Annotated in this window: 37 protein-coding genes; 14 read left to right on the forward strand and 23 right to left on the reverse strand. The window is 69.1% G+C overall.

Going from position 1 to position 40,435, the window contains the following annotated elements; all coding sequences use genetic code 11:
* Positions 1 to 5 precede the first annotated feature (5 nt).
* Genes ACRDPS_RS03050 through ACRDPS_RS03090 form a run of 9 tightly spaced genes read right to left on the reverse strand, consistent with a single transcriptional unit; the run spans position 6 to position 7,560 of the window.
* Complete coding sequence (locus tag ACRDPS_RS03050) at positions 6 to 725, reverse strand: sulfite exporter TauE/SafE family protein (protein ID WP_431500142.1); 720 nt, start codon at positions 723 to 725, stop codon at positions 6 to 8.
* A 12-nt stretch (positions 726 to 737) separates the two neighbouring features.
* On the reverse strand, positions 738 to 1,076 hold the full coding sequence (locus tag ACRDPS_RS03055) for a hypothetical protein (RefSeq protein WP_431500143.1): 339 nt from the start codon (positions 1,074 to 1,076) through the stop codon (positions 738 to 740).
* A gap of 53 nt (positions 1,077 to 1,129) precedes the next feature.
* Entirely contained in the window at positions 1,130 to 1,972 is an 843-nt protein-coding gene (locus ACRDPS_RS03060; protein ID WP_431500177.1) for a 3-hydroxybutyryl-CoA dehydrogenase, read from the reverse strand.
* Between the two features lie 49 nt (positions 1,973 to 2,021).
* Positions 2,022 to 2,369, reverse strand: a complete 348-nt coding sequence (locus tag ACRDPS_RS03065) for a DUF202 domain-containing protein (RefSeq protein WP_431500144.1) — start codon at positions 2,367 to 2,369, stop codon at positions 2,022 to 2,024.
* Positions 2,366 to 2,707, reverse strand: a complete 342-nt coding sequence (locus tag ACRDPS_RS03070) for a YidH family protein (protein ID WP_431500145.1) — start codon at positions 2,705 to 2,707, stop codon at positions 2,366 to 2,368. The genes ACRDPS_RS03065 and ACRDPS_RS03070 overlap by 4 nt, the downstream gene beginning before the upstream one ends.
* Before the next feature lie 23 nt (positions 2,708 to 2,730).
* Positions 2,731 to 3,717, reverse strand: a complete 987-nt coding sequence (locus ACRDPS_RS03075; RefSeq protein ID WP_431500146.1) for a LysR family transcriptional regulator — start codon at positions 3,715 to 3,717, stop codon at positions 2,731 to 2,733.
* A gap of 48 nt (positions 3,718 to 3,765) precedes the next feature.
* Positions 3,766 to 4,959, reverse strand: coding sequence for an acyl-CoA dehydrogenase family protein (locus ACRDPS_RS03080; protein WP_431500147.1), 1,194 nt, complete (start codon positions 4,957 to 4,959; stop codon positions 3,766 to 3,768).
* 19 nt (positions 4,960 to 4,978) lie between these two features.
* Entirely contained in the window at positions 4,979 to 6,169 is a 1,191-nt protein-coding gene (locus ACRDPS_RS03085; RefSeq protein ID WP_431500148.1) for a CaiB/BaiF CoA transferase family protein, read from the reverse strand.
* On the reverse strand, positions 6,166 to 7,560 hold the full coding sequence (locus ACRDPS_RS03090; protein ID WP_431500149.1) for an MFS transporter: 1,395 nt from the start codon (positions 7,558 to 7,560) through the stop codon (positions 6,166 to 6,168). Before ACRDPS_RS03090 ends, ACRDPS_RS03085 begins: the two co-directional genes overlap by 4 nt.
* 139 nt (positions 7,561 to 7,699) lie before the next feature.
* Here ACRDPS_RS03090 and ACRDPS_RS03095 point away from each other — a divergent pair, with 139 nt between their 5' ends.
* The 10 genes from ACRDPS_RS03095 (at position 7,700) to ACRDPS_RS03140 (ending at position 18,829) form a co-directional block, all read left to right on the forward strand.
* Complete coding sequence (locus ACRDPS_RS03095) at positions 7,700 to 8,725, forward strand: LysR family transcriptional regulator (protein WP_431500150.1); 1,026 nt, start codon at positions 7,700 to 7,702, stop codon at positions 8,723 to 8,725.
* Positions 8,726 to 8,875: 150 nt separating this feature from the next.
* Positions 8,876 to 9,670 carry an enoyl-CoA hydratase-related protein gene (locus ACRDPS_RS03100; protein WP_431500151.1) on the forward strand — a complete coding sequence of 265 codons (795 nt, stop codon included), beginning with the start codon at positions 8,876 to 8,878 and terminating at the stop codon, positions 9,668 to 9,670.
* 24 nt (positions 9,671 to 9,694) lie between these two features.
* Positions 9,695 to 11,029, forward strand: coding sequence for an MFS transporter (locus ACRDPS_RS03105; protein ID WP_431500152.1), 1,335 nt, complete (start codon positions 9,695 to 9,697; stop codon positions 11,027 to 11,029).
* Positions 11,026 to 12,213, forward strand: coding sequence for a CaiB/BaiF CoA transferase family protein (locus ACRDPS_RS03110; RefSeq protein WP_431500153.1), 1,188 nt, complete (start codon positions 11,026 to 11,028; stop codon positions 12,211 to 12,213). The genes ACRDPS_RS03105 and ACRDPS_RS03110 overlap by 4 nt, the downstream gene beginning before the upstream one ends.
* 74 nt (positions 12,214 to 12,287) lie before the next feature.
* A complete protein-coding gene (locus ACRDPS_RS03115) occupies positions 12,288 to 13,436 on the forward strand; it encodes an acyl-CoA dehydrogenase family protein (protein WP_431500154.1) in 1,149 nt (382 codons plus the stop codon).
* A gap of 7 nt (positions 13,437 to 13,443) precedes the next feature.
* Positions 13,444 to 14,208: an SDR family NAD(P)-dependent oxidoreductase gene (locus tag ACRDPS_RS03120; RefSeq protein ID WP_431500155.1), complete on the forward strand. Its 765-nt coding sequence runs from the start codon at positions 13,444 to 13,446 to the stop codon at positions 14,206 to 14,208.
* Positions 14,205 to 14,987 (forward strand): crotonase/enoyl-CoA hydratase family protein, encoded by a 783-nt coding sequence (locus tag ACRDPS_RS03125; RefSeq protein WP_431500156.1) that lies wholly within the window; start codon positions 14,205 to 14,207, stop codon positions 14,985 to 14,987. Before ACRDPS_RS03120 ends, ACRDPS_RS03125 begins: the two co-directional genes overlap by 4 nt.
* Positions 14,988 to 15,027: 40 nt before the next feature.
* Positions 15,028 to 16,191, forward strand: a complete 1,164-nt coding sequence (locus tag ACRDPS_RS03130) for a thiolase family protein (protein ID WP_431500157.1) — start codon at positions 15,028 to 15,030, stop codon at positions 16,189 to 16,191.
* Positions 16,188 to 17,147, forward strand: coding sequence for an NAD(P)H-dependent flavin oxidoreductase (locus tag ACRDPS_RS03135; protein ID WP_431500158.1), 960 nt, complete (start codon positions 16,188 to 16,190; stop codon positions 17,145 to 17,147). Before ACRDPS_RS03130 ends, ACRDPS_RS03135 begins: the two co-directional genes overlap by 4 nt.
* Positions 17,148 to 17,182: 35 nt before the next feature.
* Complete coding sequence (locus ACRDPS_RS03140; protein WP_431500159.1) at positions 17,183 to 18,829, forward strand: acyl-CoA dehydrogenase family protein; 1,647 nt, start codon at positions 17,183 to 17,185, stop codon at positions 18,827 to 18,829.
* 21 nt (positions 18,830 to 18,850) lie between these two features.
* On the opposite strand, the gene ACRDPS_RS03145 is transcribed toward ACRDPS_RS03140, so the two are convergent.
* Together ACRDPS_RS03145 and ACRDPS_RS03150 are read right to left on the reverse strand one after the other, a co-directional pair.
* Entirely contained in the window at positions 18,851 to 24,433 is a 5,583-nt protein-coding gene (locus ACRDPS_RS03145; RefSeq protein ID WP_431500160.1) for a carboxyl transferase domain-containing protein, read from the reverse strand.
* Positions 24,434 to 24,484: 51 nt separating this feature from the next.
* Entirely contained in the window at positions 24,485 to 25,276 is a 792-nt protein-coding gene (locus ACRDPS_RS03150; protein ID WP_431500178.1) for an HAD-IIA family hydrolase, read from the reverse strand.
* Between the two features lie 157 nt (positions 25,277 to 25,433).
* Between ACRDPS_RS03150 and ACRDPS_RS03155 the strand changes: the two genes are divergently transcribed.
* Together ACRDPS_RS03155 and ACRDPS_RS03160 are read left to right on the forward strand one after the other, a co-directional pair.
* Entirely contained in the window at positions 25,434 to 26,942 is a 1,509-nt protein-coding gene (locus tag ACRDPS_RS03155) for an alpha/beta hydrolase (RefSeq protein WP_431500161.1), read from the forward strand.
* Positions 26,943 to 26,965: 23 nt separating this feature from the next.
* Entirely contained in the window at positions 26,966 to 27,343 is a 378-nt protein-coding gene (locus ACRDPS_RS03160; protein ID WP_431500162.1) for a YdeI/OmpD-associated family protein, read from the forward strand.
* Positions 27,344 to 27,359: 16 nt separating this feature from the next.
* Here the strand turns inward: ACRDPS_RS03160 and ACRDPS_RS03165 are convergent, their stop codons facing one another.
* From ACRDPS_RS03165 to ACRDPS_RS03180, 4 genes are all read right to left on the reverse strand, one after another.
* Positions 27,360 to 27,746, reverse strand: coding sequence for a hypothetical protein (locus ACRDPS_RS03165; protein ID WP_431500163.1), 387 nt, complete (start codon positions 27,744 to 27,746; stop codon positions 27,360 to 27,362).
* A 137-nt stretch (positions 27,747 to 27,883) separates the two neighbouring features.
* The gene (locus tag ACRDPS_RS03170) at positions 27,884 to 28,492 is read right to left on the reverse strand and encodes a response regulator (protein WP_431500164.1); all 609 of its coding nucleotides are present in this window, start codon (positions 28,490 to 28,492) and stop codon (positions 27,884 to 27,886) included.
* On the reverse strand, positions 28,489 to 29,586 hold the full coding sequence (locus ACRDPS_RS03175; protein ID WP_431500165.1) for a sensor histidine kinase: 1,098 nt from the start codon (positions 29,584 to 29,586) through the stop codon (positions 28,489 to 28,491). Before ACRDPS_RS03175 ends, ACRDPS_RS03170 begins: the two co-directional genes overlap by 4 nt.
* Before the next feature lie 10 nt (positions 29,587 to 29,596).
* Positions 29,597 to 30,004 carry a DUF6069 family protein gene (locus ACRDPS_RS03180; RefSeq protein ID WP_431500166.1) on the reverse strand — a complete coding sequence of 136 codons (408 nt, stop codon included), beginning with the start codon at positions 30,002 to 30,004 and terminating at the stop codon, positions 29,597 to 29,599.
* Between the two features lie 173 nt (positions 30,005 to 30,177).
* Between ACRDPS_RS03180 and ACRDPS_RS03185 the strand changes: the two genes are divergently transcribed.
* Positions 30,178 to 30,834, forward strand: coding sequence for an SDR family oxidoreductase (locus ACRDPS_RS03185; protein WP_431500167.1), 657 nt, complete (start codon positions 30,178 to 30,180; stop codon positions 30,832 to 30,834).
* A 10-nt stretch (positions 30,835 to 30,844) separates the two neighbouring features.
* Here ACRDPS_RS03185 and ACRDPS_RS03190 read toward each other — a convergent pair whose 3' ends face one another.
* Both ACRDPS_RS03190 and ACRDPS_RS03195 read right to left on the reverse strand, forming a co-directional pair.
* On the reverse strand, positions 30,845 to 31,366 hold the full coding sequence (locus ACRDPS_RS03190) for a mycothiol transferase (RefSeq protein ID WP_431500168.1): 522 nt from the start codon (positions 31,364 to 31,366) through the stop codon (positions 30,845 to 30,847).
* A gap of 56 nt (positions 31,367 to 31,422) precedes the next feature.
* Entirely contained in the window at positions 31,423 to 32,490 is a 1,068-nt protein-coding gene (locus tag ACRDPS_RS03195) for an NAD(P)H-dependent flavin oxidoreductase (RefSeq protein ID WP_431500169.1), read from the reverse strand.
* 62 nt (positions 32,491 to 32,552) lie between these two features.
* Here ACRDPS_RS03195 and ACRDPS_RS03200 point away from each other — a divergent pair, with 62 nt between their 5' ends.
* Positions 32,553 to 33,134 carry a dihydrofolate reductase family protein gene (locus ACRDPS_RS03200; RefSeq protein WP_431500170.1) on the forward strand — a complete coding sequence of 194 codons (582 nt, stop codon included), beginning with the start codon at positions 32,553 to 32,555 and terminating at the stop codon, positions 33,132 to 33,134.
* A 68-nt stretch (positions 33,135 to 33,202) separates the two neighbouring features.
* On the opposite strand, the gene ACRDPS_RS03205 is transcribed toward ACRDPS_RS03200, so the two are convergent.
* The 6 genes from ACRDPS_RS03205 to ACRDPS_RS03230 all read right to left on the reverse strand — a co-directional run bounded on the left by ACRDPS_RS03205 (position 33,203) and on the right by ACRDPS_RS03230 (position 40,181).
* Positions 33,203 to 34,078, reverse strand: a complete 876-nt coding sequence (locus ACRDPS_RS03205; RefSeq protein ID WP_431500171.1) for a glycine betaine ABC transporter substrate-binding protein — start codon at positions 34,076 to 34,078, stop codon at positions 33,203 to 33,205.
* A 101-nt stretch (positions 34,079 to 34,179) separates the two neighbouring features.
* Positions 34,180 to 35,115, reverse strand: a complete 936-nt coding sequence (locus ACRDPS_RS03210; RefSeq protein WP_431500172.1) for an ABC transporter permease — start codon at positions 35,113 to 35,115, stop codon at positions 34,180 to 34,182.
* On the reverse strand, positions 35,108 to 36,328 hold the full coding sequence (locus ACRDPS_RS03215) for a quaternary amine ABC transporter ATP-binding protein (protein ID WP_431500173.1): 1,221 nt from the start codon (positions 36,326 to 36,328) through the stop codon (positions 35,108 to 35,110). Before ACRDPS_RS03215 ends, ACRDPS_RS03210 begins: the two co-directional genes overlap by 8 nt.
* A 199-nt stretch (positions 36,329 to 36,527) precedes the next feature.
* Positions 36,528 to 37,853 (reverse strand): hypothetical protein, encoded by a 1,326-nt coding sequence (locus tag ACRDPS_RS03220; protein ID WP_431500174.1) that lies wholly within the window; start codon positions 37,851 to 37,853, stop codon positions 36,528 to 36,530.
* A gap of 171 nt (positions 37,854 to 38,024) precedes the next feature.
* Positions 38,025 to 38,774, reverse strand: coding sequence for an FkbM family methyltransferase (locus tag ACRDPS_RS03225; protein WP_431500175.1), 750 nt, complete (start codon positions 38,772 to 38,774; stop codon positions 38,025 to 38,027).
* Positions 38,775 to 38,879: 105 nt separating this feature from the next.
* Positions 38,880 to 40,181: a DUF222 domain-containing protein gene (locus ACRDPS_RS03230; RefSeq protein WP_431500176.1), complete on the reverse strand. Its 1,302-nt coding sequence runs from the start codon at positions 40,179 to 40,181 to the stop codon at positions 38,880 to 38,882.
* Positions 40,182 to 40,435: the final 254 nt, after the last annotated feature.

The following is a 40,435-nucleotide window of genomic DNA, read 5'->3' on the forward strand; positions in this document are numbered from 1 at the left end:
CGGGCTCAGATGGCGGCGCCCACCAACACCGCCACTGCCGAGACGACGAGTGTGCCGATGACGAGCGGTCGTAGTCGAGCGGGCGATACCCGATGGAAGAGGGCGTCGCCGAGCCGCCATCCGACGGGCAGCCCTGCGACGCCACCGAGGGTGAGCAGCAGCACCTCCACATCGACGTGGCCGAGGACGAGGAAGGCCGCGACCGCGACGAGGTCCTGGCCGGCAAACACGGTCTGGAGGGTTGCTCGGTAGCACCTCGGGTCGCGGTCGATGAGCACCATCACCAGAGGCGGGCCGTTCATCCCGGTGGACGTCAGGAGCGCCCCGCTCACGATGCCGGCCACCGGAAGGCCACGACGTCCGATCTTCGGCCCGATCGCCATCAGCAGCACCAGGACAAGCATCACCACGGCGATCCCGGCCGTGAGCACGCGCTCGTCGGCCATCGTCAGCAGCACCAGCCCGATCGGCATCCCGATGATCCCTGTGAGCGTCAGCAGCAGGCTGTCTCGCCGGTCGACGTACGCGCGCTCGCGCAGTGCGATGCCTGCGGTGAGGACCAGGCTGACAGCCGTCGCCGCGACGACCGCACGGGCCGGGTCGGTCACGAGGAGCAAACCGGGCACGGCCGCGAGGACGGACCCGAAACCGGTCACCGCCTGGACGAGCGCGGCGACGACGAACACCAACAGCGCAACCCCGGCGAGGGTGAAAATCTCGGTCAACTCGGGACCGGTTCAGCCGGCCAGAGGCGCGTGTCGAGGCCACGGCGCGGTGCGCTCGAGCTGACCGGCCAGCGACAGCAGCAGACCGTTGGGGTCGAAGTCGGAGGGAACTGACATCGCCGAACCTCCGGTCACGTTCGCCAGACTGGTGGACCCGGCCATGCCGGGTGCCAGCGAGTACCTAACCTCGGGCTTCGTGGTGTCGAGGACGCCGAGTTCGGGCGTACGCATGCACAGCGTGGGGGTCAGCACGACGTCGACGCTATCGAACAGCGTCGCGGTCGCGAACCCGACCTGCTTCGAAGCCCTCGAGAGCGCGCAGCAGGTCAGCGAGCGGTTTAGCGGTCGCACATCGTCCAGTCCACCGGACTATCTGAGTGCTGAAGAGAACGGGGCTCGAGTGTTCAGTATCTGTGGAACCCGCGGCCGGTCTTGCGGCCGAGGAGACCCGCATCCACCATCCTGGCGAGCAACGGCGGCGGCGCGTAGAGAGGCTCCTTGAACTCCTCGTAGAGCGACTCGGCGACCGCCTTGGTCGTGTCCAGACCGATCAGGTCGGCCAGAGCCAGCGGGCCCTGCGGGTGCGCCGCGCCGCGTACCAGGCCCTCGTCGATGTCCTCGGCGGTGGCGAAGCCGGACTCCAGCATCCTGATCGCCGAGAGCACGAACGGGATGAGCAGGGAGTTGACGACGAAGCCGGCCCGGTCCTGGCAGTCGATCGCGCGCTTGCCGAGGTCGTCCTGCACGAAGGCCCGGGCCCGCTCGACGGTCTCGTCGCTGGTCAGCAGGCTGGGCACCAGCTCGACAAGGGTGAGCACCGGCACCGGGTTGAAGAAGTGCACGCCGACCACTTGACCGGGCCGGTTCGTCGCGACGGCCAGCTTCATGATCGGGATCGAGGACGTGTTGGACGCGAGCACCGCCTCGGGACCCTGCACCACGTTGTCGAGCCGCCCGAACAGCTCGATCTTGGCTCCCTCGTCCTCCGCGATCGCCTCGACCACGATGTCCCGATCGGCCAGCGCGTCCAGGTCGACCTCGACCCTGATCCGGTCCAGGATCTCGGCGGCGCCGACGATCTTGCCCCTGCGCTCCGCGCGCTCCAGCGACGCCTCGAGACGCGCTCGTCCGGCGGCGGCCGCCTGCACGCTCGACTCGATCACGACGACGTCCTTGCCGGCGCGTGCGGATACCTCGGCGATGCCGGCGCCCATGAGTCCACAGCCGACCACGCCCACCAGTTCAATTCCCGTCAACGTTCTTTCTCCTTCGATCGTGTCCACGACTCAACTGTGTTCAAAGTGCGCACAGGTCACCCAGGCTCAGGGCCAGCGTGACCACACACAGGCCGCCGGCAACAGCTGCGACCGCCAGCGGGAGCCTGCCGTCGCACAACATCAGCTCGAACTCGGGCTCGGACTGCGATGCCGTCGCCCAGCGCCCTCGTCGCAGCTTCGTCAGTCCGGTCCAGACGGCGATGATCATCACCGCGCCACCCGCCACCACCAGCACCGGTGCCGAGTCCTCGATCGCCAACCGACTCACGACAAGTGCCGCAACTGCCAACGACAGGCTCGTACGACGCCAGGCGATCGTTGTGCGCTCCTGCTGGAGTCCCTCGGCGGGCGTCGCGGGTCCACTCATCCGCGCGACCCGACGACGATCATCACGATCGACACGGCGGCCACCGCAACGACGACAAGAACGCCCATCGCATTGGAGGGCAACGGTTGGCCCTGACGCATCGCCCGCTCGGTCCTCACCCAGCCATGCCAGGCGTGGACCGCGCAGACGAGCCCCGACAGCGCAAGCAGCGCGGACGCGCTCCGCTGCACGAGATCCGAGACGGTGAGGTCGATCGCGTGCACAGCAGCGGCACCCGCAAGCAGGGCAAGGCTCGTTCGGATCCAGGCGAGGAACGTGCGCTCGTTGGCGAGCGAGAAGCGTGGGTCGGGTTCGGATCCACCCGCGTAGACAGTCAAAGGCCACCGCCGTGCGTTGTCAGTCACTGGTGGCATCCGTCGACGCTCCTCTTCCGCAGCTCGTCGTCGGCCAGCAGAGACGCCTCCAACAACGAGCTCCCAGCACGTTCGTGTGCGGCGATGCGAGAGTTCCAGCTCATCAGGTCGGCGTGGCTCTGGATGATGAAGCTCTTCGCCGCCGGGTTGAGCGCGCCGGGACGATGAACGATTCCGAACGGGGTGCGGATGTCGGGCCGGGTCTCGCACACCGTCGCACCCAGACGATGGGCCGCAGTGGCCATCCGTAGCGGAAGGAAGGCGCTGGCCGCGCCGTTCAGGACGAGCGTCAGCTGCGCGTGGCGGTTGGGAACCTGCGCGGCGATTCGAGGCGAGACCGACTCACGACGAAGGACGGTCGCCACGATGTCGTTCTCGCGCGATGCCGCGCTGCTCACCGCGAGCGGGACTCCTTGTAGATCGGAGATCGCGATCGGGCCGGCCCCACCCGCCGTGCCAGGAGGTTGCACGAGCAGGAGTCGCTGGACGCCGAGCTCGACTCGCTCGAGGTTCTCGGTCGGAATCGGGAAGGTCGTGAAGCCGAGCTCGCAGTGGCCGGTCAGCACCTCGTCACAGAGCTCGGTGGCGCTGCCGAACTCGAACAGGTCGATCCGGATGTCGGGGTGCAGCTTGGTGAAGGACCCGCTCCAGGCTGCCACGGCTTCGCTCGACATCTCCGGCATCGTGCCGATCGTGATCGACCCGACGTGAAGATCCCTGGCCTCACGCATGATGTCCTGCGCTGCCAACAGGCCCGCCAGCACGCTCCGCGCAGGCTCGACGAGCAGCTGGCCGGCGGAGTTGAGGACCAGGTTGCGGCCGGTCCGATGAAACAGGGTCAGCTTGAGCTCGCGCTCGAGCTGCCGGATGCTCTGCGAGATCGTGGCCTGGGCGACGTTGAGGTGGTTTGCGGCCCGGTTGACCCCGTCGCACTCGACCACGGCGAGAAAGTACTCGAGCTGACGGATCTCCATACGGGCCATCCTCTCGTTCGTCCCGGATTGTGCCAATGACGTCGACATTCAGGCTCGGTAGGTGTTCGGGAGCGTGCCGTCGGTCGCGACCTGCTTGATCATGGCTCGCCCGAGATTCCTCTCGTGGATGGGCGAGGAACCTTCGTAGATGCGCAGCGCGCGTACGTCGCGCCACATCCGGGGCACGGGGTGCGGGCCGACGATGCCTTCGCCGCCGAGCAGCTGGACGCAGCGGTCGGCCACCCGACCGACCATCTCCGAGCTGAACAGCTTGGCGGCGGCGATCCGGTGCCGAGGGATGGAGCCCTCGTCGAAGGCGCGCGCGCACTCTACGGTCAGCGATCGGCCGGCCTCGAGCTCGGCGAAGCTCCCACCGAGCGTTGCCTGGACCGCACCGAGCTCAGCGATCGCGGAACCGAACTGCCGGCGCGAGTTCACGTGCGTCGTGGTCTCCTCGAGCAAGCGGGTCCCCTGACCGATGCATGTGGCGGCCACGTGGAGCCGGGCGTGATTGATCCCGCGCAGCGCCATCGTCAGGCCGACCCCCTCCACCCCGCCCAGCAGATTCTCGACGGGCACCTCGACGTCTTCGAGGTGGATCTCCCCGACCGGGCCCTCCGCGTGACCGTTCATGATCGCGGGCAGAGCGGTGCGCACACCATTTGAACCGGCATCGACGATGAACGCCGAGATCCCCTCGGCGCCCGGCTTGGATTGGTCGGTGCGGGCGAAGACGACGAACGCGTCGGCCCAGGCAGCGTTGGTGATGTAGCGCTTGCTGCCGTTGAGCACATACGTGCCGCCACTTCGCACAGCCGTGGTCGTCAGGCTGCTGGCGTCAGAGCCGGCTTCCTCCTCGGTGAGGGCGAACGCTGTGACCAGCTCGCCCGCGGCCATCGCCGGCAGGAGTCGCTGACGCTGTTCTTCAGTGCCATGGTCGAGGATCGCCTGCGAACACAGACCTATCACCGTCGAGAAGCGTGAACGGTACACGCAGGAGGCACGCGTGAACTCGAAGGTCAGCCGTACCTGCTGCTCCATCGTCCATTCGAGTCCGCCGTAGACGCGCGGGATCGTGATGGCGAACAGGCCGAGCTCTGCCATCCGGACGACGATGCGGGGTGGCACGGCGCCCGCCTCCACCATCTCGTTCTCGGCCGGGATGAGCTCGTTCTCGGTGAAATCGGCGATCACCTTGAGGTAGGTGTCGAAGTCGTGGTCGAAGATTTCGGGGTTGATCATGGTTGTTCCTTACGATTTGTCAGTCGGTGGCGACGACGCGAGCGGCGATCAGGTCGTCGATCTCTGTAGAGCTGAAGCCGAGGTCGGTCAGCAAGGAGCAGGTGTGCTGGCCGTGCTTCGGCGCGCTCACTGAGGTCGTACGGCGACGCCCCTCGAGCGTGAATGGCAGGCCCGGGCTGGTGAAGGACGAGCCGTCCGGGCCGGCGACGTCGACGAGCACGCCGGAGGCGAGAACGTCCTTGTCCTTGACGATCTCGTCGAAGGAGCGCACCGAGCCGGCGACGATCCCTGCCTCGAGCAGCTGCTCGACTGCCTCCTCGCGGGTGCGGTTGGCGAAGGCCTCGTTGATCGCGGCGACCATCGCGGGGCGGTTGGCCACCCGGGCCGGGTTGTCGACGAACCGCGGGTCGTCGATCATGTCCGGTCGCCCGATGAGAGTGCACAGGGTCGACCACTTCTGTCGGGTGTAGGCCGAGATGACGATCGTTCCGTCGGACGCCTCGAACGCATCCGCGGCCGGCGCGGCGTACGGCTGGCCGTTGCCCTTGCGTCTCGGCGCCACTCCCGTCACGGTGTACTCGCCCCAGGCGGCAGCCTGCACCGACAGGGCTGATTCCATCAACGACGTCTCGACATGGGTCCCCCGGCCGGTCGACGTGCGGGTGTACAGCGCGGCCAGGATGCCCGTGACGAGCGCGTTGGCGGCTGCCGTGTCGACAGCGTGGAAGCCGACACGCTGCGGCTCGCCGTCGGCGACGCCGGTCGTGTGCATCATCCCGAACTCGGCCTGCGCGGCGATGTCGAGGCCCGGACGTGCCTTCGAGGGACCGCGCGTCCCGAAGCCGGTGATGCTCGCGTAGATCAGACTGGGGTAGCGCTCCATCAGCTCTTCGGCACCGAGTCCGAGACGTTCGGCCGAGCCGACCCGGAAGTTCTGGATGAGCACATCCGTGTCCTCGAGCAGCCGGTGCATGATGGCGTTACCGGACTCGTGCGACAGGTCGAGAGCGACACTGCGCTTGTCGCGGTTGAAAGCTCGCATCATCGAGTCACCGAATGCACCGATTCCCCGGGTCTGATCGCCGGCCAAGCTCTCGATCTTGATCACGTCTGCACCCAGGTCGGAAAGCGACTGAGCTGCGCTGGGCCCGGCGATGTACTGGCCGAGGTCGAGCACTCGGATGCCGGCCAAGGGGCCCGCGGCGATCATCGGGTCACCTGCGCGGCGTACTGGTTCGTCAGCCTCTCGAGCGTGGCACGGGCCCGCTCGGGATTGAGCATCAGGCCGCCGATGACACCGAGGACGCAGACCGCGAGTCCGACGTAGAGGAAGCCGGTCGCATAGCCCTCGGCCGGCGTCGCGGCGTGGTCGACGATGACGCCCAAGACGTACGGGGCCACGATTCCGGCGACGCTGTAGGCGGCGATGATGCAGCCGAAGAAGGCGACGCGCTGGTGCGCGGGGAGAAAGTCGGAGGCACCGGCGAAGGCCACCGAGAAGGCGACGCTGTTGACGGCGAACCCGCAGACCACGAGGAACAGCTGCAGCGGACCCGGCTCGAGGCGTGTGAACAGGATCATCGACAGGCCGCCGAACAGCAGGAACGCGGTTGTCAGGTAGCCGCGCGCGACCCGCGACGAGTGGCCCCGACGCAGGAGCCGCCCGGAGATCACGCCGGCCGAGAGCAGGACGACGACCGCGACGGCGTAGGGCAGCGTCACCAGGGTGCCGACGGAGCCGGCGGAGTAGCCGAGTCCTTCGCGGAGGTAGGCGGGAAGCCAAGCGACTTTGAGCGAGGAGATCAGGTAACCGGCGAACGACAGCATCACCAGTCCCCAGAAGCTGCGGAGCATCAGCAGCCGGTGGAAGGGGACGGCGATGTGGCCGTTGGGGTCGACATCGGCTTTGGCCGCGACGATCGACGAGACGTTCTTCCGGAACGGCAAACGCTCCGAGAACCAGAACCAACCCACCAGCCACATCAGCCCGACGGCCACGAGCACGATGAAGGCGGCGTGCCAGTGCCAGGTCAGGATCACCCAGGTGAGGGTGGGAGCAGCGATCAGCGGGCCGATCGACGACCCGGCGTTGACGATCGCACCGGCGAATGCGCGGCGCTCCGGCGCGAAGCGGTCGGCCACGATGGACTGGCACAGCGCATGCGCCGGACCCTCGAAGAAGCCGAGCGCGATGCGGGACGCGACGAGCACCCCGAACGAGGTCTGCACCATCAGCGGTGCCATGCACAGGACCCAGGAGAGCATCAGCAGCCCGGCGCCCCACGTGTAGGAGATCTTGCGCAGCGCGGCCGACAGGACGACTGCACCGATGGCGAACATCCAGAAGAACGCGCTGGAGAGGAGTCCGTACTGGCTGGCCGAGAGGCCGAGATCTTCGCGGATCTGAACGCTCGCCAGCCCGATCGCCGCCTTGTCGGCGAAGTTCAGTGTGAAGAAGAGGAACAGGAACAGGACGATCCCCCAGGCTCGCTTGTCGAGCGAGGGCTTCGTTCCTGTAGTGGGTGGGGCTGGGTGGGTTGTCGTCATGATGACCTTCTCGAGGAGTGAGTTGGCGACGCCTGCGATGCGGGTGATCGACATCACAAGAACACTCCTCACAGTGGGGCCGGTGGTGCGTCCGATCAACGGGCGATTCGATGTCGGTCCGTTCGGCCTGCCCTATATCCCCAGGTCAGCGAGCACCCGAGGCCCCCTGCAGTCTGTCATCTAGGCTGAGGCCATGGACCCCCGCCAGCTGGAGTACTTCCTGGCGGTAGTCGAGCACGGCGGGATCAACCGTGCCGCCACTGCGCTCCGCGTGGCGCAGCCGTCGATCTCCCAGTCGCTTCGCAGGCTGGAGAAGGACGTCCAGGCCACGCTGTTCCACCGTGTGGGGCGCGGCGTTGTGCTCTCGGCGGCCGGAGAGGCCCTGATCGGTCCGGCGCGGCAGGTGCTCCGCGACCTGGACCTGGCCCGTGAGGCTGTCTCCGCAGTGAACCACCTGCAAGGTGGTCGCATCGACATCGCCGCGCTGTCCGACACCTCGACCGATCCGCTTTCGGTGTGGGTCGCCCAGTTCCGGGTGAAGTATCCACTGGTTCACCTCCGCGTCGAGGAGCGAGACCGGCTCGGTGAGGTCATCGACATGGTCAAGGACGGAGCCTGCGAGCTCGGCATCACTGTGCTGCCGGTGCGCGTCAACGACCTCGCCCACCACTTTCTGGTCGACCAGCACTTCGTGGTGGTCTTCCCGCCCGGCACACCCACTGACCTGCCCGACATCGTCGAGGTCAGCTCGCTCGACGGCGTCCCGATCGTGATGGGCGAACGCAACACGACCAGCCGCGACAACGTCGAGTCGATGTTGCGCGCCGGCGGCGTCGAGCCGCTCGTGGCAGTCGAGGTGCCGCAACGGGGCGCAGTCGTGCCGATGGTTCTCTCCGGTGCGGGCGCAGCGATCCTTCCGCAGCGCATCGCGCTCGAGGCGCGCCAACGAGGCGCAGTCGTGCGCGACCTGAGCCCCCACGTGTCCCGGTCCATCGGGGCGATCCATCGTCCCGACCGCCTCACGCCCGCGGCGGCGATGTTCCTCGACTACACGAAGCAGCAGCTGGCGTCGTGGGAACGCGCGGTTCGTCGACGTATGGACGCAGGCGCCTCGCGGGTGGAGGCAGCCGCCGAGGTGGTCGTCGCAATCGAACGCAGACAGCGAGAGCGGTTCGAAGAGATCGGGCCCATCTACCCCCGTTCGCCCGCGGACGAGTAGTCCTTCGCTCCGTCCCACCAGCGGCCAGCCAACGCACAACTGATAGCCCAAGCCTATATTGCCTAACACTTTTTGGTCTTGGACGCTGTCAGTGCTCCTGGCGTTTCATGTGACGTAGTCCACAACGAAACGGCCACCAGGGAGCGACTCATGGCAGCACAGGTCACCTGCTCGATCACCGGACCGATCGCGAACATCACCTTGCGCAACACCGAGCGGCGCAACGCCTTGTCGGTGCAGCTGCTCGGCGAGCTGTACGACACTCTCGGCCGGATCGAGGCGAACCCCGATGTGCACGTCGTCGTGCTCACCGGCTCGGGGCGCGCCTTCTGCGTCGGTGCAGACCTCGCGGCAGCACCGGAGACGCGGTCCCTGCGACGCGACTCCGTCGCAGCCGACACCGCGCGACTTCGCAGTGCGGGCCGCGTCGCTCAACGGCTGTACGAGATGCCGCAGATCACCGTCGCCGCGATCAACGGCGCATGTGCCGGTGCCGGGTTGTCCCTCGCGTTGGCCGCCGACCTGAGGGTCGCGACGCGCAGTGCCGTCTTCAACACGGCCTTCCTCACCGCCGGGCTCTCCGGCGACCTCGGCGGCATCTGGTTCCTCACCCAGATCCTGGGAGCCGCGAGGGCTCGCGAGCTCTTCCTCCTTCCCGAAAGGTTCGACGCCGCCCGCGCCGAGCAGCTCGGGCTGGTCACCTCGGTCAGCGACGACGGGGCGTTCGACCAGCTCACCCGCGACGTCGCATCGCGACTTGCGGGGGCCGCACCCCTCGCCGCTCGGGCGATGAAGCAGAACCTGCTCGACGCCACCCACATGCCGCTCGCCACCTATCTCGGACCGGAGGCGGAGCGGATGGTCCGCTCCTTCCACACCGACGACGCCGGCGAGGCCGCGTCGGCATTCCTCCAGCGCCGCGAGCCCGCCTTCGCGGGCCGCTGAGTACATCGACCCCGGGAGAGAACCATGACAATGCCCACCACCGAGCAGCTCGACGTGCGCCCCGCCGCGGCGCCCGACCAGACCGCGTTCAGACGACGCGCCTGGACGATCACGATCCTGCTTCTCGTCTTCATGCTCCTGAACTTCGCCGACAAGGCGGTGGTCGGATTCGCCGGCGTCCAGATCATGGACGACCTCGACATCTCCGCCAGCAGGTTCGGGCTGCTCCAGAGCGCCTTCTTCTGGCTCTTCGCCGTCGGCGCGATCACAATCGGTGCGCTGACCTCTCGGATCGACGCGCGCTGGCTGGTCGCGGGCCTGATGCTGGTCTGGGTGCTCACCATGGCACCGCTGATGTGGCCGCTCGCCTTCACCGCGGTGCTGGTGTGCCGGATCGCCCTCGGGTTCGCCGAGGGCCCGGCGTACGCATTGTGCACCCACATCGTGCACTCGTGGTTCCCACCGGAGAAGCGCGGCCTGCCCGCGGGGGTGATCACCGCAGGCGCCTCGATCGGCCCGTTGATCGCTGCTCCCCTGCTGACCTGGGTGATCGTCACCTGGTCGTGGCACGCGGCCTTCGGCGTGCTGACCGTCGCGGGCCTGCTGTGGTTGACCGCCTGGCTGGTCCTCGGCCGGTCCGCACCTCCCGAGGGCAGCGTGCTCGCCACCAGCGTCGTCGTCGACCCCGACACCGTCCCGGTCGAGGCCCCGCTGCGGGTCCTCCTCACCACCGGCACCGTGATCGGCACCGCGCTGCTGACCTTCTTCGCCTACTGGTCGACGACGCTGAAGGTGGCCTGGCTCCCGCTCTTCCTCAGCCAGGGCCTCGGCTACGACGCCGTCACGAGCAGCCGACTGATCACCTTCCCGTACGCAGTCGCAGCCGTCGCCGCCGTCGGTGCCGGCCTGGCCTCGAACCGGCTCACCGAGCGCGGTGTCAGCCGCCGCATCACCCGTGGATACTTCGCCGGCGGACTGGTCGTGCTGGCCGGTCTCTCGATGTACGTGTTCACCATCATCGACCGCGGTCCCCTGCAGATGGTGTTCATCACCCTTGCCTTCTCGATGAACTCCGCGGCGTACGCCGTCGCGTTCGTCGCGATCGGTGACGTCGTCCATCCGAAGCGCCGCGGCACCGTGCTCGGCTGCCTGGTCGCGTTCTACAGCATGGCGGGTGTGCTCGCGCCTCTGCTGCTCGGCCACCTCGTCGACGCAGCGCCCGATGCGATCACCGGCTACAACAACGGCTTCGCGGTCACCGGTCTCCTGATGGCGGTCGGAGGGGTCCTGTCCTTGCTCCTGGTACGACCCGAACGTGACCTCGCGCGCATCCGCGAGCGAGTGGGGGTGGCCCGATGAGCGCCCCGCTGGAAGGCGTCCGCGTCATCGACTTCGGACAGTTCATCGCCGCACCGGCCGCGACGCAGGTGCTGGCCGACCTCGGTGCCGACGTGATCAAGGTCGAGCCGGTCACCGGCGAGGCCGCCCGCATCATCGGGGTGTACGGGGAAGCGATCCTGCGCACCTACAACCGGGGCAAGCGCGCAGTCGCGCTCGACCTCAAGGATCCGCGTGGACGTGCCATCGCCGAGCGGCTGATCGCCGAGGCCGACATCGTCGTGCAGAACCTGCGGCCCGGCGTCATGGAGAGCTTCGGCCTCGACGCCGCCAGCGTCCGCGCCAAGCACCCCGGTGTCGTCTACGCCACGGTCAGTGGCTTCGGCCTGCACGGACCCTCGCGCAACCGGCCGGGGCTCGACATCGCAGCCCAGGCCGAGAGCGGCATCATGTGGGTGACCGGCGCGGCCGACGGTGAGCCGCAGCGTGTGGGCTTCCCTGTGGTCGACGCAGCAGCCGCCCATGTCTTCGCCCAGGCCGTGCTCGGGGCATTCGTCCGCAAGCTGCGCTTCGGGCTCGGCGACGAGGTGGAAGTGTCGCTGCTGGAGGTCGCCGTACACCTGCAGGGTCCCAACTGGGGCGAGTTCCTCCTCACCGGCAAGAGCCCGAGCCGCTGCGGCAACGGCCAGCCGAACATCGCCCCGGCGGCCGACCTGATGCCCACCCTCGACGGCGCCATCGTGGTGTCGGCGTACTCGCCGCAGCACTTCGCCAGGCTGTGCACCCTGATCGGGCGTGACGACATGCCCAGCGATCCGCGCTTCGCCACCAACGAGGATCGCGTGGCCAACCGGGCACCGTTGCTGACCGAGCTGCGTGCCGCGTTCGCCCCGCTGACCAGCGACGCAGCGATGGAGCTGCTGACCGGCAACGGCGTCGTGGCAGGCCGGATCAGCGGGTACGACGAGGTGTTCAAGAACCCGGACATCGACGCCGCCGGACTGTTCATCGAGGCGACAGAGCCGGGCGGTTCCACGCACCCGACCATGCGGTCGCCCTGGCACCTGGACTCAGCGGGAGACGGTCCGCGCACCGCCGCCCCGCGCCTGGGCGAGCACACCGCCGAGGTGCTCAGCGCCCACGGCTACGACCCGGCGGAGATCACGGACCTGGCTGCTGCACGGGTCATCGGCCTCGGCGCCTGACCCGACGAACGTCCTTCCGGCCGGACCCACCGTCGTGCCCGGCCACTCATCAACACCAATGACTGGAGTGAACCATGAACAGAGACATCTACGACGAGGACCACGACGCGTTCCGCGAGACCGTACGTCAGCTGATCGACAAGGAGATCGTGCCGCATCTCCCCGTCTGGGAGGAGGCCGGAATCGTCCCTCGTGAGCTCTTCCGCAAGACTGCCGAGATCGGCATCAACGGGCTCCAGATCCCCGAGCGCTTCGGCGGTGGCGGTGTGGAGAGCTTCCGCTTCAACGCGGTCGTCCTCGAGGAGAACGGCTTCGCCGCCGCGAGCCTCGGCGGACTCCAGGTGCACCTGAGCACGGTGCTCCCCTACTTCCTCGAGCTCGCCAACGAGGAGCAGCAGCAGCGCTGGTTCCCCGGCTTCGCCGACGGCACCCTCATCAGCTCGATCGCGATGACCGAGCCCGGCACCGGCTCCGACCTGGCCGGCATGGCCACGACCGCCCGGCGCGACGGTGACGAATACGTCCTCAACGGCGCCAAGACCTTCATCACCGGCGGCATCAATGCCGACCTCATCGTGGTGGTGGCCCGCACCTCCAACGACGAGAGCAACCGGCGCAAGGGCCTGTCTCTCGTGGTCGTCGAGTCCGGCATGCCGGGCTTCACCCGTGGCCGCAACCTCGACAAGATGGGGCTCAAGGCGCAGGACACCGCCGAGCTCTCGTTCGACGATGTCCGGGTTCCGGTCGCCAACCTCCTCGGCACCGAGGGCGAGGCGTTCGCGGCGCTCACCTCCAATCTGCCCCAGGAGCGCCTCACCATCGCGGTGACGGCCTACGCCACGGCCACCGCCGCGCTCGACCTCGCCATCGACTACGTCAAGGAGCGCAAGGCCTTCGGCCACCGCGTCGCCGACTTCCAGAACACCAAGTTCGTGCTCGCCGAGTGCGCCACCGAGATCGAGGCCGCGCAGGCCATGGTCGACCGCGCCATCACCGCTCTCGACGCCGGCAGGCTGACCCCGGCCGACGCCGCCAAGACGAAGCTGTTCTGCACCGAGGTCCAGGCCCGGGTCATCGACAAGTGCCTCCAGCTGCACGGCGGCTACGGCTACATGCGTGAATACCCCATCGCGCGCCTCTACACGGATGCTCGCGTCAGCCGGATCTTCGGCGGCACGAGCGAGGTCATGAAGAGCGTCGTCTCCAAGTCGCTGGGGTTGTGAGGCTGCCATGGACATCAACGGAATCAACACCCTCGTCACCGGTGCGGCCTCGGGCCTGGGGCGGGCCACCGCCGAACGGCTGATCGCCGGCGGAGCGTCCGTCACCCTGGTCGATCTGCCTTCCTCAGAAGGCAAGACGGTCGCTGCCGAGCTGGGCGACAGGTCCAGGTTCGTGGCTGCGGACGTGATCGACGACGACCAGGTCGCGGCCGCGTTCGCAGCCGCCGAGGAGCAGGGTCCGGTGCGCGCGGTCGTGCACTGCGCCGGTCGCGGTCGTCCGATGCGGCTTCTCGACAAGGCCGGCGAGGCCGTCGAGCTGGAGCCCTTCGCCTCGGTGATCGAGCTCAACGTGATCGGCACGTTCAACCTGCTCCGGTACGCCGCGCGGTCGATGGCACGCAACGAACCGCTCGACGGCGACCGCGGCGTCTGTGTCCTGACCGCGTCCGTCGCGGCGTTCGAAGGACAGATCGGCCAGATCAACTACTCCGCCGCGAAGGCCGCGGTGGTCGGCATGACCCTCCCCGCCGCGCGAGACCTGGCCGGCGTCGGCGTCCGGGTGTGCACGATCGCCCCCGGCACGTTCGACACCCCGCTGCTCGCTCGTGCCCGGGACGATATCCGCGAATCGCTCGCCGCGGCGGTACCGCATCCGCGCCGGCTCGGCGACCCCACCGAGTTCGCAGCGCTGGCCGCGCACATCGTCGAGAACGGCATGCTCAACGGCGAGACCATCAGGCTCGACGGCGCGATCCGGATGGCACCCCGGTGACCGCGTCGAAAGGCACAGCCGAACCGGTCCTGGTCGAACGACAGGGCGCCGTACTCGTGATCACCCTCGATCGGCCCGAGGCTCGCAACGCCATCGACCTGCGCACCGCGGAGGCGATCGGCGCGGCGATCGAGACCCTCGAGTCTGACCGGTCCCTGGCGGCCGGCGTGATCGCGGCGAACGGCAGCACGTTCTGCGCCGGGCTGGACCTCAAGGCCCACCTGCGCGGCGAGCGACCACGCACCGAGAAGGGCGGCTTCGCCGGACTGGTCGAGGCACCGCCCACCAAGCCGTTGATCGCGGCGGTCGAGGGCCCGGCTCTCGGCGGCGGCTTCGAGATCGTGCTCGCATGCGACCTCGTGGTCGCCTCAGCTGCCGCCTCGTTCGGCCTGCCCGAGGTGAAACGTGGTCTGGTCGCCGCGGCAGGCGGGCTGACCCGCCTCCCGAGGTCGCTGCCGCGCGCAGTGGCCCTCGAGATGATCCTCACCGGCGACGCCGTCCCCACCCCGGAGCTGGCCGGGTTCGGGCTGGTCAACCGGCTCGTGGAGCCGGGACAGGCGCTGGCGACGGCGATCGACCTGGCCCTGCGCATCGCAGAGAACGGACCGCTCGCCGTCCACACCAGCAAGCGCGTCGTCATCGAGTCGTCGGGCTGGCCTGCCGACCAGGAGTTCCCGCGCCTGCGCGAGGCCGCGGCCGCCGTGTTCGCCTCGGCCGACGCTCGTGAAGGCGCCCGCGCGTTCGCCGAGCGTCGCCGACCTGCATGGTCCGGCATCTGACCCAGACCTCACCACATCCCCACCACAGAAGGACTTCCACATGCGTGACGCAGTCATCGTCGAAGCAGTTCGCACACCCATCGGTCGCCGCAAGGGCGCCCTCGTCGAGACCCACCCCGTCGACCTCTCCGCAGCGGTCCTGCAGGCCCTCGCAGAGCGTTCCGGCATCGATCTCTCCCTCGTCGACGACGTTATGTGGGGCTGCGTCGGCCAGGTCGGCGAGCAGTCGGCCAACGTCGGACGCAACGCCGTGCTCGCCGCCGGCTGGCCCGAGCACGTCCCCGGCACCACCATCGACCGTCAGTGCGGCTCGAGCCAGCAGGCACTCCACTTCGCAGCCGCGACGGTGGTCGCCGGACAGGCCGACGTGGTCGTCGCCGGCGGCGTGGAGTCGATGAGCCGTGTACCGATGGGCTCGGCCAGGAATGCGGGCCCCGGCCAGCCCTTCGGCCCCCGCATGCGCGCCCGGTACGACGACTTCGCGTTCAACCAGGGCACGGGTGCGGAGATCCTCGCCCGACGCCACAATCTGAGCCGTGAGCAGCTCGACGCCTACAGCCTGGAATCGCACCGTCGTGCCGCGCAGGCCATCGACGACGGCCGCTTCGTCAAACAGATCGCGCCGGTCGAGCTGCCCGATGGCTCCACCTTCTCCCAGGATGAAGGGGTACGTCGCGAGTCGACGCTCGAGTCCCTGGCAGGCTTGAAGCCTGCGTTCGAGGAGGACGGCCGGGTCACCGCGGGCAATGCATCGCAGATCTCGGACGGTGCTGCGGCCCTGCTGGTCATGACGAGTGACAAGGCGCGCTCCCTCGGCCTCGTCCCGATCGCCCGCGTGCACACCGCCACTGTGGTCGGCGACGACCCGGTCACCATGCTGGGCGGACCGATCCCAGCGACCGCAAAGGTGCTGAAGCTGGCCGGCCTGACGCTCTCCGACATCGGCGCCTTCGAGGTGAACGAGGCGTTCGCCAGCGTCGTCGGCGCGTGGCTCGACGCGACCGGTGCTCCCGCCGAGCTGGTCAACCCGCTCGGCGGAGCGATCGCGCTGGGCCACCCGCTCGGGGGCTCCGGCGCCCGGATCGCCACCACCCTGGTGCACCACCTACGTGACGAGGGCTGGCGCTACGGCCTGCAGACCATGTGCGAGGCAGGCGGCATGGCCAACGCGACGATCTTCGAGAACCTGGCGGTCACGTCATGACTCTTCCCCCGATCCTCCGTGACCGGCTGCGACTGCCGATCGTCGCGTCACCGATGTTCACCGTCTCCGGGCCCGACCTGGTGATCGCCCAGTGCACCTCCGGCGTCGTCGGCTCGTTCCCCTCGCTCAATGCGCGGCCCCAGCACCTGCTGGATGAATGGCTCACCACCATCACTGGAGCGCTCGCCAAGCACGACGCCAACCACCCCGAGGCGCCCGCCGCTCCGTATGCCGTGAACCTGATCGTGCATCGCACGAATGCCCGGTTGGAGGCCGACCTCGACACCGTCGTGCGCCACGAGGTGCCCATCGTGATCACGTCACTGGGGGCGCGCTCCGAGGTCAACGACGCGGTGCACTCCTACGGCGGGATGGTGCTGCACGACGTCACCCACAACGGATTCGCCCGCAAGGCCGTGGAGAAGGGCGCCGACGGTCTGATCGCGGTCGCCGCCGGAGCAGGTGGACACGGCGGTTCCCAGTCGCCGTTCGCACTGGTGCAGGAGATCCGCACCTGGTTCGACGGGCCGCTGATCCTCTCGGGCGCCATCGCCCACGGCCGCTCCGTGCTGGCCGCGCAGAGCGCCGGCGCCGATCTCGCGTACGTGGGCTCGGCATTCATCGCCACCCACGAGGCACTGGCGGACGACCTGTACAAGCAGATGGTCGTGGACTCCGGCGCGGCCGACATCGTGCACTCCGACCTGTTCACGGGAGTGCCCGGTAACTACCTGCGCGGCAGCATCGAGGCTTCGGGCCTCGATCCTGACCGCCTCGCCGAGCAGGACCGGGCCACCATGAGCTGGTCCGACGGAACCAGCAAGGCCAAGGCGTGGAGCAAAATCTGGGGCTCAGGACAGGGCATCGGCGTGGTCGACGGGGTAGGCCCGGCCGCCGACCTGGTCGACCGCCTAGCCGACGAGTACCACGCCGCGCGCCAACGGCTGGTCCGGTGAGAGCGATGTCAACGGGCCCACTTCAGGAGACCACCATGTACCACGGCAACGAGGTGCTCAACCAGACTCCGGAAATGATCGACTACGACGTGTCCGAAGATCCAGCACTTCGCGAAGGCCTGGTCAGGGAAGGTGCAGGCTGGGCGCTCGACGACCTCACCGAGATCGGTCGCGCGGCGGGCAGCCGCGAGGTGCAGGAGTGGGGCCGGCTGGCCAACGAGCACGCGCCGAGCTTGCAGCGTTATGACACAGTCGGCCACCGCCGCGACGACGTGGAGTACCACCCGGCGTACCACTCGCTGATGGCGAAGGCCTTCGAGTTCGGGCTCAACGCGGCACCCTGGTTCGACGACCGACCGGGCGCGCACGCGGCCCGTACCGCGAAGGCCTTCGCGTGGGGGCAGGCCGAGTCCGGCCACATGTGCCCGATCGGCATGGCGTACGCCGCCGTACCGACCCTGCGCCACGCACCCGAGCTGGCCGATGCCTACGCGCGGCGTCTGGCCAGCGCCGACTACGACCCGGAGCTACGTCCCATGGACGACAAGTCCGGGTTGGTCCTCGGGACGTCGATGACCGAACGCCAGGGCGGGTCCGATGCGCGGGCGAACATCTCCCGAGCCGTGGAACGAACGGACGGGACCTATGAGGTGGTGGGCCACAAGTGGTTCACGTCCGCACCGATGAGCGACGGATTCCTGACCCTGGTGCAGACCGAGCCGGGGCTCACCTGCTTGCTGCTGCCCCGAGTTCTTCCCGACGGCACACGCAACCCGATCCGCCTGGAGCGACTCAAGGACAAGCTCGGCAACCGGTCGAACGCCTCGGCCGAGATCGAGTACCACGGCGCTACCGGGTGGCGCGTCGGAGAGGAAGGCCAAGGCGTGCGCACGATCATCGAGATGGTCAACTTCACCCGCCTCAATTGCGTGGTGCTCAGCTCGGCGTTCATGCGCAATGGACTGGTGCGCGCCGTGCACCACGCCCAGCACCGCAGAGCATTCGGCAACCTGCTCATCGACCAGCCCCTGATGCGCAACGTGCTGGCCGACCTGACCCTCGAATCGGAGGCTGCCGTAGCTGCCTTGATGAGACTGGGCGGCGCGACCGATCGGGCGGAGGTCTCCGAATCCGACGCCGGCGTACGCCGACTCGGCCTGGCCGTCACGAAGTACTGGGTGTGCAAGCGCGCCCAGGCGGTGGTCGGCGAGGCGCTGGAGTGCCTGGGAGGCAATGGATACATCGAGAACTCCGGAATGCCGCGGCTCTACCGTGAAGCACCGCTGCAGTCGGTCTGGGAAGGCTCCGGAAACGTAGCGGCACTGGACGTGCTTCGAGTGATCCGGCGCCAGCCCGAGACGGTCGAGTCCTTCTTCGACGAGCTGCGCCTGGCGTCGGGTGCGGACCTGCGGCTGGACGCGGTTGTCGCGGGTCTGGAAAAAGACCTCGCCGCCGATGGGATCGACTCCGCCGAGCTGGAGTTCGGGGCGCGTGGCCTCGTCGAGCGGCTGGCCCTGGTGTTCCAGGCCAGCCTGCTCGTTCGGCACAGTTCCGCCGCAGTCGCCGATGCATTCGTCGCATCACGGCTGGGTGGTAGCTGGGGGATAGCCTTCGGCACCCTGCCCCGCGGCGTAGACGCCCCCGGCATTCTCGAGCGGGTGCCCGCTGGGGTGATCGGCTGAAGCTCTCGCCGTCGCGCTCCCCTAGTCTGCCGGGCCCCACGCCCGTTCGATGACCTCGACCACCTTGGGTCGCAGGTCGCTCGCCGCGATCACCTCGTCGACCGAGCCGACCTCGACGGCGCGGTGGATGTCGTGCACGCCGTCGAACTCGGCCGCGACCTCGGCGATCTTGTCCGCCCGCAGCTGGGCGCGGAGCTCGGCCAGCTCGACGACGAGGGCGCCGCGCTCCCCGTCCTCGGCATGGTCGATGCGCTCCTCGAGCGCGGCGACCCGTGAGTCCGCCGCCGCCCGCTTGGAGACCTCCGCGGCGAACACGACGGCCGCCGCGGGCGCGCCGCCCAGCACGGAGGCGTACGAACCTTCGATGGCGAGCACGGTCATCGAGGGGTTGAGGTGCTTGGAGAACACCACGAACGCGCCGCCGTGGTAGCGGGAGATGACGCAGAAGACGATCGGGCCCTGGAAGTTGACGATCGCGCGGCCGATCTCGGCGCCGTACTCGAGCTGCAGGTTGCGCATGGACTCCGGGGAGCCGTCGAAGCCGGACAGGTTGGCGAGCACCACCAGCGGCCGGTTGCCCGATGCCGCGTTGATCGCGCGCGCGACCTTCTTGGACGACCGCGGGAACAGGGTGCCCGCGGTGTAGGTGTCCGGGCCGTCGGTGGGAGGGAAGCCGGCGCGCGGCACCGGCTTGGACTCGATGCCGACCAGGCTGACCGGATAGCCGCCGATCCGGGTGTCGACGACCACGGCGGTGTCGGCATCGGCCATGCCGGCCCACCGCTCGAGCATCTCGTGGTCGGCATCGGCCAACGCCCGCATCACCGTGCGGATGTCGAAGGGACGCTTGCGGTCGGGGTTGTGCTCGGCCGAGAAGATCTCGCCGACGCATGCGAAGTCACCCGCGTGCGGGAAGGACGACACGTCGCGGTCGATCGGGTCAGAAGTCGGCGCACGGCGCGGCCCGGTCTCGCCGGGGACGACGTAGCTGTGCTCGTAGTGCGCCATGAGCACCCGGAAGGCACCGGCCAGGTCGGGCACCCAGTACTGCGCCTGACCGTTCGGGCCCATCACCCGGTCGTAGCCGCCGATGCCGTGGTTGTCCTCGGCCGACACCCCGCCGGAGAAGTCGAGCGACTGCTTGCCGGTGAGCACCATCGCGCTGTCCGGGGTCATCACGAGGATGCCCTTGGTATGCATCAACATGGTCGCTTCGGCATTCCAGTACGGCTGGGCGCCGACGTTGATCCCGGCGACGACGATGTTGATCTCGCCGCCGGCCTGGGTGAACTGGACGATCCGGCGCAGCGCGGCGGCGACCCAGTCCATGTTCTCGGTGCCGCTCTCCATCGAGATCCGGGCACCGGCCGAGACCGCGAACCACTCGACCGGGACCCTCATCCGCTCGGCGAGGTCGATGGCGGCGATCACCCGGGCGCACTCGGGCTCCGAGAGCGCGCCGAGCGATTTGAGCGGGTCACCGCAGAGCACGACTCGGCTGATGCCCTCAGGGTAGAGAGAGCTCGGGGTGGTCACGACGGCGACGATGATGCCGGCGCTGTTGAGTCCGGGAGCACGATCGACGGGTACGAGCACGCCGTCCGCGTCGAGGTCGTGCTCGACGACCGTGCCGCTGCCCGCCAGGGCACGCTGGAGCTCGTAGGGGTAGACGAGGCCGCGGCGCCGGGCGCGCAGCACCTTGGCGGCGTACTCGTCCATCGGGGCGAGCGGCTCGGTGGGCGGTTCGATGACGTCTGCCACGACACCCGCACCAGGCTTGGCGTGGAAGCGGATCGCCAGCCGGGTCGGGTCGCCGCCGTCCGGCGATGCCACGCGGCCCTCGGCGAGCACCTCCTCGATCCCGGTGCCCTCGCTGAGCGGTGTGATCTTGCTCTGCAGCGCCGTGATCTGGTCGAGATCTGCCTCGACCACAGGCCATACCGTCACCCACACATGGTTGACGTCGAGCTTGGTGCCCTCACGGCCCCGAGCGGTACGTACGCGGCGGATGGCCTCGAGGCAGTTCTCCACGGCACGCTCCACGTGCGGCAGCGCGATCACGCTGCCCTCGTCGTCGCGGACCACGGCGAGCTGGCGGGCCTGGGCGGCCGCGACGAGACGGCGGTCGGCAGGGTTGGCCCGGGCGACGCACTCGTAGAGCAGGACGTCGTCGGGCGCGGCGAGCCTGGTGACGTCGAACTCGCTGAGGCGCCACAGGTTGAGCCTGCGACCGACCATCGGGTGCATGCCCCGGACCAGCCCGTCCTCAACCAGCTCAGCCTCCGCAAGCTCGCCGGTCGAGGTGTCGGCGGAGCCGTCTCCCTGGTGGCGAAAGGTGAAGTAGTCGACCGGCTGTGGCGCGGCATTGCAGACCGCGACCGAGACACGGCGGGCGCGGCGGGCGAACTCCTGCCCGGCGAGCATCTTGGCGAGCTCGGCCGACGCAAAGTCCGGATCGGCGGGCGCGTCCGTCCAGCGCAGGTAGATCTCGACGACGTCGTCGTGGTCGGAGGCCAGCACCGAGGTGATGGCGGCACCGAGCCGGCCCTCGGGGTGGGCGAGCTCCGTCACGTCGCCGATGGTGGACACCACGCGGGTCGCGCCCTTCTCGTCCGTGGCGTACTCGGCGTGCACGACCTGGCGTCCGCCGCCATCGCCATCGCCTGTGCCAGTGCCAGTGCCAGTGACGGTCAGGTCGTGCAGGTGGTGGTCGCGGTAGTGCCGTCGGATCAACACCTCCAACAGCGGCTCGCGTTCGGGAAGTCCCTCGACCAGCCGGTCCCGGAGGAAGCCGACCAGTGGCTCGGGGACGGCCGCAAGTGCGTCGATGCGGGCGGCCCGGTCGGGGGCGTCCGGGTCGGTGAGGGCGGCGACCTCGGCCGGCACACCCTCCAGCACCGCGCGGCGCTCGTCGTCGACCAGCGGCTGATCGAACCAGCCGAAGCGGACCGAGCGGGCCAGGTCGCCGACCACGGCGAAACGGCGCTGGGTGGCGCGCACGATCCGCTCGAGCAGCGCGCGGACCGCGGCGGCGTCCTCCGTCGCCGGCGGCGGGTCGCCGAGCCAACGCTGCAGCACCCCGATCGCGACGTCGACGTCGGAGGGGTGCTGCTGGGCGAGGAAGACACGGAACACCGCACGCTCGAGCTCCGGCGTACGTTCGAGGTCGGCGACCCCGTAGTGCGCGAGGACCCGCTGCAGCTTGTCTCGGAAGTGGTCCGGCAGTGCGCCCCGGTCGGGGTCGAGGCTGCGCAGGTAGGTGTGGAAGTACTCCCGCGAGCTGTGCACGCGCAGCTCGGTGGACGGTTCGTCACCGGCCGGGCGGTTGCGGCTGAGCTCGGCGAAGTCGGTGAACAGCGACAGCAGGTCCATCTCGCGGCGCAGGGTGTCCGCGGGCGCGCCGGCGGAGCGAGAAGCCAGATGCGCGGCGAGCAACGCCGGGCGCTGATCCTCCTCGACGTCGTAGCCGAGCAGCAGGCTGCTCAGGTCGGCCAGCGCACCGTTGCTGCGGCCGGGCTCGGTGGTGGGCACGGGCAGATCGAGGTCGGCCAGGCGAGCGGTGGTCTCCTGCTCGCCCTCGGCAGAGCCGGTCGGCTCGAGGCGCAGCAGCGGCGCCGCGGTCTCGACCTGGCTCCCGACCCGGACCAGGAGCTCCTTGATCCGGCCGGCGAACGGCGCGGTCAGCGCGGTCTCCATCTTCATCGACTCGAGCACCAGCACCGGGTGACCGGCTGCCACCACGTCGCCGACGGCGAGCGGCGTGGACACGACCAGAGCCGGCGCGGGGGCGCGGACCATGCCGCCCTCGTCGCGGCTGACCCGATGCATCACGTCGTCGACCTCGACCAGATGGACGGGGCCGTGGGTGGCGGTCACCAACCGGTAGCGGTGGCCGTCGACGGTGAGCCGGCCGTGCACCTCGTCGATCCGGTCGAGGGTGGCGGTGAGGGTCCGTCGCTCGCCGCCGGCGGTGATGGTGACCTGGTAGCGGGCCGGTCCGGACTGCCGGACGGTCAGGGCGTACGTCCCACCGCGCAGCTTGAGCTCGATGGTGCGGGCCGGGTCGTGCTGGACCTGGGGGCGGCCACCTTGGGCCGTCTGCAGCATCCTCGCGATCTCACCCCGTTCCGCCTCGTCATAACCCTCGATCGCGGCGGCCACGAGCGCGACGCCGGCGTGCCGGGCCGCCTGGAGCCGCCCCTCGCCGCGCACCCGGTCGATCCACCCGGTGTCGGCCCAGCCCGGGCTGCCGGTGGTGACCTCTGGCTGGCCGAGGAGGTCGAGGATGAAGCTCTTGTTGGTCGCGCCGCCGTCGATGATGACGGTGGTCTCGCCCATCGCCCGGCGTAGGCGGGCCAGGGCCTGCTCGCGGTCGGCGCCCCAGGCGATCACCTTGGCGATCATCGAGTCGAAGTCGGCCGGGATGGTGTCACCCTCGGCCACGCCGGTGTCGACCCGGATGCCGGGGCCGGCGGGGAACTCGAGGCGGCTGATCCGGCCCGGAGCGGGTGCGAAGTCGCGGTCCGGGTCCTCGGCGTTGAGCCGGGCCTCGACCGCGTGGCCCCGCTCGCCCGGTCGGTCGCCGGTGAGCGGCACGCCGGACGCAACCTGGATCTGCAACGCGACCAGGTCGGTGCCGGTCACGATCTCGGTGATGGGGTGCTCGACCTGGAGGCGCGTGTTGACCTCGAGGAAGGCGAACGTCTTCTCGCCCGGGTGGTAAAGGAACTCGACGGTGCCCGCGCCGGCGTAGCCGACGGCGTTGGCGAGGCGCTCGGCCGACGCCTTGAGGTCGGCGGCCTGCTCGTCGGTCAGCAGCGGGGAGGCGGACTCCTCGATGACCTTCTGGTTGCGCCGCTGCACCGAGCAGTCGCGCACGCCGATCGCCCAGGCGGTGCCCTGGCCGTCGGCGATCACCTGGACCTCGACGTGGCGGGCGTCGGTGACCAGCTTCTCGAGGAAGACGACGCCGCTGCCGAACGCCCGCTGCGCCTCGTCCCGGGTTCGCTGGTACGCCTCGGCGAGCTCGGCACCGGAGGTGACCTTCCGGATGCCGCGACCGCCACCACCGGCGGTGGCCTTGAGCATGAGCGGATAGCCGATCTCCTCGGCGCTGGCCAGTGCCGACTCGAGGTCGTCCACACCGCCGCGGCTCCAGGGAGCCACCGGGACACCGACCTCCTCGGCGATCAGCTTCGAGCCGATCTTGTCACCCAGCTTCCGCATCGCCTCGGCGCTGGGACCGATGAAGGTGACGCCCAGCCGGTCGCAGAGCTCGGCGAAAGCAGGGTCCTCGGCGACGAAGCCCCAGCCGACCCAGGCGGCATCCGCCCCGGAGGCGATGAGTGCCTGCTCGAGGACGGCAAGATCGAGGTACGGCCGGTCGGCGGCGGCACCGAGCAGATGGGCCTCGTCGGCCTCACGTACGAACGCCGATCCGGCGTCGACGTCGGTGTGTAGCGCGATGGTGCGGATCGTCCCGTCGGATGTATCCCGCGCGTTGAGGTCGCGTACGGCATGGATCAGACGCATCGCGGCTTCACCGCGGTTGACGATGGCAATTCGAGAGACCTGTGGCACGGTGCAGACCCTTTCATCTGACACCGCTCCTGTGACCGCTCGACTCCGACAGGCTTCTCGGGGATTCCTTGTGGGCTATTCCCCAGCGTCGAGCAGCGGCAGCACGTCGGCGATGGAGCTGACCACGCGCGTCGGCCGGAAGGGGAAGGTCTCGATCTGGTCGGGCCTGGTGGACCCGGTCTCGACGAGGATGGTGCGCATCCCGGCCTCGAGGCCGCTGATGATGTCGGTGTCCATCCGGTCGCCGATCATCACCGTCGTCTCGGAGTGTGCCTCGAGCTGGTTGAGGGCGCTGCGCATCATCAGCGGGTTCGGCTTGCCGACGTAGTAGGGCTCCCGCCTGGTCGCTGCGCTGATCAGCGCGGCAACGGACCCGGTCGCGGGAAGCGTGCCCTGCGGGCTCGGTCCGCTCGGGTCCGGGTTGGTCGCGATGAAGCTGGCCCCGCCCTCGATCAGCCGGATCGCCCGGGTGATCGCCTCGAACGAATACGTACGAGTCTCGCCGAGCACGACGTAGTCGGGGTCGTTCTCCGTCATCACGTACCCGACCGCGTGCAGGGCGGTCGTCAGACCGGCCTCACCGACGACGTACGCCGAACCCTCAGGCCGCTGGTCGGCGAGGAACTGGGCGGTCGCGAGGGCCGAGGTCCAGATCGACTTCTCGGGTACGTCCAGGCCGGACCGGAGCAGCCGGACGCGGAGGTCTCGAGGGGTGTAGATCGAGTTGTTGGTCAGCACCATGAACGGCACCGACTCCTCGGACAGCTTCGCCAGGAACTCGGCGGCGCCCGGGATCGGCTCCTCCTCGCGCACCAGGACGCCGTCCATGTCCGTCAGCCATGTCTTGATGGGGCGCTCGTCGATCACGGAGCCATCCTCGCCGATCCCGGCCTCACCGCCAACTACTACTTTCCCCACCGGTCAATAGTGCTTTCGGTCACCCGGGAATGTTCTTCGGCCAGATGTTCCCACCCTCCGATCAGCGAAGACTGACACCGTCCCACCAGCATCCTCGGAGGAAGAAATGAAACGCACCCTAGTTCCGCTGGCCGTCGCTGTCGTCTCGCTGGCGGCCGCGCTCGTCCCAGGGGTCTCGGTGGCCGGCCCGGCCGAGACACAGACCCAGTCGCCGGACACGATCAAGTGGGAGAAGTGCCCCGCTGAGATCTCCCCCGTACCGATCCCGAAAGGTATGCAGTGCGGCACGCTGAAGGTCCCGCTGGACTACAGCGATCCCAACGGGCGGAAGATCGATATCGCGGTCTCGCGACTGCCGAGCAAGAAGCCGGAGAAGCGGCGCGGCATCCTGGTGACCAACCCCGGTGGGCCCGCCGCTGGAGAGAGCTACCCCGCGCTGCTCGTAGCGACCGGCCTCCCGCAGAGTGTCCAGGACAGCTACGACGTGATCGGGTTCGACCCGCGCGGGATCGGCCGCAGCACGCCGGTGACGTGCGACATCACCCCGGAACAAGAGGTCACAGGCAGCATCCCGCCGTACGCTCTCGACGCCGCCGACGTGACCGAACGGGCAGCCGAGAGCAAGCAGATCGCCGAGCAGTGCGCGACGTCCAAGACATCCTGGATGCTGCCGCACGTCAGTCCGGCCAACACCGCACGTGACATGGACCGGATCCGGGTGGCCCTGGGCGAGTCGAAGCTGTCGTACGCCGGCGCCTCCTGGGGAACCCACCTGGGCGCGGTCTACACAACTCTGTTCCCGAAGCGCAGCGACCGGATCGTGCTCGACAGCAACATGGGCCCGGGCGGCTGGGACTACGCGAGCGACCGGCTGTGGTCGCAGGGCGTCGAGGACACCTTCCCGGCCTTCGCGAAGTTCGCTGCGGCGAACCACCGCGAGTACGGCCTGGGCAAGACACCGGCGCAGGTACGAGCGAAGTACTTCGAGCTCGCCGAGCAGCTGGAGAAGAAGCCGATCCCGACTCCGGACGGTCCCTTCGACCACGTCGCGTTCCGGCTGATCAACTTCGGGATGCTGTACGCCCCGACCCAGCTGCCGCTGCTCGCCGGCATCTGGCAGGCGGTCGACGCGAACCAGCCGCCGCCACCGCTGCCCGGAGGCGGCGCCGCGACGGACGCGGACAACCTCATCTCCGGCCGCTACTACATGACCTGCAACGACGCGCGCTGGCCGAAGTCGGTCGCGACCTACCAGCGCAACGTCGCCACAGACCGGATCCGGTACCCGCTGTTCGGCGCCTCCGGAGCCAACGTCACGCCGTGCGCGTACTGGCCGGACCCGGCCGAACCGCAGGTCCGCATCACCGACCGGGGCCCAGCCAACGTCCTGATGGTGCAGAACCTCCGCGACCCGGCGACACCGCTCGCCGGTGCGCGTGAGATGCGGAAGGCGTTGGGCAAGCGGGCCACGATGGTGACCGCCGACCAGAGCGGCCACGGCGTCTACCCGGGCGGCAGCAACCGCTGTGCGAACCACGCGGTGACCAAGTATCTGACCACGGGCGAGCGGCCGTCGCGCGACTACCACTGCTCGGCCGACGCCGCCCCACGTTGATCTGAGCCCGCTAGATTGGCCGGATGGAGACCATCGACGGCGAGCCGGTGCTGGACCGGCCGTCGGTGGCCGAGGTCGAGGCCTTCTTCGAGTCGGCCGCAGCCGAGACACGTGCCGTGTGGCTGCGGCTGACTCGCAAGGGCATCGAGCCGGCCTCCCTGTCCTCCGACGAGCTGGTCGACGTCGGCCTCTGCTTCGGCTGGATCTCCGCCGTACGCCGCCGAGGCGATGAGACGACCTACCTGCAGCGCTACACCCGTCGGCGTCCGCGCTCGAAGTGGTCCCGGATCAACATCTCCAAGGTCGAGCGCCTCACCACTGAGGGCCGCATGCGTCCCGGCGGCTTGGCCGAGGTCGAGGCAGCGCGGGCCGACGGTCGCTGGGACAACCCCTGGACCTGAGGTGCCCGGTCTGCGGTCACTCGTCTTGGCGCAGGTCGCCCTCGACCCGTGGCGGCAGGTGGGAGAGGGCGGTCTGGACGAGCGTGACGCGGGTCTTGACCACGACGGCACGGCGGAGCCGGCCGATGTCGTCGCCGAGCTGCCGCTCGACGGACTCTCGGACCTCCTGCTCGGAGAAGGACGGACGCCCGCCGACCGGTACGTCGACGTCGGGGAGGTCGGTGAGCACGGGGAAGATCTGGGTGCCGATCCCGTCCAGGAGCTTGAAGCGCTTGAAGCGGTCCATCTCGTCCCAGGTCTGGTCGATGTCCGCGCCGCGCTTGCGTCCTCTCCTGCTGGAGGCCAGCACCGTCTTCGCCGCCCCCGTCAGGGCCACGGTGAGCTCGTGCTCGGTAAGTCGCATGAGGCATAGCATGCCCCGAGCCGCCCCAGACGTCGCCGCTGGGCTGATCACCGATCGATAACATCGACGCCGCCGACCTGATCCAGTGCGTCCGGCGGCGGGCGAAATTTTTCGCCCGCCGCCGTGACCTCTCCCGGTCAGCCGAGCCAGCCGTTGCGACGTGCGGCGAGAGCGGCCTCGGTCTTGTTGCGGGTGCCGGTCTTGCCGATCGCGGCGGAGAGATAGTTGCGTACGGTGCTCGGCGAGAGGAAGAGCCTGCCGGCGATGTCGGCGATGCTCGAGCCGTCCTCGGAGGCGGCGAGCACGTCTCGCTCACGCGAGGTCAGCGGGTTCGGAGCCGAGCGGAGCGTCGCCGCGGCCAGGGCGGGGTCGAGGACCGTCTCACCGCGCAGCACCCGGCGGATCGCGTCGGCCAGCTCCTCGACCGGCCCGTCCTTGGCCAGGAAGCCGAGGGCCCCCGCGGCCATCGCCTCACGGACATACCCGGGCCGGGAGAACGTCGTCAGGATCATCACCCGGCACTCCGGCACCCGCTCGGCCAGCTCCGCGGCAGCCTCGAGGCCGCTGAGCCCGGGCAGCTCGATGTCGAGCAGGGCCACGTCAGGGCGCACCTCCAGCGCTGCCGGCACGATCTCGGTGCCGGTCCCGACCTGTGCGACCACCTCGAGGTCGTCCTCGAGACCGAGCAGCACGGCGAGCGCGCCACGCATCATCGCCTGGTCCTCGGCGATCAGGATGCGGATCACGATGCGGGCACGCTTGCCTCGAGCCGGAACCCGTCGGACCCCGGCCGTACGTCAAGACGTCCGTCGACGGTGCGCAGCCGCTGCCGCAGACCCTCGAGACCGCCGGCTCTCTCACCGGAGCCCACCGGGCCGCCGATCCCGTCGTCGACCACGGCCAGCCGGAACTCGCCGCCGTCCTCGGTGAGCTCGAAGCGGCAGCTCGCCGCCCCGGAATGACGGAGCACGTTCGTGGCGCCCTCGCGCACCACCCAGGCGAGCGCCTGCCCGGCGATGTCGGGCATCTCGGGCGGAGCCGGGGTCACCGACGTACGTATCCCGGCGGCGTCCAACGCGCGACGGGCCCCGTCGAGCTCCTCGGCGAGGGAGAGTGTCTTCATCTGGTCCACGGCGGCCCGGACGTCGACCAGCGCGGCCCGCCCGACCTCCTCGATGTCAGCCGCGTGCGCGGCGGCAGCCTCCGGGTCGCGGGCCGCCAGGCGGCGTACGGCCTCGGCCTTGACGACCATCACGCTCAACGTATGGCCGAGCAGGTCGTGCAGGTCGCGCGACATCCTGGCCCGCTCCTCGGCCACAGCGACCTGGGCCAGCTCCTCCCGGGTGCGGCGGAGCTGTTCGATGGCCTCGAGGAGGCGCAGGAACGACGTGGTCGTCACTCCGCTGAGGAGGATGCCTCCGACGCTGATCAGGTAGGCGTCTCCGACGCCCTCGATGACCGCGATCGAGACCGCGACACCGGCCGTGGCCAGCGCGAGGGCCAGCACCAGTCGCCAGCCGCGCAGCGCCACCGGTGCGATGATGGCCAGGACGCCCCAGACCGTCTGCCAACCCTCGCCCTGCAGTGCGGCGAGCGCGACGAGGGCGAAGAGCAGAACCAGCAGGGCGACCACTCGCCCCGCCGGTCGGGGCGCAGGCCCGGCGATACCGCTCGCCAGCACGGCGGCCACCCCGACGGTGGCGACGGCCCCGACCAGGACGACCTGGCCGACCGCCCGCATCGCGCCGTCCGAGAGGCTGAGCAGCGGGAAGAGAAGCAGCACCGGCAGCCACACCAGCACCACACCGTGGCGCTGGATGTGACACCTCAGGCCGGACACGGTCGTCACCCTACCGGCGCCGCAGACCGGCGATGACCACAACAGCGACCACGACGTGCAGGCTCGTCAGGCCCAGCCCGGCGGCCATGGTGAGCGCGCTCGTCGGGGTGATCATCGAGACCACCGCGATCCCGACAGCCACCATCGTCCACCGCCTCGTGCCGCGCTCGGAGCGGCCCTGCCACCACCGCAGCAGCGCGCCGCCCGCCAGCGCGATCACCAGGCTGCTCACGATCACCGACACCATCCCGATCTCCTGGGATCCGCTGCCGGACTTCGCCTCGAGGATCACTCCCCCGGCCTGGGTCCACAGCACCCAGGTGATCGTCGCCGCGATGGCCGCGACGGCCGCCACCGTCAGGACCTGAAGCCATCCGACCCGGATACGCTGCTGGGTCTCGTTCGTCACGGTCGTCATGCGATTCCTCCGTCTCTGCCACCCGTGGTGGGTAGTGACTCAAGGTTCGCGTCCGAGGGACCCCCGACGTCAGATCAGATTGTCCGGACCTGGCAGTGACAATTGTCAGTGGCAGAAGACAGTCGCAGAAGACAGTGCCAGATGACTGCGGCAGTCATGCCTAAGGTGGAGGCATGCGCATCGCCATCGTCGGCGGCCACGGCAAGGTCGCCCTTGAGCTCCATCCGCTCCTAGCCCGCGCGGGACACACCCCGCTCGCGCTCGTACGCAGCGAGGACTACAGAACCGAGCTCGAGGCGCTCGGGGCCGAGGTCGGGCTGCTCGACATCGAGGCCCAGGACGCCGACGGTTTCGCCGCGGCCTTCGCAGGCTGCGACGCGGTGGTCTTCACCGCCGGCGGCGGCCCTGACGGCAACATCGAGCGCAAGCGCACCGTCGACCTCGAGGGCTCGACGAAGTCCATCGCGGGAGCCGAGACCGCCGGGATCCGGCGGTTCGTGCAGGTCTCGGCCATCGGTGCCGACGAGCCGGTCCCCGAGGACGCCGCCGAGGTGTGGAAGGCGTACGTCGCGGCCAAGCGTGACGCCGACGTCGCCGTGCGCGCCAGCGGCCTCGACTGGACCATCCTGCGTCCCGGCACTCTCATCGACGAGCCGGCGACCGGGCTGGTGAGCCTGGGCGCGAAGCTCGAGCGTGGCTCCATCCCGCGCGCCGACGTGGCCGCGGTGGTCGCCGCGGTGCTCGATGAGGAGGCCACTATCGGCAAGCAGTGGGACCTGGTCTCCGGGGACGCCTCGGTCGGCGACGCCATCGCCGCCGCGACCTCCTAACCGGGATCGCCTAGCCGCGAAGCCCCAGAAGACCCTTGACGTACGCCGCCTGGCCGATGTGCTGGGCGGCGTCGTCGACGATGCTGACCAGCCGCACGGCACCGGTGACCGGCGGGTCCCACTGGTCGTCGACGACCCGGCCGAGGTCCTCCTCGCTCAGTCCGTCGACGAGCTCGCTCGTGGCCTCATGGACGGCCTGGTAGTAGTCGGTCAGCAGCTTCGGGTCCTCCAGCCGGAACGCCCCGACCTCCTCCGCGCCCTGGCCATAACCCATCGCGCCGGGCTCGTAGGGCAGCCCGAACCGCTCCACCCATCCGTCCCGGATCCATACCTCCTCGCCGCCCACGATCGGCGCGATCTGGGCGTCCTCCATCCGGCCGATGTGCCACAGGGTCCAGGCGATCGAGTTCGCGCCGTCGTACGGCTGCCACAGCAGGTCGTCGACCGACAGACCGTCGACGATGGCGGGAAGGGTCTCCGCGATCCGGCCGAAGCCGTCCGCGAGCAGTCTCTGGGGCCAAGTTGCGCTCATGCCCTTGTTCTACACCTTGGGCAGTCACGCCGAACCAGCACAGCAGCAGTGCCGGGTCAGGCCGGCAGCTGCGCCTGGGCCTCGGTCCACATCCGGGTCACCACGTCGGCGGCTGGTTCGGCTACGGCACGGGCGGCCGCCTGCCCGGCCCAGTGGTTGGCGCGGTCCAGGGGCACCTCGGCGCCAGGGTCGGGCGTTCCTCGGCGCCACCGGGAAACCAGGGCACGCTGATGCGGGTACGGCGCGGGCGAAGGCGCACCCGAGGCCGCCCAGGAGCGTACATAGGGAGTCGGAGCGGCGCGACCGAGCCGTCCGGAGTACGCCCGCGTGGTGACCGTGTCCTCCGGCGCGAGGCCGTCCAGCGACGCCGCCCAGGCCCCCGCGATCCCGGTCTCCGGGGATCGCAGCAGAGCGGTGCCGACCTGCACGGCGCTCGCGCCGAGGGTCAGCGCCGCTGCGACCCCGCGACCGTCCGCGATCCCACCGGCGGCGATGACCGGCACGTCCACCCCGTCGGCGATGTGCGGCAGCAGCGCGAAGAGGCCGACAGCCCTACGCTCGGCCGCGTCCGCCTCGAAGACACCGCGATGCCCGCCGGCCTCGAGCCCCTGCGCGACGACGGCGTCGGCGCCCGCCGCCGCAGCCGCCTGGGCCTCGGCAAGGGTCGTGGCGCAGGCGAACCAGGCGATCCCGGCCTCGTGCAGACGGTCGACATAAGCCGGTGGGAAGAGCCCCATGATCGAGGAGATCACGCGTGGCCGGGCGGCGAGCATCGCCTCGCACTGCTCCTCGAACGAGGGCCCCGGCGGCTGGATGGGACCCGGCGTACCGAACCCACCGAGGAACTCCTCGGCGGCGGAGATCTTGGCGGGGTCGTCGTCGAGTGCGTCGGGGATCCAGATGTTCAGCTGGAACGGCCCCCGCGACCTCGACCGGAACTCCTCCGCCCACGTCGAGATCTTCTCCGGCGAGTCGAGCACCACCCCGGCCGCGCCCATCCCCCCGGCCTCGGCGACCGCGGCAGCCAACTCCGGCGGACACGCACCCGCCATCGGCGCCTGAAGGATCGGCATCGAGAGGCCGTACGCCTCGCAGAATTCCTGAGCACGTCGTCGGGCGGTCACGCGCGCAACGTTAGCGCCCGAATCCACTGGCGCCACCCGACCGGGAGCGGCAGGATCAGACCATGCGCACCCTCATCTACTCTGCGTTCGTGTCCATCGACGGCGTCGTCGACTCCCCCGGCGGTGGCTCTGCCACGGAGACGCACCGAAGCGGCGGCTGGACCTTCCAAGACCTCGAGTTCCTGCCGGAGGCCTACGAGATCAAGGGCACCGAGATGCAGGAGGCCGGGGCGATGCTGTTCGGGCGTCGCAGCTATGAGGCGTTCGCGCCGATCTGGCCAGACATGGAGGACTTCGCGGTGGTCAAGGAGATCCCGAAGTACATCGTCTCGACCACCATCACCGAAGGCGCCCTGGTCGACAGCTGGGGCCCGCAGACCGTCCTGACGTCCCTCGATGAGGTCAAGGCGCTCAAGGAGGGCGAGGGCGGTCCGATCCTGGTCGCCGGCAGTGCCGAGCTCGCCCGCAACCTCTCCGACGCCGGCCTGATCGACCGCTACCACCTGCTCGTCTTCCCCGTCGTCCTCGGCGCCGGGAAGCGGATGTGGAGCGAGACCGACAAGGACAAGCAGATGCTGAAGCTGCTCGACTCGCAGACGTACGCCAACGGCATCACCAAGCTCGTCTACGACGTCGTACGCTAGAAGGTCGGACACAAGCGCCCGCCCCTCCGAACGGAGGAGCGGGCGCATTGTTGGTGCTGTGGGAACGATCAGGCTCCGAGTCCGTCGACCCAGTCCTGGTTCTCCTTGATCCAGGTCGCGACGGCCTCCTTCTGAGCGTCCTCGTCGTCGCCGGCGTCGACGACGCCCTTCTCGAGGGCGCCGTACTGCTCGTCGTCGAGCTTGGCCTTGCCCATCATCTCGGCGACCTCCGGGAACTCTCCGCTGAAGTCCTTGTTGGCGACCTCGTTGAGGGTTTCGGCCTCACCGAGAGCTCCCTTCGGGTCCTCCAGGTCGCGCATGCCGAACTCGGCGTTGGCCCAGAACGGACGCCACAGCGTGACGACGATGTCCTCCTTGGCCTCGACGGCGTTGCTGAGAGCCGTGGTCATGGCGTTCGTCGAGGAGGTCTGGAGCTCCCAGCCGTCCTCGGCCAGCTTGTACTCGGGGATCACCTTGTCCTGGACGGCCGCGGTGAGGCCGGCGCCCTGCTCGATGCCGACGATGGTGCCGTCGTAGTCGCCGGACTTGCCGACCAGGTCCTCGATCGACTTGAGCTCGGAGTACTCAGGCACCGCCAGGGTGAGCTTGGCGTTGTCGTAGTAGGAGCCGAGGTCCTCGAGGTCGTCGCCGTGCTTCTCCATGTAGGCCTTGTGGGTGACCTCGGGCCAGGCCGACGGGTAGACGTCGATGTCGCCACCGGCGAGGCCCTCGTACAGCGGGCCGGCCTCGCTGAGCTCCTCGATCTCGACGTCGTAGCCCTTCTCCTCGAGGACGTTCTCCCACAGGAGAGCGGTGCTCAGCCCGTCGGTCCACGACGGGATGATCCCGAGGGTGACGGTCCCCTTGCCCTCGTCACCGCCGCTGCCGCTGTCGTCGGACCCGCAAGCCGCCAGGCTCAGACCCAGGCCCGTCGCCACAGCCATGGCGGCGATTCGCTTGGTTGTCGTGCCAAACATCTAATTTCCTTCCATAGGGGTGGAGCACCTGAGGTGCTCACGGTCCCGAGAGTTCTTGAGTTGATGGGTCAGGCGGCCGCAGCCGTCTTGTCCTGAGACTTCGGCTTCGGGGAGAACCGCTCACGCAGCTCCTTGATCCGGCCATGCCCGGGACGCCGCGAACCGACCGAGGCGGTGAGCCGGTCCAAGAAGATGGCCAGGATCACGATCGCGAAACCTGCGTCGAAGCCCTGCGCGACGTTCGCCTGCGCCAAGGCTCCGGTGACTTCCTTTCCGAGGCCGTCCGCGCCGACCATGCCCGCGATGACCGCCATCGACAGCGCCAGCATGATCACCTGGTTGACGCCGGCCATCACGGTCGGCATCGCCAGTGGCAGCTGGATGTTCTTCAGGATCGCGCGAGAGGTCGCGCCGAACGCCTGACCGGCCTCCACGACCTCGCTCTCGACCTGGCGGATGCCGAGCTCGGTGAGCCGGACCGACGGTGCGATCGCGAAGATCACGGTGGCGACGATCGCCGCGGCGTTGCCGATACCGAACAGGCCGATCATCGGGACCAGCCACACCAGGCCCGGCATCGTCTGCAAGAAGTCCATGACCGGACGGACGATCCTGCTCGCGGTGGCGGATCTGGCCGCTGCGATCCCGACAGGGACACCGATCACGAGGGCGATCACGGCGGCGAGCAGGATCTGGGCGAGCGTCCACATCGCCGGCTCCCACATCTCGCCGAGAGTCTGGATGAGAACGAACCCGATGACCGTGCCGGCCCCGAGCTTCCAGTCGCGCACCAGCCAGGCCAGCAGGCCCAGCAGGACCGTGACGATCAGGGGGTCCGGAACCATGAGGATGTCGTGCATACCCTCGACCGAGGATTCGATGCCGTTGCCGACGGTGTCGAAGAACAACTCGAAGTTGGTCTTCAGCCAGTCGAACGCCTCCTCGACCTTCTCGCCTGCCGGGATCGTCGGCACGGTCACCAACGGGTTGAGTATCTCAAGCATCGACAGCCTCCTTGGCCTCGCCGGCGTTGGCCTCCACCTCGGCGTACGCACCGAGAGCCGAGAGCAGCGTGATCCGCGGGATCACGCCGATCAGACGCCCGGCGTCGTCGAGCACAGCGATCGCCGGTGACTCGGCCGCCGGCCCGAACAGGTCCGAGATCGTCGTGTCGGCCGAGACGGTCGCGGTCTCCGAGACCGGCTTCATGAGCTCGCTGATGTCGGCCTTGTCGAGGTTGTTGCCGACGTCGCTCTCGGTGACGTACCCCTTGAGGGTGCGGTCCCGTCCCACGACGAACATGGCCGGGATCTGGTGCTCGCGCATCAGCTTGTGGGCGACACGCGGCCCTTGGTCGGCACCGAGGACGGTGACCGGCGGCTCCATCACCGACGACGCCGTCAGCACTCGGGTGCGGTCGACATCGGCGACGAACTGGGCGACGTAGTCGTTGGCCGGATCCGTGAGGATCTCCTCGGCCGTCCCGATCTGGACGATGCGACCGTTGCGCATCATCGCGATCCGGTCACCGATCCGCATGGCCTCGTTGAGGTCGTGGGTGATGAACAGGATCGTCTTGCCCAGCTTCTGCTGGAGCTCGATCAGCTGGTCCTGCATGTCGCGGCGGATCAGTGGGTCCAGGGCGCTGAAGGCCTCGTCCATCAACAGGATGTCGGTGTCGGCCGCGAGCGCGCGGGCCAGACCGACGCGTTGCTGCATGCCGCCGGAGAGCTCGCTCGGCAGGTGGTCGTCCCAGCCGGTGAGCCCGGACATCTCCAACGCGTCGTGCGCACGCTGACGGCGTTCGTCCTTGCCGACGCCCTGGGTCTCCAGGCCGTAGGCCGCGTTGTCGAGCACGGTGCGGTGCGGAAAGAGCGCGAAGTGCTGGAACACCATGCTGATGCGCTCGCGGCGCATCCGTCGCAGGTTCTTCCCGGAGGCGGCGGTGAGGTTCTCGCCGTAGACCTCGACATGCCCCGCCGTAGGCGGATGCAGTCCGTTGATCATGCGGATCAGCGTCGACTTGCCGGACCCGGACAGGCCCATGACGACGAAGATCTCGCCTTCCTCGACGGAGAACGACGCGTCGATGACCGCCGGGGTCAGCCCCGCCTTCTTCAGATCGGCGGCATCGTCGCCGGCCTCGAGGCGTTTGACGCCCTCGCGGCCCTTGCGGCCAAATACCTTGTACAGGTGGTGTGCCTCGATTGCTGGCACATAGCCCCCTCGTCTCGGCGGGTGTTACTTCTGTTATGCCACCTGCCCCGAGCGGAAGTGGACCATCAGCGAGCCGATCACAGTCACGACAACGCACGCAAACCCAAACGCGTTCTGTTACCAGATCGTACCTGGATCAACACCTCCGCGCCGGAAGGGAGCAGAACCGTCGCTCCAACGGCGAGATTCCGACGGCAGCCTAGGGGCAGCGCGCGTAGAGGCCGCGCGACCCTGTTCCGTACGCAGCGGGGTCCGTGAACGCACAGCCGTAGTCGGGGGCGGCGACGGCCGCCGGGTCGAGCACGTCGTCCCCTGCCGGCCGGTCACCGCGCTCGACCCAGTCGACGAGGTCGTCCCAGGCGGCCGTGGCCTCGGCGGGGCTGAACTCGCAGTGCCCGGCCGACCGGATCGCCCGCTGCACGACCAGGCCGCCGCGGTGGTGCCGGTTCACCTCACGCAGGTAGATCTGCTCCAGCGAGAACGGCACGAACATGTCGCCGAGGTTGTGCAGGCTCACCACCGGTGCGGTGGGGCGACCGGAGATCCGCGACGGCGCGTTCAGGCGGTGGCTGTACCGCCCGGCCGGGTCGGTGGGGTCGATCCGCTCGATCTCGGAGTCGAGGTCGACCGGCGAGCTCGGCGTGTAGACGGTCCTGCGGTTGGTCGCGACCCGGGAGATGTTGAACGCGAGCGTGCCGCCATCGTCGACCGCCGGCAGCGTGAGCAGGTAGTCCTTCCACTGACCGAAGGCCGCCTCATCCCCCGGGCGCGGGCCACCGCTGCGCTCGATGGTCATCGCGCGCAGCTGCTCCCCCTCCGGCGTCAGCGCACCGTCGAGACCGAGCCGCTCCTTGATCACCGGTATATCGACGGATCGATAGTCCTCGGTGTAGGGGTAGGCATCGTGACCGGCCAGCGCCTGCGCCCCCAGGTTGTAGTCGACGAAGTAGTCGAACAGCTCCACGTCCCCCAGCTGCCCGCACATCGGCAGCGCGCCGTCGTAGAAGCCCGGATACTGCTCCAGCGAGCGCCCGATCACGTGCCCGCCCATCGACACCCCGGTGACGTACGTGCGGGTCGCACGGCGGGGCAGGACCTTGGAGGCGTACGTCGCCAGGTCCCGGGTCGAGCGCACCCCTGATCCGACGTCGTAGCCGTTGGTCGAGTAGCTCGATGCCGCCCAGGCGTATCCCTGCTCCAGGAACGTACGCCGCAGCTCGAACCCCGGAGTCTCGGGCACGAGCGTGTAGCCGAGCCCGCGGTAGCCGTGGGCCCACATCACCAGCTCGCCGTTCCAGTCCTCCGGCACCTCGAGAATGTACGCAGCGTGCTCGTGCACCCCCTGACGCACCGTGGTCTCCTGCCCACCGACGACGATCGGCGCCACCGGCGGGTTGCTGATCGTGTAGCCCGGCAGCGGCTGGTCGCCGGGTGGCTCGGGGTCGGCGATCGCCGGTCCGGTCGTGGCGACCAGTGCGGAAGCGGTCAGGAGCAGGGCGAGGACGGCGGCTGACGCACGAGGCATGTCTTTGAGAGTAAGTCCATCTCGAGACCGGCGTCCCGGAAACGGAGCACGACTCGTCTCGTACTCCGCGCACAACGGCTCAGCCGATATCCACCGCCTCAGCGCCCGACGACCCGCCGGCCCGCGTCGACCAGCGAGCCAGGACAGGCAGGGCTCAAGACAACGAAGTGCTCAAGACAAGGAAGGGCTCAGGACAACACAGTCCTGCCGGTGCAGCGTGGAGTCGTCGAGCAGCTCCTCGACGGCGATCCGTTCGCCGGGCACCCGCCGCAGCGAGGTGGTCTCCTTCTCCTTCACGAACACGTCGTACGTCCTGGCCAGCTCCGCCAGGTAGCCGCGGTCCATGTGCTCGATCTCGAGCATCAGGGCCCAGTGGGAGGTGTTGGCCAGTGCTTTCGCCGCACCATCGACGACCTCGCGTTCGAACCCTTCGACGTCCACCTTCACGCAGAACGCGCGGCCGCTGACACCGAGCACCTCGTCGAGCGTGGTGACCTCGACCTCGCGGAACTGCCAACGGGCCGACCCGTCGTGGCGCTCGTCGTAGAGGGACGACGTCCCCGACCAGGTCCGGTCGACCGCGAACCTCGCGGTGCCGGCCTTGTCGGCCACGGCCTGAGACCGCAGGTCGATCGAGATCCCGCGGGCTTCGAGGGTCTTGTGGAGCACCTTGTGCAAGGCGGTGTTGGGCTCGAACCCGATCAGTTCCACGCCCTCGGGGATGTCCACGCCGACGAGCATCTCGCCATAGTTGACCCCGATGTCGATGACCGTCGCCCACCCGTGCAGGCCGAGCGCCACCCGCCACAGCTCGAGCGAGCCACGGATGATGCGGCCCCTGTTGGCGATCAGCCCGATGGCCCGTGGATCGGTCGGCCGCACATAGATCCGATGCCCGTCTTCGGTCGTCGCGTACGCCATCTCGTGCACCTTCACATCGGGAGGTCTTCGGCCCCAGCCGCCGTTGGCTGGTCTCGGAGCATAGGGCTCGTTCTGAAACTCGAGTCGAACCCTGGGCATCGTGGATCAGGCGGCGAGGTCGTAGTCGAGGAGTACGTCGCGCAGCATGAACTCGGCTCGGGACAGGCGTCGTGGAGGGTGTTGCTGTCCCCAGGTGTCGGGTGGTGGGCTGACATAGGTGTGCCCGGTGGGTGTGATGGTGATGATGCTGCCGTCGGGTCCTGGTCTGGCCTGCCAGCCGATCGCTTCCTTGGCTTGATTACATCGCTCGCACAGACCTTGGAGATTCTGCGCGGTGGCCTTGCCGCCGTCGGCATGACGTTCGACGTGGTCGATGTTGCGGATCGGGGCATCACACCCGACCGTGCGGCAGATCCCACCGTCGCGGGTGGTGATGAACTCCGCGAGCCCGTCGGGTGCTTTCCGGGAACGGGACTCCATCGCGACGAGCCGACCGACCGGGTCGGTGAACAGGCGCCGGACGAAGACATCGGCATCGGCGAGTGCCTCACGGACCCAGGTCGCGGGGACGGGCCCATAACCCTCCACGAAGGCAGGCTGGTCGCCCTCGTTGGTGAGGGCGTCGGCGCTCATCACGACCTTGACCTCGATCCGAGGCCTCGCGTCGGTGGTTTCGCGTCCGGTGACCCGGTTGACGAGAGTGTCGGCCATGACCTGGCCCCGGGTCCGCCCATCCCCGGCAGCCTGAGCGGCCTTGGCGGCCTGGTCGAGCGCGGCGTAGACCGCGACCCCGTCCTTGACCGGCAGCAACCCACCGAGCCAGGTCATCGTGTCCGGTGCCGGCCGGAGACTGACCCGACGGTCCCTCTCCGCGTTCGCGGCCCGGTTGACCACGGATGCTTGGTCGAGGCCGATCGCGAGCTTCTTGGCCGCGTTCTCGAGCTCCTTGAGCCCCATCGACACCGCTTTCGGCGTCTCGCCATCGGCACCAGAGGAACAGAGCTCGTAGTCGATGACCCGACGGTCCTCCAACGACAAGCACGCGGTCTCGCGGGCCACGATGGTGGCCTGCCACTGGGAGAACCGGCCGGCCTTCATCAACGCGAAGGTGTGCGGCATCTCGGAGACCAGGATCTTGGCAAGACCGAGCAGCTTGGCCCCTCGAGCCGGTGAGACCCGCCGCGCCAACGCCACCTGGGAAGCCACCCCTTCGCCGCGCTTGCGGACAGGAACCCCCACGGCAGCCTGACGCTCCCGAGCGAGTTCCTCGAGCCGTACCGAGGCTTCTGCCTGCACCGCCTCCGCCACACACTTGACCTCTTCGAGCCGCGCGATCCAGTCGACCAACACACCCTCGGACACACCAGCAGGCGGCCCGGCAAGTAGCTGGTCGATGGTCTCGTTCATACCCAGCATTATACGCCAGAAGCAGCACCATAGCGACCCATTTGTGCAGGTCAGTCCCCTGTTATGCGGTCAGCGAACAAGTCTCGTGCCGTTGCGCCACACCCTCGCCGCCGCCCCGATACAGGCGAAATCTTTCTCGATCGCGTGCCGGGTCCAGGACCGCGAAGCGGCCGGCGAAGCCGGCGGGCCGAAGGCCCGTCCTTGACGCGGTACGCGATCGAGAAACAATCAAGAACGGGTCGGCGGCGAACCCC

This window comes from Nocardioides sp. (genome assembly GCF_050699375.1).
GTDB lineage: Bacteria > Actinomycetota > Actinomycetes > Propionibacteriales > Nocardioidaceae > Nocardioides.

Coding starts and splice junctions, on each gene's coding strand:
- ACRDPS_RS03100 (WP_431500151.1), top strand. CDS start 8,876: ATGGCAGCACAGGTCACCTGCTCGATCACCGGACCGATCGCGAACATC.
- ACRDPS_RS03180 (WP_431500166.1), bottom strand. CDS start 30,004: ATGACGACCGTGACGAACGAGACCCAGCAGCGTATCCGGGTCGGATGG.
- ACRDPS_RS03140 (WP_431500159.1), top strand. CDS start 17,183: ATGTACCACGGCAACGAGGTGCTCAACCAGACTCCGGAAATGATCGAC.
- ACRDPS_RS03130 (WP_431500157.1), top strand. CDS start 15,028: ATGCGTGACGCAGTCATCGTCGAAGCAGTTCGCACACCCATCGGTCGC.
- ACRDPS_RS03220 (WP_431500174.1), bottom strand. CDS start 37,853: ATGCCTCGTGCGTCAGCCGCCGTCCTCGCCCTGCTCCTGACCGCTTCC.
- ACRDPS_RS03110 (WP_431500153.1), top strand. CDS start 11,026: ATGAGCGCCCCGCTGGAAGGCGTCCGCGTCATCGACTTCGGACAGTTC.
- ACRDPS_RS03105 (WP_431500152.1), top strand. CDS start 9,695: ATGACAATGCCCACCACCGAGCAGCTCGACGTGCGCCCCGCCGCGGCG.
- ACRDPS_RS03120 (WP_431500155.1), top strand. CDS start 13,444: ATGGACATCAACGGAATCAACACCCTCGTCACCGGTGCGGCCTCGGGC.
- ACRDPS_RS03200 (WP_431500170.1), top strand. CDS start 32,553: ATGCGCACCCTCATCTACTCTGCGTTCGTGTCCATCGACGGCGTCGTC.
- ACRDPS_RS03135 (WP_431500158.1), top strand. CDS start 16,188: ATGACTCTTCCCCCGATCCTCCGTGACCGGCTGCGACTGCCGATCGTC.
- ACRDPS_RS03065 (WP_431500144.1), bottom strand. CDS start 2,369: ATGAGTGGACCCGCGACGCCCGCCGAGGGACTCCAGCAGGAGCGCACA.
- ACRDPS_RS03185 (WP_431500167.1), top strand. CDS start 30,178: ATGCGCATCGCCATCGTCGGCGGCCACGGCAAGGTCGCCCTTGAGCTC.
- ACRDPS_RS03155 (WP_431500161.1), top strand. CDS start 25,434: ATGAAACGCACCCTAGTTCCGCTGGCCGTCGCTGTCGTCTCGCTGGCG.
- ACRDPS_RS03115 (WP_431500154.1), top strand. CDS start 12,288: ATGAACAGAGACATCTACGACGAGGACCACGACGCGTTCCGCGAGACC.
- ACRDPS_RS03205 (WP_431500171.1), bottom strand. CDS start 34,078: ATGGCTGTGGCGACGGGCCTGGGTCTGAGCCTGGCGGCTTGCGGGTCC.
- ACRDPS_RS03165 (WP_431500163.1), bottom strand. CDS start 27,746: ATGCGACTTACCGAGCACGAGCTCACCGTGGCCCTGACGGGGGCGGCG.
- ACRDPS_RS03085 (WP_431500148.1), bottom strand. CDS start 6,169: ATGATCGCCGCGGGCCCCTTGGCCGGCATCCGAGTGCTCGACCTCGGC.
- ACRDPS_RS03090 (WP_431500149.1), bottom strand. CDS start 7,560: ATGTCGATCACCCGCATCGCAGGCGTCGCCAACTCACTCCTCGAGAAG.
- ACRDPS_RS03160 (WP_431500162.1), top strand. CDS start 26,966: ATGGAGACCATCGACGGCGAGCCGGTGCTGGACCGGCCGTCGGTGGCC.
- ACRDPS_RS03225 (WP_431500175.1), bottom strand. CDS start 38,774: ATGGCGTACGCGACGACCGAAGACGGGCATCGGATCTATGTGCGGCCG.
- ACRDPS_RS03210 (WP_431500172.1), bottom strand. CDS start 35,115: ATGCTTGAGATACTCAACCCGTTGGTGACCGTGCCGACGATCCCGGCA.
- ACRDPS_RS03075 (WP_431500146.1), bottom strand. CDS start 3,717: ATGGAGATCCGTCAGCTCGAGTACTTTCTCGCCGTGGTCGAGTGCGAC.
- ACRDPS_RS03230 (WP_431500176.1), bottom strand. CDS start 40,181: ATGAACGAGACCATCGACCAGCTACTTGCCGGGCCGCCTGCTGGTGTG.
- ACRDPS_RS03095 (WP_431500150.1), top strand. CDS start 7,700: ATGGACCCCCGCCAGCTGGAGTACTTCCTGGCGGTAGTCGAGCACGGC.
- ACRDPS_RS03080 (WP_431500147.1), bottom strand. CDS start 4,959: ATGATCAACCCCGAAATCTTCGACCACGACTTCGACACCTACCTCAAG.
- ACRDPS_RS03190 (WP_431500168.1), bottom strand. CDS start 31,366: ATGAGCGCAACTTGGCCCCAGAGACTGCTCGCGGACGGCTTCGGCCGG.